Source organism: Arthrobacter sp. BGA-UO-ETr-C19 (assembly GCF_059568005.1).
Genome location: NZ_JCAQPC010000022.1, coordinates 227,459 through 273,191, shown reverse-complemented (window position 1 = coordinate 273,191; position 45,733 = coordinate 227,459). Strand labels below are relative to the sequence as shown.

Here is a 45,733-nt window from a genome sequence, read left to right as displayed (position 1 = left end):
CGTTCCCCGGGAACTGCGCTTCCTGGTCCACCGGGATCGTGTTCACATAATCCGTGGTGGTCACCATCGGAACCCCGACGCTCTGCGCGCCGGCACGCTGCAGGAGACTGCGCATGATGTACTGGGCACGCTCCGTGCCCTGTTCCCTGATCAGCGCATCCAGGGACTCAACCCACTCGGCGGTCTCTTCCGGATCACGATCAGGCAGCTGGTTAGTCAACCCGCTGAGGATATGGGAGGTATCTTCTCCTGCAGCCACGTCCAACCTCTCTTTGCGCGCATTCTCCGGCGCACTCAGGTCTGGCAGGGTAGCTGCCCGGCGTGAACGCGTCGTGTGCGTCATATCGGTTACAACAGCCCGGTCATGTGCGCCGGGCAGGGTTCTATCTCGTGTGTATGACTGCCTATTAGTTGGGGGCGGTCGCCCCTCTAGGCATAGTTGTCAACAGTCACTGTAGCTCCGACGGCCTGCCGATGCGTAGCCGCGCTTGAACCCCCTGCCCTATTTGACCGTCATACTTGTTGTGTGACGCACAATAAGCCGCACCGCGGCGCACGCAGCTTGAAGCACACGCCCAAAGGGTGTTGGCTTGGAGTAATCGATATCACTATGCACAGGAGGAACACGTGAGCGAGGCCGACGCCGCCACTTCGGTAAATGTGGCGGAAAAATTGGGTTTCAAAGACGGGGATCTGATTCAGGAGTTCGGTTACGACGACGACGTCGACTTCGACTTGCGTGATGACATAGAGGATCTGACGGGCTCAGAGCTTCTTGATGAGGATGATCACGACGTCGTGGACGCCGTGATCTTTTGGTGGCGGGACGGCGACGGCGACCTTGTGGACACGCTGGTCGACTCGCTCACGACGCTCACCGAGGGCGGTGTGGTGTGGGTGCTCACGCCGAAGTCCGGCCGTCCCGGATATGTTTCGCCTTCCGATATCCAGGACGCCGCACCCACTGCAGGGCTGCACTGCACCACGTCCGCGGGTGTTTCCAAGGACTGGAGCGCCACGCGCCTGGTGACCAGGAAGAACAAGTGACCGGTCACGCCGCCGTCGCGCCGGCGGACCTTGCCGGAGTGCCCGTGGTTGGGCAGCAGGCTCCCGATTTCACCCTGGCCAATCAGTTCGGTGAGCCCGTCCGGCTTGCCGACTTCCGGGGACGCAACGTGGTGGTTGTTTTCTACCCCTTCGCGTTCTCCGGCATCTGCACCGGTGAGCTGTGTGAGATCCGGGACAATTTGGCAGTCTTCGAACATGCCGGCGCCGAGGTGCTGGCGGTCTCGGTGGACAGCAAGTTTGCCCTCCGTGCGTATGCCGAGCAGGAAGGCTACGAATTCAGTCTGCTGGCCGACTTCTGGCCGCACGGCGCCGTCGCCGAACAATACGGCGTGTTCGACGAGGAAAGCGGCATGGCGCGGCGCGGGACCTTCATCATCGACGCCGGCGGAACGGTCCGCTACGTCGTTGTGAACCCGCGCGGCCAGGCCCGGGACCTTACCGAATACCGCCGCATCCTCGCAGAACTGGCCCAGGGTTAAGCGTCAGGCCAGCCCATGGACCAGCGGCGGACCGGCACCGGCCTGACAGGTTTCGCCAGTCTGCCTCCCGCCCCGCGGGCCGAGTCATCGGCCGGTGACCTCGAGGCGCTGGGCGGGATCCGCGACGTGCTCGCCGGGCTGCCGCTGGCGCTTCTCACCGGGGCAGGCCTCAGCACGGATTCCGGCATCCCGGACTACCGCGGGCCGGATTCACCCCCGCGCTCACCCATGACCTATCAGGAGTTTGTTGGCGATGCTGCCAACCGGCAGCGGTACTGGGCGCGCAACCACATTGGCTGGTCCCACCTGAGGCGGGCCAATCCCAATGCCGGCCATGCCGCCGTCGTTCTCCTCGAGCAGCGAGGGCTCCTGACCGGGCTGATCACCCAGAACGTGGACCGCCTCCATGAGGACGCCGGCAGTGTCAACGTGGTGGACCTGCACGGACGCTTCGACCAGGTGATTTGCCTGGAGTGCCACCGCACCTACTCGAGGCAGCTGCTCGCCGGGGTACTGGAGGAACTGAACCCGGACTTCCTGGAGCATGCCACCAAGTCCGGCCTTGTCGAGATGGCCCCTGACGCCGACGCAACGGTGGAGGACCTGCGCCTGATCCGGGGTTTTGTGGTCGCCCGCTGCCCCGCCTGCGGCGGCGTCCTCAAACCCGACTTTGTGTACTTTGGCGAAAACGTCCCCAAGGAACGCGTGGAGCGCGCCTACGCGATGGTGGATGAAGCCAAAGCCCTGCTTGTTGCCGGTTCCTCACTTAGCGTCATGAGCGGACTGCGGTTCGTCCGCCACGCAGCCAAGCAAGGCAAACCTGTTGTCATCATCAATCGTGGCCCGACGCGCGGCGACGACCTCGCCACGGTCAAGCTGGAAGCCGGAGTGAGCGAGTCGCTCGCCTGGCTGGCGGAAGAATTGCCGCCGCTCCCGGCGGCCTGACCCGATTAGCGTTTGACGGCACTCTTCGGGTAGAGTCTATGTTCGTTGGTTCGAGCGCTTCGGCGCGAAAAACCGTACTTTGGGTCTTTAGCTCAGCTGGTAGAGCGCCACGTTTACACCGTGGATGTCATCGGTTCGATCCCGGTAGGACCCACCTCCAAGCCCCGTTTGACCAAGTTCTTGAGCCTGGTCAGGCGGGGTTTTTGTGTATCCCCGGGCATCGCGCTGCCGGCGGAAAAATGTCTGTGCCCGGCCATAGCCTGCGGGCATGGAACACGTACTTGTGAGGACTGCTGCCGACGGGCAGCCGGGGGCTGTCATCCGCGGCGGGCAGGAATGGACGGTGGGCGCGGAACCGCTGCGCTGGTTTGAACGCGTCAGCTGGTGGGAGGCGGAGCGCCGGATGCCGCTGGGGCTTAGCCGCGTTGACGTCGAAGTGTGGCGGCTGCAGACCCGGCTGGGCAGAAATGCGGGATCGGCGCTGACCACCATGGAGATCGTCCGCGACGGACTTGGCGGCGGGTGGAGGCTGCGGAGCGCTGTGGCGGACAATACCGCCGCGGACGATGCCATCGCGGATGCGGCCTGAGCAAAGGCTGGAAAGCCGGAAAGGCCCGGAATACTAAAGGGCCTGGGAATTGGATAAGCCTTCCACCGCGACTATTGGGGGATGCCGCGGTGGAAGGCTTGAATTTGAATATACCGTGAACTTTCGGAAACACGAAACTATTAAGAGGGTGGCGGTCCGCGGGCTGGCAGCCCGCGTTTGCGGTCGCGTGCCGCTGCTCCCGGCGTGCCTTCAGCGGCAGCCACTCAGCCAGTATGATGGTAGGTGTTCAGTTGACTGGACGCTTTGGCATCGTCGCCGGCGTTTCGTGCGCGATGCAATCCGCCCACCCCCGCTGTCTGAGCGCGTATCGAAAAGGAGAATCATGGCCGATTCCCGCACCCCCAAAGGCAATGATGGACTGGGCAGCGCGTCCCCGGCGCCGGCTGTCACCCGGGCCGCCGCCGTGCTGGAGTCGCTTGCGGCGTCCGCCACTGGCCGGCTTACCCTTAGCGACCTTGCCCGGGACCTCGGAATTCCCAAATCGTCAACATCCAACCTGCTGCTGGCCCTCGAGGAGGCCAGGCTCATCAGCAGGCAGGGCGCCGAATACACGCTGGGGCGCAAGCTCGTTGAATTGGGCGCCGCCTACTTGAGCCGGCTCGACGAGGTCCAGGAGTTCTACCGTTTTTGCGAGCAGGCGCCCACGCTGTCAGGTGAAACGGTGCGCATTGCCATGCTGGATGGCACCAACGTCATTTACCTGGCCCGTTACGAGGGCCATCCGGCCGTCCGTCTGACGTCCAATATCGGCGACAAGATGCCGGTGTCGCTCTGTGCGGTGGGCAAGGCCCTGATTGCCAGGCTCCATGACCATGACATCGATGCGATGTTCGCTGACGATGCGGAGCTTCCCGTGCTGACGCCCAAATCACTGCGAACGGGAGCGGAACTGAAGGCCCAGTTGGAGCAGATCCGCGGGCAGGGCTACGCATTTGAAGATGAGGAATCCACCACGGGCGTGGTGTGTCTCGCCGTGACTGTACCCACCCGCGGAGCGCATGGCCCCAGTCTCGGCTTGTCGGTCACCGCGCTGAAGGCAACCTACTCGCAGGAGCAGGGTGCGCAGATGGTCAAGGAGCTGAAGGAGCTGGCCAGATCCCTTGGCAACCCCATGGGCTAGGCGGAAATTCCGGCGCTATTGGCGACTCGTTCATCATGTTGTACTCTGTTCAGCATAGTGACCGACGCAAGAGTGGTATCACTACTCACCAGGCCAACGGGGGCCTGGTGTGTCTTTGAGGGAGTGCTAGTGACAACTCGTACTGATTCACCGCTGGCTGATGCGGACGGCGCCGTCGTCGAACCGGAGCAGCTGCGAAGGGCAACACTTGCCAGCTCCGTAGGCTCCGCTCTGGAGTACTACGACTTCTACATCTACGGTCTGGCTTCGGCACTCATCTTCGGGCCGCTGTTCTTCAAGCCCCTCGGCGATGAGGGCGCGCTGATCGCATCATTCGCTACGTACGGAGTGGGCTTTGCCGCCCGCCCGTTCGGCGGCATTGTCTTCGGCTACATCGGAGACAGGTTCGGCCGGAAAATGGTGCTCATCCTGACCATTGGCCTGATGGGCACTGCCAGCTTTGCGATCGGCCTCCTGCCGACGTTCGAGCAGGCAGGAATGCTCGGCGCCGTGCTCCTGGTGGTCCTCCGAATTGTCCAGGGCCTCGGTGCAGGTGCAGAGCAGGCCGGCGCAACGACGCTGATCTCCGAAGTGGCCCCGCCCCGCCGTCGTGGGTTCTTTGCTTCGCTGCCTTTCGTGGGCATCCAGCTGGGCACCCTCCTGGGCGCCGGCACCTTCGCCCTCATCGCTACCGCCGACAAGGCCGTGCTCGAAGGCTGGCTCTGGCGTGTGCCGTTCCTGGCCAGTGTGGTCCTCATCGCGGTCGCCGTGTTCATCCGCCTGCGTCTCAAGGAGACGCCGGTGTTCCAGGAACTGGAGAAGCACAAGAACGTCGTCAAGAACCCGGTGGGCCAGCTCTGGAAGCACTCCAAGAAGAACGTCCTCGTGGGCATAGGCCTGCGCATGGGTGAGAACGGAAACTCCTCCATCTATTCGGCACTGCTGGTAGCGTTCCTGGCGGCCCCGGCCGGCGTTTTCCCGGGCGACAAGTTCATCGGTCCGGTGGGTCTCCTGATCGCCGCCGGTTTTGCCGCCGTCATGGTGGTCACCTTCGGTGCGCTGTCCGACCGCTTTGGCCGCGTGCCGGTCTACCGTTACGGCGCCCTGTTCCAGGCTGTCATCGCCTTCCCGGCGTTCTACCTCGTGACCCTGGGCAATGTGACCCTGGTGTGGGTCGTCATGGTGGTTGGCATCGCGCTCGGTGTGCAGTCCATGCTGGGACCGCAGTGCCCGCTGCTGCCTGAACTGTTTGGATCGCAGTACCGGTTCACGGGTGTCGCCATGGCCCGCGAACTCTCCGCCGTGCTGGCCGGCGGCCTGGTTCCCCTGGTGGGAGCGGCACTGCTCGCGGCCACCGGCTACTCCTGGCTGGTCCTGGCGCTCTACTCGCTGGTCCTTGCCCTGATCTCCTTCGTAAGCACCTTCTTCACGCCGGAAACCAAGGGCCGTGACCTGGTTGCAATCGAGGACGCCCACTAGGCGGCACACAGCCAGAAAAAATAGCGCGAACGTACACTTGCGGCCCATCCCCACACGGGGTGGGCCGCAAGTGTACGTTCGCGCCTGGCGTTGGGGCCGCAAGTGTACGTTCGCGCCTGCGGGTTGGGCGCAAAGGGAGAGCCGGGCAACCGTGTGGCTGCCCGGCTCTCCGGTGCTTTCCCTGCGGGAATGTCCTGCGGCAGGCGGTTTAGTAGAAGTGGACAGTGTCCACGAGGTGGGGGAGTTCGCCGCCGTCCAGGAACGTCCTGAGGTTGCTGCAGAAGCGCTCTGCGATCAGGCGGTTCTCGGCCGCGCTCAGGGCCGAGGTGTGCGGAGACACCATGAGGCGCGGGTGGCTCCAGAGCGGGCTGTCCTGGGGCAGCGGCTCGACGGCGAAAACGTCCAGGCAGGCGTAGGCCACCTGTCCGTTGTCCAGCGCCTCGAGCAGCGCGTCTTCGTCCACGACAGTTCCGCGGCCAACGTTCACGAATACCGTGCCCGGCTTCATGGCCGCGAAGACCTCGCGGTTGAAAAGCTTCTCTGTGTAGGGAGTGCCCGGGAGGGTGTTCACCACGGCGTCCGCCGAGGCGAGCAGCCCGCCCAGCCCGTTGTTGTCCGCCACTTCCTCGATGCCCTCGATAGCCTCCACGGAACGCTTTGTGCCGCTGACCTTCATGCCGAGTGCGCGGGCGATGCGGGCGGTTTCCAGCCCGATCTCCCCAAGTCCCGTGACCACCAGCGAGGAGCCGTTGACCAGCTTGGTGGGTATCCGAAGCTCCGGCCACACCTTGGCGGCCTGGTCCTGGGCGAGCTCCGCGGTCCGCTTGAAACCGTTGAGAATGCCCATAGCCGCAAACTCCGCAAGGGGCAGGGCGTGTACCCCTGCGGACGTGGTCACCTTGAACTTGTTCAGGGTTTCGGCATCGAGCCCGGAGGCCTTGACTGCACCACCGGCGCCGGCCGCCATGGCGTGGATCCATTGCAGGCGCGGGTTTTCCTTCGCGATCCGCGCCAGGCCTGCGGGGCTTTCGTTCGGAAAACCGTAAAGCACGTCGGCCTTGCCCAGCATCTCCCAGTAGCGCTCCTCCTGCTGAGGCGTGCGCTTGAAGCCGGGAGCGCCGGTGTGATCAGCCGGGAACCGCTCGGGCGGCAGCAGGTCGGGCTCGTACAGAACGGTCACGGAGGGGTCTACGGCGCGGATGCGTTCCACAAACTCTGCTTCGAGCGGGACGGCGATCGCGACGGTCGTTTCAGTCGTCATGCTGTTCATCATACTGAATGCAGGCTAGAATACTGAACAGATTTCCAGGGATGGCCAACATTGACCACAACGAAGTGAGGTTCCCCTCCAGATGAATGTACAAAGAGCAGGCTTTGTGGGCCTGGGGCTGATGGGGGCGCCGATGGCGGCCAATCTGGTCCGGAAGGGGTGGGCGGTAAAGGCGTGGAACAGGTCGCCTGCCGCGCTGGAGGAATTGCGCCGGCTCGGCGGATCCGCTGCAGAAACCGTGGAGCAACTCCGGGACGAGCCGGTGATCGTCTTCATGCTGCCGGACCTTGCCTACATTGAGGACGCGGCGTCCGGACTGCTCGCGAGCTGGCGGACGTCACCGCCGGCGGCCGGCACGGCGGTGGTGGTCATGAGCAGCGTTTCCCCCACCGCGGTCAAGGATTTTGGGCGCAGGGTTAAGGCGGCCAGTTCAGGCAATGCCGTGGTGCTGGACGCGCCGGTCAGCGGCGGGACGAAGGGTGCTATCGATGGCACCCTCGCCATAATGGCCGGCGCTGACCACGAGCCCGACTTCCGCGGGCTGTTTCCGCTTTTCGAGGCCATGGGCACGACGGTGAGGCTCCTGGGACCGCTCGGTGCCGGATCGCTGGCAAAGGCGTGCAACCAGCTGGTGGTCGGAACCACGACGGCGGCGCTCGCCGAAGCGGCCGAGCTCGCCGAGCGGTCGGGCGTCGATGTCGCGGCCCTCTATGAGGTCCTGTCCGGCGGCCTCGCCGGCAGCCGCGTCCTGGACCAGGTGGGCCCGCGGATTGCCCGGAAGGACTACACGCCCACTGGCCCGGCAAAATTCATGCACAAGGACCTGTCGTTCGTCGTGGAGTCCGCAGACGCCACCGGGTCCGCCGTTCCGATGGCACGGGCCGGCGTCGAACTCTATGCCGAACTGAAGCGCCAGGGCCTGGGGGACCAGGACCTGGCCGTCGTCCGGCAAACCATTTCCAACCTCAGCAGGACGGGCGCCGTGAGCGCCAAAGAAGGGATCCATTCATGACGTCGCTTTTTGATTTGACCGGGCGTGTTGCGTTGGTGACGGGTTCGAGCCGGGGGATTGGTCATGCGTTGGCGCGGGCGTTGGCTGATGCGGGTGCGACGGTGGTGCTGAACGGTGTGAATGCTGAGCGGCTGAAGGCTGTCGAGGCGGTGATGGCGGCCGAGTACGCGCCGGGGCGGGTGCATGGTGTGGCGTTTGATGTCACGGATGACGCTGCGGCCGCGGCGGGTGTGGCGTGGGTGGAGGAGCATGTGGGCCCGTTGGAGGTCCTGGTGAACAATGCCGGGATCCAGCACCGGGTGCCGATGCTGGATTTGGATGTGGCGGATTGGGAGCGGGTGATTTCCACGGATTTGACCAGCGCGTTCCTGGTGGGGCGGGCGGCGGCCCGGCACATGATCGGGCGGGGGCACGGGAAGATCATTAACATCTGTTCGGTGCAGACGGACCTGGCCCGGCCCACGATCGCGCCGTATGTCGCGGCGAAGGGCGGGCTGCGGAACCTGACCCGGGCGATGACCGCTGAGTGGGCGGGCGCGGGGCTGCAGATCAACGGGATCGCGCCGGGGTATATCCATACCGAGATGACGCAGAACCTGGTCGATGATGAGCAGTTCAACGCCTGGATCCTGGGCCGGACCCCGGCGGCCAGGTGGGGCACGGTGCAGGATTTGGCCGGGCCGGCGGTGTGGCTGGCCTCGTCCGGGTCTGATTTTGTGAACGGGCAGACGATCTTTATCGACGGCGGAATGACGGTGGTGGTCTGATGACACACACGGCAGCTTCAACAACAGCAGAGGGCACGCTCAAACTCCCGGTATCGGGCCCGGCGGTGGTCGCGCACGCGAAGGGGGACCTGCGGGTCGAGGACGTCCCGCTGACGGCTCCGGCGCCGGATGAGGCGGTGGTGGAGGTGCTGTACGGGGGGATTTGCGGGTCGGACCTGCATTACTGGCTGCACGGCGCGGCGGGCGAGTCGATCCTGAGGGCCCCGCTGGTCCTCGGGCACGAGATTTCCGGACGGGTGGTCCGGGCCGCGGGGGACGGGACCGGCCCGGTCGCGGGGACGCCGGTGGCGGTGCACCCGGCCACCCCGGGCCCCGGTGAGGGTCCTGACGCGCCGCGGTATCCGGCGGAGCGGCCGAACCTTTCCCCGGGCTGCACGTACCTGGGTTCGGCGGCGAGGTTCCCGCACACGGACGGGGCGTTCAGCCGGTACGTGAACCTGCCGGTGCGGATGCTCCGCGCCCTGCCCGAGACCCTGGATCTGCGGACCGCGGCGCTGATCGAGCCCGCGTCCGTGGCCTGGCACGCGGTGGCCCGGGCCGGGGACGTGGCCGGCAAAACGGCCCTGGTCATCGGGTCCGGCCCGATCGGGGCGTTGGCGGTCGCTGTCCTCAAACGCGCCGGCGCGGCCCGGATCGTCGCGGTGGACATGCACGCCAAACCGTTGGAGATCGCCGCGGCGGTCGGCGCGGACGAGGTCCTGAACGCCGCCGACACGGAGGCGATCAGCGCGGTCCAGGCCGACGTCGTGATCGAGTCCTCCGGGAACCACCACGGCCTGGCCTCCGCGGTCCAGGGCGCGGCCCGGGGCGGGACCGTGGTCATGGTCGGGCTGCTGCCCACCGGAGCCCAGCCGGTCCTGATCTCCCTGGCCATCACCCGGGAACTGGACCTCAAAGGCTCGTTCCGGTTCAACGACGAAATCGACGAAGTCATCACCGCCCTCGCCGACGGCACCCTGGACATCGGCCCGGTCATCACCCACGACTACCCCGTCACCGAGGCCCTCAAAGCCTTCGACATCGCCCGCAACTCCGCCCAATCCGGCAAAGTCCTCCTCAACTTCACCGGCTAGACAGAGCTACGCGGACTGCGGCCGCCGCTGCAGGGGAACAAATACCCTCGGCTGCTCCACCCATACCGGCTCCATTTCCGAGATGGTGCGGCGCATGATCCTGCTGGACGCCTCCCGGGCCTCCGATGCTTGGCCGCCAAAGATGGCTTCAGCCACATCCAGGTGCCACTGCAGCGTGAGATCCCGGGGCCGGTCGGGCATGAGGCCGTGCACGGTACGGCCGGTCAGGGTTTCGGCCACCTGGCCCACGAGGTTGGCGAACATCTCGTTGCCGGAGCCGCTGAGCAGCAGCGAATGGAACTGGATGTCCAGCTCCAGGAAGCGCGGCACGTCGCCAGCCTTGCCGGCGTCGCGCATGGCAAGGGCCACGTCGAGCAGCTCCTGCCGCAGTTCCTGCGGTGCGTTGACGGCCGCGAGTTCAGCGGCCACTGGCTCGACGGCGGAGCGGAGCTCCGCCAGGGAACGCAGCTGGGCGCCGCGCCCTTCCCCGGCCAGCCGCCACCGGATCACGAGCGGATCGAACGGGTTCCAGCGGTGCGCCGGCAGGACCTTGATGCCGACGCGCTTCGTGGTCTCCACCAGGCCAAGTGACTGCAGCACGCGGACAGCTTCCCGGATCACAGACCGGGATACCTGCAGTTCGTCCTCCAGCTGCTCCGCCAACATCACGTGCCCTGGCGGGAGGCTGCCGTCGACGATTCTGGTACCCAGGTGCTCGACGGCACGGTGGTGGAGGCTGGTTGACATAGACGTAAGCATAATCGGGCGGGCAGGCTTTGTTGCCCCGCAACCAGGGGAGTTTGGACCACGCCGCAGGGACGCATCATAGACTCGTTATGGCTCGGTTTGCGTCCAAGGAGTGGTCACCCGCTTTCGCCCGCGACCGCGAATATATATGCTTTATTCATAACCTGCTTTTCTGAAGCGTGTTCCGCAGCGCATGCGGGACCCATGCATTAAACGTTGCACACACTGAATTGGAGTTTTGATGTCAGCACACATCGGTGTCACCGGCCTTGCGGTGATGGGCGCCAACCTGGCCCGCAATCTTGCCCGTAACGGCTTCACGGTTGCCCTGCACAACCGCTCGGTCGGCAAAACCGACGCACTGCTCGAAAAGCACGGGCACGAGGGTGACTTCGTCCGGACAGAGTCCCTTGAGGAATTGGTCAACTCCCTCGAAAAGCCGCGTCGCGTCCTGATCATGGTCAAGGCCGGCAAGCCGGTGGACTCCGTGATCGAGCAGCTCGAGCCGCTGCTGGACGCCGGCGACATCATCATCGACGCCGGCAACTCGCACTATGAGGACACCCGCCGCCGTGAAGCAGCGCTGGCCAAGAAGGACCTCCACTTCGTGGGCGTCGGTGTCTCCGGCGGCGAAGAGGGCGCCCTCAACGGCCCCTCCATCATGCCCGGCGGCTCGAAGGAGTCCTACGAGGCGCTTGGCCCGCTGCTCGAAAAGATCTCCGCGAAGGTCGACGGCGAGCCCTGCTGCGCCTGGATCGGCACCGATGGTGCGGGCCACTTCGTCAAGATGGTCCACAACGGCATCGAATACGCCGACATGCAGGTCATCGGGGAAGCCTTCGACCTGCTGCGCTCCGGTGCCGGCATCGAGCCTGCAGAGCAGTCCAAGATCTTCACCGAGTGGAACAAGGGCGAGCTGTCCTCCTTCCTGATCGAAATCTCCGCCGAGGTCCTGGGCCACGTTGACGCCAAGACCGGCAAGCCGTTCGTCGACGTCGTTGTGGACGCAGCCGGCCAGAAGGGAACGGGACGCTGGACGGTCATCTCGGCCCTGGAGCTTGGCTCGCCGGTTTCCGGCATTGCCGAGTCCGTTTTCGCCCGTGCGCTGTCTTCCCAGGCTGAGCAGCGGAAGCTGGGCCAGGAGCTGCTCGCCGGCGAGGAAGCCGCCGTCGAAATCCCCGAGACCTTCGTCGAGGATGTCCGCCAGGCACTGTACGCCTCCAAGCTGGTCTCCTACGCCCAGGGCATGGACATGCTGACCTCTGCCGCGAAGGAATACGGCTGGGACCTCAAGCTGGACGAGATTGCCTCGCTGTGGCGCGCCGGCTGCATCATCCGTGCCGAACTGCTCAAGGACATCACCAAGGCCTACGCCGCGGATGAGAAGCCTGCCAACCTGCTGTTCGCCCCGGCCTTCACCAAGGCCATCGCCGACGCACTTCCGGCCTGGCGCCGCGTGGTTGCCACAGCAGTCCAGCTGGGCATTCCCGTGCCGGTGTTCTCTTCTTCCCTGGCGTACTACGACGGCCTGCGCCGCAAGCGTGTGGCCGCTGCACTGATCCAGGGCCAGCGCGACCTCTTCGGTGCGCACACCTACGGCCGCGTCGATGCCGAGGGCACGTTCCACACCCTTTGGGGCGAGGACAAGTCCGAAATCGAGGCAGTGGACACCCACTAGCTTCCACGCCACACCCGCAATGTGACGCGGCAACGGCCGGCGCTTCCCCGATAGTCTGGGGAGCGCCGGCCGTTGCCGTTTAACGGAAGCGACCTTGCGTGCCAGCTGTCCGTCGTTGCCGTGTCCAAGGAGTGCAGCACATGTCCCAGCCAATTGCGTTTGTCACCGGTGCATCCACCGGCATCGGCTTCGAAGCCGCCCGGAAGCTCAGCGAACACGGGTTCACCGTGTACGCCGGGGCACGGCGGGTCGAAAAGATGGAACCGCTGAAGGCCGGCGGAGTCAATGTTCTGGCCCTGGACGTGACGGACGAGGCGTCCATGGCAGGAGCTGTCGCGGCCATCCTCGAAACCCACGGCCGGATTGACGTCCTGGTCAACAATGCTGGGTACGGCTCCTACGGATCGCTTGAAGAAGTGGAGCTGGCCGAGGGCAGGCGGCAGTTCGAAGTCAATGTCTTCGGCCTGGCACGCATGACCCAGCTGGTACTTCCCGCCATGCGTGCCGCAGCGCGGGGGAGGATCATCAACGTGTCCTCCATCGGCGGCAAGATGTACGAGCCCCTCGGTGCCTGGTACCACGCCACGAAATTCGCCGTCGAAGGTCTCAGCGACTCGCTGCGGCTGGAGCTCAAGCCGCACGGCATCACGGTGTCGATCATCGAACCGTCGGGTACACAGACGGAATGGGGCGGCATCTCGGGCGAGAGCCTGCTGGCATCCTCCGGGCACGGACCGTACGGGGACCAGGTGAAAATCGTGGCCGGCGCGCTGGCGTCGACGTCGAGTTCAAGCATGGGGACGCATCCGGGTGTCATCGCCGATGCCATTGTTCATGCCGCAACGGCGTCCCGGCCGAAAACACGCTATCCCGCCGGCAAGGGTGCCCGTGCCATCCTGACGTTGCGCAGGCTCCTGCCTGACACCGTGTTCGACGTGGTGCTGTGGACGATCTACAAGCGGTTTGCCCGCTAGATCCGGTATTCGATGTAATACTCCGCCGGGTCCACGGCGGGCTTGGTCTCCCGCTGCGCGTCGCGGTGCCGCCAGCTCGCCGGGATGCCCGTGACAATGGACTCCGGCGGTGCGTCCTTGACGACGACGGCGTTCGCACCCACGGCGCTGTCGTTGCCGATGATGATCGGTCCCAGGATCTTGGCGCCGGCGCCGATCGTCACCCGGTCCCCGATGGTGGGGTGGCGCTTGACCTTCGCCAGGGAACGGCCGCCGAGCGTGACGCCGTGGTAGATCATTACGTCCTCGCCGATCTCGGCCGTTTCGCCGATGACCACACCCATGCCGTGGTCGATGAAAAAGCGGCGTCCGATGGTGGCGCCGGGATGGATCTCGATGCCGGTCAGGAACCGTGTGAGCTGCGAGATGAGCCGTGCCGGGAACCGCAGGGACGGGTTCTGCCACAGCTTGTGCGTAACACGGTGTGCCCAGATGGCGTGCAGCCCTGAGTACGCGAAAAAGTTCTCAAAAGAACCTCGAGCCGCCGGGTCGTGGGACCGGGCGGCGTCGAGGTCTTCCTTAAGTCTTGCGAAGAAACCCACAAAGATCTTTCTACAGGAAACGGAAAGCGGCTGGCTAAGGTCTAGCCGCGGATGTCGTCATAGAGCACGGTGGAGATGTAACGCTCACCGAAGTCGCAGACGACCGCGACGATCAGTTTGCCCGCATTCTCCGGGCGCTTTGCCAGTTCGAGGGCGCCCCAAACGATGGCGCCGGAGGAGATGCCGCCCAGGATGCCTTCCTTGACGCCGAGCTCGCGGGCGACGGCCACGGAGTCCTCCAGGGTGGCATCCAGGACCTCGTCGTAGACGCTGGTGTCCAGGAGTTCGGGGATGAAGTTGGCGCCGAGGCCCTGGATCTTGTGCGGGCCCGGTGCTCCACCGTTGAGGATGGGGGAGTCCTTGGGTTCCACGGCAACGATCTGGACGTCCGGGTTGCGCTCCTTCAGGACCTGGCCGACGCCCGTGATGGTGCCGCCGGTGCCGATGCCGGAGACAAAGATGTCAACCTTGCCGTCAGTGTCGGCCCAGACTTCCTCAGCGGTGGTCTTGCGGTGGATCTCCGGGTTGGCTTCGTTGGCGAACTGCTGTGCCCAGATGGAGTTCTCGGTGTTGGCCACGATTTCCTGGGCCTTTTCCACGGCGCCGCGCATGCCTTCGGAGCCCGGCGTCAGCACAATCTCGGCACCGAAGGCGCGGAGCATGACGCGGCGCTCGGTGGACATGGTTTCCGGCATGGTCAGGATGACCTTGTAGCCGCGGGCTGCACCCACCATGGCCAGGGCGATGCCGGTGTTGCCGGAAGTGCCTTCGACGATGGTTCCGCCGGGCTTCAGCGCGCCGGACTTCTCCGCGGCGTCGATGATGGCGACGCCGATACGGTCCTTGACGCTGTTGGCCGGGTTGTAGAACTCAAGCTTGACCGCAACGGTGGCGTCCAGGCCTTCCGTCAGGCGGTTGAGCTTGACCAGCGGGGTGCCGCCCACCAGCTGTGTTACATCGTCGTAGATCCGTGCCATGTGTACTTGCGCCTATCTCTCAGGAGGGAATACTTTGGTCAGCCTAACGATGGGGTCAGCGCACCTGCTAAGCATTAAGCCATGCAGAGTAATATTTCCGCGCCTTGGCCAGCTTCGGGTTAATAATGACCTGGCAATACCCCTGCTCCGGGAACTTGGCGTAGTAGTCCTGGTGAATGTCCTCCGCCGGATAGAACACGGGCAGCCGGCTGACCTCTGTCACAATCGGCCGGGACCACAGCGCCTGGTTCCGTTCGATCGCCTCCTCGAAGAGGATCTTCTCCTCGGTCGTCTCATAGAACATCGACGAGCGGTACTGGGTGCCGACGTCGTACCCCTGGCGGTTGCGCGTGGTGGGGTCGTGCAGGGCGAAGAACATGTCCAGGATGACCTCGGCCGGGATGACATCCTCATCGAAGGTCACCGCAACCACCTCCGCGTGCCCCGTGGTGCCGGAGCAGACGGAGTAGTAGTCCGGGTCGCGCTCATGGCCGCCGGTGTACCCCGAAACCACCGACGTGACGCCCTTCGTTTTCTGGTAGACGGCGTCCAGGCACCAGAAGCAACCCCCGCCAAGCACAAAAGTTTTCATGTCCTCTTCAATGGTTCGCACGCGCGGATGATTCCCGCAGCCCACCCTAGGGTCATATGCCGGTCAGAAGCCAGAGCCGACTGTAGGGTAAAAATATGAGTATGGAACCTGTGAACAGTGACGTTGCAGCGGAACCGGAAGAAGCTCCCGACGCCGCCGAGTCACCCGCCGCTGCGACGCTGGGGCAACTCATGCTGGCCGTGGAGGAGCTCTGGCCGGAGTCCCTTGCAGAGGCATGGGACGAGGTGGGGCTCGTGGCCGGCCATCCGTCAGCCGACGTCACGCGCGTCATGTTCGCCGTGGATCCCACGCTCGAGGTCATTGACGAGGCCGTCGAATGGGGCGCCGAACTGCTCATCACCCATCACCCGCTGCTGCTCAAGGGTGTCACCTCGGTTGCCGCCAACACACCCAAGGGCCGGGCGGTCCACCGCCTGATCGAGTCCGGCACGGCACTGTTGACGGTGCACACCAACGGGGACTCAGCGGTGGGCGGCGTTTCCGACGTCCTTGCCGACGCCCTGGGCCTGGAGAACGTATCGCCACTTACCCCGGCAGCCGACGGCCTTCCGGAGGAAGGCATCGGGCGCGTAGGGGACCTGAACGAGTCAATGACGCTGGGCGATTTCGCCGCCCGGGTTTTCGGCATCCTCCCCTCGGTGGCCGGCGGTGTGCGCGTGTCCGGGGACAAGGACGGGCTGGTGCAGCGCGTTGCCGTGTGCGGCGGCGCCGGGGATTCCCTCTTCGACGAGGTCAGGGCCAGTAACGCGGACCTGTACATCACCGCCGACCTGCGCCACCACCCGGCCTCTGAGGCCAGGGAAGCGGCCGTGAACGGCCGTCCCTACCTCATCGATGTCTCGCACTTCGCCAGCGAGTGGCTGTGGCTCCCCGCCGCCGCCGAGGCGCTGGGCAATGTGCTCGCGGACCAGGGCCTCGACGTCGAAATCAAGGTCAGCACCACCAACAGCGACCCGTGGGACTTCATACTGACTCCCGGCTAAGCCTGGCGCGCGAGGGGCCCCGGTGAGCGTAGCGAGGCTGGGGAGCGCGTTAGGCGCTAGAGTCTAGAGGACCCCACAGGGGTGCCGGCCATGGGCCGGATGGGATCAAGCGGAGGTAAAACGTGGCCAAGGCAGCACCGGCGGAACAATTGAAGTTGCTAGAGCTCCAGGGCCTGGATGCCCGGCTGAAGTCACTGTCGAACCGCCGCCGCAGCCTTGAAACCGATCCGCGGATCACCGATCTCGAAGCCGCCCTTAGCGTTGCCAACGGGGAGCTGGGCGCCGCGAAACTTGCCGTCCACGACGCCGAAGCCGAACTGAAGCGGGCCGAGGCAGATGTGGAGCAGGTGGCAACCCGGATCGAGCGGGACGAGGCCAGGCTCAACAGCGGCACCGGCCTCTCCAAGGATCTCGTTGCGCTGCAGAAGGACATCGCCTCGCTCAACAAGCGCCGTTCAGACCTTGAGGACGTGGAACTGGAGGTCCTGGAGCGGCTGGATGTCCTGCGCGAACGGCAGGCCGCCCAGCAGAGCATCGTGGACGACATCCAGGGTTCGTTCGGCGGGATCCGGGCTGAACTCGACGAGCAGCTGGCGGAGATCAATGCTGAAGAGACAATAATTCGCGGTCAAAGAGCAGAGTTTGCCGCAGTGCTGGACGCCGGCATGCTGGCGGTTTACGAGAAGACGCTGGCCCGGCGCGGCGTGGGCGCGGCGAGGCTTTTCCACGGTACGTCGGAAGGGTCCGGCATGCAGCTGAGCCCGGGCGACCTCGCCGAGATCAAGGCCGCCGCCGAGGATGACATCGTGTTCTGCCCGGACTCCGGCTGCATCCTGGTGCGCTCCGCCGAGTGGGTCTGACGCAAGTAACTCGCAGTTAATGCCGTTTTGGGCTCTCAAAACGGCATTAACTGCGAGCCAGTTGGGTCAGCCCTGCAGGATGATGTTGAGGGCGTGGGCCTTGCGCGCCGTGCCCGGAACGAGTTCGGCCTGCCACTTCTCGGCTGCCGCCTTCCGCAGCTGCTCAGGCGTCGCCGGGGACTTGCCCCGCCGTGTCAGCAGGTGCCGGGCCAGCTCACCCCGGGTGTGCTTGGCAAAGTGGCTGACCACCTTGCGCGCGCCGTTCACCTCAGTGAACACGTTGACCGTCACGGTGTCCGCCGGCGGGGGAGTCCAGGCGGCTGCATAGGTGCTGGACCGGCAATCGACCAGGAGTTGGCCACCGGCAATTTCGCCGAGGGCGTCGGTCAGCTGCGGTTTCCAGAATGAGGCAAGGCGTCCGACGTCGGGCAGTGCCGTTGACATGGACAGCCGGTAGGCGGGCACTGAGTCGGCGAACCGGATGGCGCCCCACAGTGCGGAGATGACCAGCACCGATTCATCCGCCCGGCGCCGCTGCGCCGGGGTCATCGACTTGTAGCCGAGGGCGTCGTACAGCACGCCCGAGTACACCTGGTGCGCCGGCGCCGCCGGTTCGGCGTGGAGCCGGGTGTTGCGTTCGACGTCGTGCTTGAGCGAGGCTCCGACGCCCAGCAGGGCGAGCGCATCCTCATGTGCGCTGACTGTCCCCAGCGCGTCGAGCACCTTTGCCCGGTAGGTATTCAGCACAGGGAAACTCAACGAAGCCCAGTCCATGGCGTCTCCATGGACGGCCGGAGTCTTGCCTTCGGATGGGGGGAGCAGAATCAGCACCGTACGATCTTACCGGCCGGGTGCGGATGGGATCGGTGGAGGGGCGTGAGCTCAGCCCAGGGAACGGCCCAGGAAGTCCAGCACGTCCGGCAGGATGGACCGCCAGTACAAGGCGTCGTGGCCGCCGGGCTGAAAGCCGCCCTCCACCCGGCCGGGAAGTCCCGAACGGTACTGGCGCACCGTGGGGGCCAGATCATCGTCACTGCCGCAGTCGATCCTTTTGGGAATCGCTGCAAGCCTCGGCCGGAGCGCAAAAACGTTGTTCGCCTTGAAATCAGCCGGGCTGTCGAAGGCGTCCTGCATGCCCTCTTCGTAGCTGGACCAGACGGCCGGGCTCATGGCCGCGACGGCGCGAAGTCCGGACACCCTGCCCCGCGACGCCAGGAGGAGGGCGCCGAACCCGCCCATCGACGTGCCGAAGATGCCGACCTTTCCGAGGTCGAGGCCCTGGTCGCCCAGGAACGGCAGGAACTCCTGGACCAGCATCGACTGCGTGTCGCTGCCGTCGGCGCGGGCATGCCACCAGGAGTCGCCGCCGTCCACGGCGGCAACCGCAAACGGCGGGCCGCCGTCGTCCAGGTGGCGCTGCAGGGCCCGGTCCGCCGCGAGGTCGCCCAACAGAACCTCACTGCTGCCGCCGAGCCCGTGCAGGAAGACGGCCACCGGCAGCAACTGGCCGGCCTCGTCCGGAAGCGGCACCGCCAGGGACCAGTGCGTGGTGACGGCCGGACGGAAGCGGGAGTCAAATGCGCCTGTCCGGGTCGACACCGTTGTAGGCGGCGGTGGCGGAGCCGGCGGGATGGCCGCCGTCGTTGTTCCCTGCGGAGCAGGGGTACCGGCCGAATCGGGAAGGGAACTGGTTGTCGTGGGGCCGGGAACCGGTGCCGGCGGCGCCGTGCAGGCTGACGTCGCGGCCGCGGTCAGTCCCGCAGCAATTCCAGCCAGCTGCAGCATGCGTCGCCGTGGAAAGGACGGCTGGTCCATTTCCCGATCTTAGACCCTGGCATGGCCGCGTGTCCGGGCCCGCGGGAAAGCCCGTAAACTGGACTGCGGATGGGTTGACCAGGCGGCCGCGCGCCACGCAAGTGGCTCGAGGAACGTCCGGGCTCCACAGGGCAGGGTGGTGGGTAACGCCCACTCGGGGTAACCCGCAGGCCAGTGCCACAGAAAACAGACCGCCTGCGTCGCGCCGATTTTGAAAGCGGCACGAAGCAGGTAAGGGTGAAACGGCGGTGTAAGAGACCACCAGCTTCCCGGGTGACCGGGAAGGCTAGGTAAACCCCACCCGGAGCAAGGCCAGACAGGACACGTTTGAGGGCTGCCCGCCCGAGTGTCCGGGTAGGCCGCTGGAGGGCGTCGGCAACGGCGCTCGTAGATGGATGGCCGCTACTCCCGCGCCGGCAACAGCGCGGGGGCACAGAACCCGGCGTATCGGTCAACCCATCCACTCAAGGCCGGCAGAACGTTGGACCGGCATCCGGGGTCATGCTGCGTCCTGGCTGGCAACTCCATGAGTGGGACACTCCGGGTTGGTGGGGCGGGGATGCTGCGGGCTGTACCGCCAGGGGGCACAAGTGCATCCGGGTGTCCGGTTGGTTGGGCGCTGCCATGCACTCCCGGCTCCCAGGGCGACCATTTCATACATCGTTTGGCCTTTCTTTCGCAGACGGCTTATTTACGAGTGCATCGCCGTCAGGGCCGTCAGCTTATGGCCCACGAAGTCGCGCGGATAGTGGTTGCCGGGATTGCGTCGATAACAATCCTGCATCCGGGCGACGGGCATCACACCCGGTGTGAGTGATTTCACGGGCTCCGGGGCAAGAGAAGCGCCCGGGCCCACCTAGAATGGATGGTGAACGTAGAGGTTCTTCCGCCGGATCTGCGTTCGCAGCCGGCGGTTTTTCTTTGCACGGTCAACGGCATCCGGGGTGGACCGAAACCCTGCCGGTGCCAGCTTGCCCTGGATAACTTCCAGTGGCCGCCATCCGGTTTACGAGGACGTAGCCGGTTGAACCAAGGAAGGTAGTTCTGTGAGCCAGACGTCAGATTCTTGTCTTGATACGTGGATGGGCCGTGAGGCGCTCGCCGAGGCCATGATCCCGGTTATCGGCCGGCTGTACCGTGAAAACAACGTGGTTACCTCCATCCACGGACGCAGCCTGATCAACAAGTCCACCATGAACATCCTGAAGGCGCACCGCTTTGCGCGCCGGATGAGCAAGGATGAGCTGCTCCTGGAGGAGACGGCACCGCTGCTGAACACGCTGGCGCAGCTGGACCTGGGTGCCGCTGCCATCGACATCGCCCGCCTGAACCAGAAGTTCAAGTCCGACGGCGGCGACCTGACTTTGGAGGAATTCCTCCGCGCCGAGCTCGCTGAGATCGTGGGCAAGCGCGGCGCCGACGACCGCACCAGCACCGACGTCGTGCTCTACGGCTTCGGCCGGATCGGCCGCCTGCTTGCGCGCCTCCTGATCGAAAAGGCGGGCGGCGGCCACGGCCTGCGCCTGCGCGCCATCGTGGTCCGGCGCGGTTCCGACAACGACCTGGCCAAGCGGGCCAGCCTGCTGCGCCGCGACTCCGTGCACGGTTCCTTCGAAGGAACCATCAAGGTGGACACCGACGCCAACACGATTACGGCCAACGGCGTCCAGGTCCAGGTCATCTACTCGGACAACCCGGCAACGATCGACTACACCGCCTACGGCATCAAGGACGCCCTCGTGGTGGACAACACCGGCCGCTGGCGCGACGCGGAGGGCCTCGGCCAGCACCTGCTGAGCAAGGGCGTGGCCCGCGTGCTGCTGACCGCGCCGGGCAAGGGTGACCTGAAGAACATCGTGCACGGCATCAACCACCGCGACATCGCCGATTCGGACCGGATCGTCACGGCGGCCTCCTGCACCACCAACGCCATCACGCCGGTCCTGAAGGCCATCAACGACAAGTACGGCGTGATCCACGGGCACGTGGAGACGGTTCACTCGTTCACGAACGACCAGAACCTGATTGACAACTTCCACAAGGGCGACCGCCGCGGACGCTCTGCTGCCCTGAACATGGTGATCACCGAGACCGGTGCCGCCAAGGCCGTGGCCAAGGCGCTCCCGGAACTGCAGGGGAAGCTGACCGGCAGCTCCATCCGGGTGCCCACCCCGGACGTCTCCCTGGCTGTCCTGAACCTCAGCCTGGAACACGGCACCACCAAGGACGAGGTCAACAACTACCTGCGCGAGATGTCGCTGCACTCTGAGCTGCGCAAGCAGATCGACTACATCGACTCCCCGGAGGTCGTCTCCACTGACTTCGTCGGCTCCCGCCGCGCCGGCATCGTCGACGGTCTCGCGACCATCGCCAACGACAAGAACCTGGTTGTCTACGTCTGGTACGACAACGAGTTCGGCTACAGCTGCCAGGTGGTCCGGGTCATGGAGGAAATGGCCGGCGTGAACCCGCCGACGTTCCCGGCCAAGGACTCCGCAAAGGACGCCGCCCCGGTCCTGGCCGTGGCAGCCTCGGTCTGACCGGAACGTTCCGTCAGCCCCGCCGGCACAGATGTGCCGGCGGGGCTGACCCGTTCCCGGGAACTTCCCGGGCAATTCTCTGGAATCGGCCGGAAAACGGGGAGAGACTTGTGCCATGGAACAGAACCCGACCCTCCAGCATGAGACAACCCTCGAACATGCCCTCGATGTTGCAAAGGCTAACCAGAAAGAAGCCCAAAGGCTTCTGGACGAGGCACGCGCTTCACACGCGGCAGGGGAAATCGGCGATGACAGGGTGGCCCAGCTGGAGCGGCTGCTTGATCTCGCCAACACCGATCTTCATCGGGTGATGCGCGAGCAGTAGGCCACCCGCCCTCCACAGGGCACCTGTCCTCCACACTGTGGATACCCGCACGGCGCCGGCTGGTTTCGCCTAGGCTCCTGCATGTGTACCCACATCCTGACCCGGATTACCGGCGCCCCGGGACGCCGCCGTGAGCGTCAGCTGGGCCGCCTACCGGCGTGCCCGCCGCCGCTCCCGGCAGGCCTGGGCGGTCCTCGGTGTCTTCGCCGCTGCGCTGGTGGCTGCGACCGTCTGGTTTTTTTCGGCAGGCCAGTTCATCGCCGCCGAGCCTGCCGTGTCCGGACCCAGCGAGGCGCCCGTGTTCGATGCCGCCTGGATGAAGCCCGTGGCACCGCCGTACCCGGTGCCGCGGGGCAGCGCGGCCGCTGCACTGGAAGCGCTGGCCGTGAAGGACAGGGCCTCCGGCAGCGACTACGACCGGTTCGCCTTCGGCCAGGCATGGCAGGACGCAGACCACAACGGCTGCGACACCCGCAACGACATTCTGCGCCGGGATCTGCACGACGTGGCGTTCGCCAAGGGATCAAAGTGCAAGGTTGCCGCCGGGACCATGCACGAGCCGTACGTGGGGCTGGTGGTCAGGTTTGTCCGCGGCGCGGATTCCAGCAAGGACGTGCAGATCGACCACGTCGTCGCGCTGGGCGACGCCTGGCAGAAGGGGGCGCAGCAACTGACGCCGCAGCAGCGGCAGAACCTGGCCAATGATCCGGTCAACCTCATCGCCGCGGACGGTGACGCCAACCAGGAGAAAAGCGCGTCGGACGCTGCCACCTGGCTGCCGAAGAACAAGGCACTCCGGTGCCACTACGTGGCGCGGCAGATCTCGGTGAAGGCAGCGTACGGCCTCTGGGTCACCCAGCCGGAGAGGGACGCCATGTCCCGCGTGCTGGATTCATGCCCGCAGCAGCAGACGGTGGTGCCCCGGTAGGGCCTCGGCGGCAGAAACGGCGCCGGTATCAGTGGCCGAACGGGTCCGGGTCCACGCCCGGCATCCAGGTCAGGCCCGGGACGCCCCAGCCGCTCTTCTTGGCCTGCTTCATCGCCTTGCGGGCATACCTGTCGATGAGGCGGTTGACGTACAGCTTGCCGTCCAGGTGGTCATATTCGTGCTGGATGATTCGGGCAAACCATCCGGTCGCTTCGAAATCCACTGGGTTTCCGTGCCCGTCAAAGCCCTGCACCCGTACCCATTCGGCGCGCTTGAGCGGATACTGCTCACCGGGGAAGGAGAGGCAGCCCTCCACTTCCTCGTCCGGATCCGGCAGCGCCCCGGACACCTTGGAAAGGGTCAGCACAGGATTCACCACGGCGCCGACCGGGGGAGCGCCGTCCTCGTTCTCGAACTTGTACACGAAGATCCGCTTGCCCACGCCGATCTGCGGCGCGGCCAGTCCAACGCCGTTTGCCAAGTCGTTCGTTTCGAACATGTCGGCAATCAGCTGGCGAAGCCCGTCGTCGAACTCCTCTACTTCAGCAGCCCGGCGGTGCAGCACCGGCTCACCCCAGATGGTGATGGGCAGAACAGTCATGTCAGGGGTTTCCTTCGGCGCTTTGCCGGGGAGCCGGCAGGGGGTGAAACCAACAAAGGCCGCACCGGATAACCGGTACGGCCTTTGTTGCTGGCCGGCAATAAACTGCCGTCCTCGGTGCGGGTGAGCGACGGGGGTTGAACCCGCGACCTCCTGGACCACAACCAGGCGCTCTGCCAACTGAGCTACGCCCACCATGTGCCCCGCAGACCGTCCGGTTTCCCCGGCCGTCCGAAAAGGCAACGACAAATAGCTTACCTGCTGTTGGGGGATGCTTTTGCCACTTTTGGCTGTTTCGGCAAAATTTTCCTCAAACGTGGTGCAGATTACTTTCCGGGCAGCTCCGCAGCGGGCGGCGGAACGCTGTCCGAGGCCTGCTGGTCGACGGCGGAGGGCGACGAAGAGATGCGCTGGGAGATCTTCTGGGCCGTGGCGCTGTCCGGTCCCGGCGCCGGAACGAAGACGGCTTCGCGGTAGTACCGGAGTTCGTCGATGGAATCCTTGATGTCCCCGAGTGCGCGGTGGCCGCCCAGCTTCGCCGGCGCCTGGAAGTAGACGCGTGCATACCAGCGCCGGGCCAGTTCCTTGATGGTGCTGACGTCGATGATGCGGTAGTGCAGGTGCTCCACTACCGACGGCATGTCCCTGGCGAGGAAGACCCGGTCCGTTCCCACCGAGTTGCCGGCGAGAGGCGCCTTGCGGGGGTCCGGAACCCACTTGCGGATGTAGTCCAGCACCAGGTTCTCCGCCTCGGCCATTGTTTTGCCGGCCGGAAGCTCGTTCAGCAGACCTGACCGGGTGTGCATGTCCCGGACGAAGTCGTTCATCTGCGCGAGGGCGGCATCTTCCGGCTTGATCACCACGTCCACCCCGTCCCCGAGGATGTTGAGTTCGGAGTCGGTCACCAGGGCTGCGACCTCGATCAGGGCGTCGTTGACGCTGTCGAGGCCGGTCATTTCGCAGTCGATCCAGACGATGCGTTCGTTAGTAATAGGCACCCGTTCAGCCTACCGTTTAGCCGCCTGCAAGCCTTGGAGAGGCGCTCCGATGCTAATATTTCGGGTACGTGGCTACGCCTCATTGCGCCGCCGCGTCCCCGGCGACGCTCAATTTGGCTGGCCGCTCAGCTTGGCTGCAGATGGGGCAGCACGCCCAAAAGAGATATGCCTAACGAGATAGGCGCAGAAGAGATTGGACGATCCTGAGATGACGGCGCCTGTGCCTGCGATAGGGGAAACGGCCACCGGCACTTCCACGGACCCGGCCCGGCCGGAAGTGGACAACCCACGCTCGCCGATCCTCTCCGGCTTCATCGGTTCCATGTTCCTGCTCGTCGGCTCCCTCGGCGTCGGCTGGCTGGCGCCCGTCTCGGAGCTGCGGCGGATGCCGCTGTTCATCTGGATGCGCACCGAGGCGTTCGGCGTCGGGCTTTCCATTGTGCTGCTTGCGGTGGGCGGCATGCTGCTGGTCCGGGCGTGGCTCAGGCTTGGCCAGCACATCCAGGTATGGGGCCGGGAGGCCCGCAAGGCCACCCTGCAGGCCATCGTCGCGTGGGGCCTTCCCATGATGTTCACCGTCCCGCTATTCAGCCGGGACGTCTACGCGTACATCGGTCAGGGCCGGCTGATGGTGGAGGGCTTCAACCCGTACGAGAACGGCATCTCGGCGCTGTCCAACTACTTCCAGCTGGGCGCAGACAAGATGTGGACCGAGGCCCCGGTTCCCTACGGCCAGGTGTTTTTGTGGATCGAGCAGTTCGTGGTCTGGTCCACCAACGTCCACCCGGAAGCCAGCATCATGCTGTTCCGCCTGGCCTCCCTGGCGGGTGTGGTGCTCTGCATCGTTTACGTCCCCAAGCTTGCCGAGCTGCACGGGGTCAATCCGCACCGTGCCCTTTGGCTGACGGCGGCGAATCCGCTCTTCCTGACCAATTTCATCGCCAGCGTCCACAACGATTCGCTCATGATCGGGCTCGCCCTCGCCGGCCTGTACTACTGCGCCACGCGGCGGGTCATTTTCGGCATTGTCCTCGTCACGGCCTCCATCGCGGTGAAACCGATCACCGTGGTGTTCCTTCCGTTCATCGGCCTGCTGTGGGCCGGCAAGGGGGCCAGCTGGCCCCGGAAGTTTGTGTTCTGGGGCCTGACGGCCGGAATCAGCCTTGCCCTGCTCTACGCAATGAGCCTGGTCAACGGCTTTGGGTTCGGCTGGATCAACGGCCTCTCGGCGCCCGGCAGCGTCTGGATCTGGTACGCCCCCGTGGGGCTGCTCGGCCTGGTGGTCGCATCCATCGCCAACGCGTTCAGCCTGGACGGCTGGGGGCTGGCCAAATGGGTTTACGACGCCGGCAAGCTCCTCGCGGTGGGTATCGTCGCCTGGCAGATTTTCCGGGGCGAACATGACCGTCTCATGCGCCGCCTGACGCTCGCCTTCGCGGCTGTTGTGGTGCTGGCGCCCATGATCCAGTCCTGGTATGTGGTGTGGCTGATCCCGCTGTTCGCCGTCACGGGCATCCGTGACGACTGGCAGGTCAAGGCCCTGTACTTCATCGTTTCCTTCTTCATGGTCTACGCCATCTCGGACCAGCTGGAAGTCTTCCCCTACCTGCAGACCGACGACCTGGGCCTTGCCCTCGCGCTGGCCCGCAATGCAGCCGCCATCATCGCCCTGCTGTTTGCGCTGTACCTGATCTTCCTGGACCGCAGCACCAAGCTGCTTTTCAGCAAGGCGGAGCAGCCCGTCACCGTACGCCCTGTTATCTGACTAAAGATTTTTCAGGGCCTCCCTGCGCGAGAGCGGGCTGAGGGCCGGGCCGTTCCGTGCCACGAACTCCAGGACCCATCCCGGGTCGGTTTTGGCGTACTCACGCAACGCCCAGCCGATGGCCTTGCGGATAAAGAATTCCTTGTCGGCCATGTTCGCCTCGATGACGGCAGTGAGCAGGCCGGTGTCCGTCTGGACTTTGGCGCCCGGCTGGGCAGTAATCGACGCCCGCCGGATCCAGAAGTCCCGGTCGATGCTCCACTGGAGCAGTACGCCGGTAAGTTCCTCCCGGTGGGCCTTGAGCAGGGCGCCGATCCGGTGGGCCACGCCGTCCACGTAGTCCCAGGATGAGCCCGTGCGGATGATCTCCTCATACACCGGAAGCATCCGCGGGTCTGCGGCCACGCTCCGCAGCCCGGTCAGGTCAATCGCGGCGTAGCGTTCCTCGCGGTAGCGGGCTTCACGCCACAGGACAAGCACCGTTGACCGCAGGTCTTCGGCTGTTTCAAAGGGATGGGCGGCGGCCACGGCCTTGGCTGTTCTGCGCACTTCCGGCACGCGGACGCCGAGGGATGGTGTTGTGGACTTCATGTAGGCCTGCGCCGCGGCGCCGCGGATGGGGTCTGCCGCCGCCCGCAGTTCGGAGCGAATCAACGCCAGCACCGCTTCATTTGCCATGCTGCCAAGATAGCCGGTCCACGGTGCCCGGGGCCGAGGTTGCCGCTGCCGCTGCCGCCCGTGTGGTCCTAGAGTAGGCAGGGTATGAGGTGCTGCCTGCAGGAACTATCCTGCTGCTGGCCAGAGAGTCCCGGGAGGTCATCCATGTCCATGATCAAGACGCCCGCTCAGATTGCCATGATGCGCGAGGCCGGGCGGGTGGTGGCGAACGCCCTGGCAGCCGTCCGCAAGGCCGCAGCCGTGGACGTTTCGCTGAAGGAGCTCGACGACGTTGCTGCCGCCACCATCGCCGATGCGGGCGCCAAGCCCGCGTTCCTGGACTACAGGCCCCGGTGGGCGTCGGTCCCGTTTCCCGGCGTGATCTGCACCAGCGTCAACGATGCCGTGGTGCACGGAATCCCCAACGGGTACCGGCTGCGCGACGGGGACCTGCTGAGCGTGGACTGCGGTGCCTTCGTGGAAGGCTGGTGCGGCGACTCGGCCGAAAGCTTCATTGTGGGCACGCCCAACCCGGAGGACCAGGCACTCATTGAGGCCACGGACGCCGCGCTGGCCCGGGGCATCGATGCCGCCCGGGTGGGAAACAAAATGGGCGACCTCGCCTACGCGATCGGCGGCGCAGCGCGCCGAGCCGGCTACGGCCTGCTGGCTAACCACGGCGGGCACGGGATCGGCCGGACCATGCACGCCGAGCCCTCCGTGCCCAATGACGGGCGTCCGGGCAGGGGCATCAAGCTGACGGAGGGCCTCGTGATCGCCATCGAGCCCATGCTCATTCTCGGCGGTAACGGAGACTATTTCCACGACGAGGACGAATGGACGCTGCGCTCCGCCAACGGACGCAGGGCCGCCCACAGCGAGCACACCGTGGCCGTCACCGCCGACGGCCCGGTAATCCTGACCCTGCCGTGAGGCGGGCCGTCCGCGTCATCCCACCTGCCGGGACTGTCCTCAGGAATCTATGAAGCCGGTTCGCCGGCCGGCTCGGTGCTCCGCCGGAGCGTCACTTCGCCCGTAACCCCGACGGTGGCGGCGGCCCTTTGGCCGGAACCCGCGCCAGGCACCGCCAGCCTGCCGATCTCCTCCAGGGGCAGGCGGACAGTGGAGAGGGCGGGGCGGAAGTCGCGCAGGGTTTCGATGTCGTCAAACCCGGCGATGGCGGCGTCCCGCGGGATCCGCAGCCCCTTGGAACGCAGCGCGGCGGTGGCCCCGATCGCCATGACGTCGTTGACGGCGAAGATACAGAGCCGGGGCCGTCCGCCGCCAGGACTGGCCTCGCCGCTGCCGCCCGGGGCGCCGATGCGGGCCGCGAGTTCCAGGCCCGCCTCGTAACCGCCCGTGCGGTCGAATCCGGTGTGCAGGACCTCCGCCGGCGGCAGCCCGGCGTCCGCCAGGCCGCGCTGGAAGCCGCGAGCCCGGTCGTCGGAGGTCAGGAGCCCCTCAGGCCCGGCGACGATCACGAACTCCCCGGCATGTGAGGCGGCCAGTTCCCGGGCGAGTGCGGCCGCGAGATCCTCGTTGGGAACCTCAACCACGTGGTAGCCCTCGTCGGATTCGGCGCCCACCACGGCGTGGCCCACCACCCCTACCCGGCCGCCGTTGCGGCAATATCGGTCGAGTTCGGCGGCCAGGTCGGCGTTGCCCTGTCTGTCGGCCGTCCGCGCGGACCGCGATCCCGCGATCACTATCGAGTCCGCCCGGCGCGCGGCAAACGCTGCCACGGCCGCGCGCTCGTCGGCTGGGCTGCCCGCCGTCGTGGCCAGCAGCACCATCTTGTTCTGGTGCCGGGCGGCGGTCTGGACGCCGCGGGCGATGGCCGAGAAGTAGGGATCGGCAATGTCGTGCACGATGAGCCCGATGAGGCCGGAGCTCGACTTGGCGAGCCCCTGGGCCTGGGCGTTGGGGATGTAGCCCAGGGAGTCCGCAGCCTTCCGGACACGCTCCGCGATGTCAGGCCCGGGGGTCCTGGCCGAACCGTTCAGGACACGGCTGGCGGTGGCAGGGGAGACTCCGGCCAGGCGGGCTACTTCGGTCAGCGTGCTTGCAGCCACAGGCGCAACTCCTCTTCAACAGGCCCCAGCTTCGGGAAACTCGGCTGATGCTCACATTATCGCAATAGAAGAAAAGTGAGGAAAGCGCTTGCCAGATCGGCCGCAGTTCTGCACTATAGAGGCAGCGGGAACGCGCTTTCCCGAATTGCAATCCACCACGAATGAATGAGGACTCATGGGCTTCGAAACAAAAACGATCCGTATCGCCATGAACGGCATTACCGGCCGGATGGGATACCGCCAGCACCTGCTGCGCTCCATCCTCCCGATCCGCGACGCCGGCGGCTTCACCCTGCAGGATGGCACCAAGGTCCAGGTCGAGCCGATCCTCGTCGGCCGCAATGAAGCGAAGATCCGCGAACTGGCAGAGCTCCACAAGATTTCGGAATGGACCACCGACCTTGACGGCGTGATCAACGACCCTACTGTCGACGTCGTTTTTGATGCCTCCATGACCAGCCTGCGGGCCGCGACCCTGAAGAAGGCCATGCTGGCCGGCAAGCACATCTTCACCGAGAAGCCGACGGCGGAAACCCTGGAGGAGGCCATCGAGCTGGCCCGCATCGGCAAGGAAGCCGGGGTTACCGCGGGCGTCGTGCACGACAAGCTGTACCTCCCCGGCCTGGTCAAGCTGCGCCGCCTTGTGGATGAAGGATTCTTCGGCCGGATCCTGTCCATCCGCGGCGAATTCGGCTACTGGGTCTTCGAAGGCGACGTGCAGGCGGCCCAGCGCCCGTCCTGGAACTACCGCAAGGAAGACGGCGGCGGAATGACCACGGACATGTTCTGCCACTGGAACTACGTTCTGGAAGGCATCATCGGCAAGGTCAAGAGCGTCAACGCCAAGACCGCCACCCACATCCCCGCCCGGTGGGACGAGGCCGGCAACGAGTACAAGGCAACTGCTGACGACGCCTCGTACGGCATCTTCGAACTGGTTACCCCGGGCGGAGACGACGTCATCGGCCAGATCAACTCCTCCTGGGCCGTCCGGGTCTACCGTGACGAACTGGTGGAGTTCCAGATCGACGGCACGCATGGTTCCGCTGTCGCCGGTTTGAACAAGTGCGTCGCGCAGCAGCGGGCGCACACGCCCAAGCCCGTCTGGAACCCGGACCTTCCGGTCACCGAATCCTTCCGCAGCCAGTGGCAGGAAGTCCCGGCGAACGCGGAGCTGGACAACGGCTTCAAGCTGCAGTGGGAGGAGTTCCTGCGCGACGTCGTCGCCGGCCGCGAGCACCGCTTCGGGCTGCTCTCCGCCGCCCGCGGCGTGCAGCTTGCCGAACTCGGCCTGCAGTCCAGCGATGAACGCCGCACCATCGACATCCCGGAGATCACGCTCTGATGACGTCACTGATCCTTCCCACATCCGACGGCGGAACCCGGGAGTACCGCCTCCGCTCCGCCACCACCTGGGCCAAGCCGGCGGCACCGCTGACATCCCGCCGGGCGTACGCGGCCGCGCACGTCATCCCCGAGGTCACCGCCGACAACACCCCCGGCGCCCCGGCACGTCTGGACTGGGAGGCCACCCTGGCCTACCGCCACGAGCTGTGGTCCTATGGGCTGGGGGTCGCCGACGCGATGGACACCGCCCAGCGCGGCATGGGCCTGGACTGGCCCGCCACCCAGCAGCTGATCAAGCGCACCGGGGCGGAGGCGGCCTCCGTGGTCTCCGCCGGCGGGACCGCCACGGCCGGCATGACGGTCCGGGACCTCGTGTCCTGCGGTGCCGGCACCGACCAGCTGGACCTTGCCGCGCTGCCGTCCGGCGAAGCCGGCCTGCAGGCTGTCCTCGCCGCCTACCGCGAGCAGGTCGCCGTCGTCAGCGAGGCCGGGCCCAAGGTGATCCTCATGGCCTCCAGGGCACTGGCCCGGGTGGCGTCCGGCGCCGAGGACTACCTCAAGGTCTACTCCACGCTGCTGCAGGAGGCCGACCAGCCGGTCATCCTGCACTGGCTCGGCACCATGTTCGACCCCGCACTGGCCGGTTACTGGGGCTCGGACGACGTCTCCGAGGCCACCGGGACGTTCCTCTCCCTCATCCGCGAGAACGCGGACAAGGTGGACGGCGTCAAGGTCTCCCTCCTGGACGCTTCACATGAAATCGCGCTGCGGGCAGCCCTTCCCGAGGGTGTCCGCCTCTACACCGGCGACGACTTCAACTACCCGGAACTGATCGACGGCGACGGCACCCTCCACTCCGATGCCCTGCTGGGCATCTTCGCCGCAATCTATCCGGCCGCGTCCGCGGCGCTGCAGAACTACGATGCCGGGGATGCCGCCAAAGCGCGCGCCATCCTGGACTCCACCCGGGAACTGGGCAAACACATCTTCAGCGCCCCCACGTTCTACTACAAGACCGGAATCGCCTTCCTGTCCTGGCTCAACGGCAAGCAGCCGGGCTTCCAGATGGTCGGCGGGCTGCACTCTGGCCGGTCAGTGGTGCACCTGGCGAAGACCTTCGAACTGGCCGACGAAGCCGGGCTGCTGAGGGACCCCGCCCTCGCCGCGTTCCGGATGTCCGATTTCCTTCGCATCAACGGAGTGGGAGTATGACCTTCAATTCAGAACCGTCCCCGTTTTCACGGCTTTCCCTCAACAGCGCCACTACCAAGAAGTGGACGCTCGCCGAGGCTGTTGACGGCTGTGCCCGGGCAGGAATTCCCGCCATCGGACCCTGGCGCGACATCGTGGCCGACGCCGGGCTGGACAAGGCGGCGAAGCTGATCAAGGATGCCGGGCTTCGGGTTTCCTCGCTGTGCCGCGGCGGGTTCCTCACGGCTGCTGACGCCGACGGGCAGGCGGCAGCACTCGCCGACAACAGGGCCGCTATCCTCGAGGCCGTTGCGCTCGACACCCGGGAACTGTTCCTCGTGGTCGGGGGTCTGGCGCCGGGGGAGAAGGACGTTGTGGCTGCCCGCCGGCGCGTGGCTGACCGGCTCGAGGACCTCGTCCCGTTCGCCGTCGAGCATGGTGTCCGGCTGGTGCTGGAACCCCTGCATCCCATGTACGCCGCCGACCGCGCGCTCATCTCCACGCTGGGGCAGGCGCTGGACCTGGCGGCGCCGTACGACGCCCGGGCGGTGGGGGTCGCCGTCGATACCTTCCACGTCTGGTGGGACCCGGAGCTGAAAGCCCAGATCGAGCGCGCCGGCAGGGAGAACCGGATCGCCTCCTACCAGGTGTGTGACTTCAACCTGCCGATCGCGGCGGACGCGCTGCTCTCCCGCGGCATGATGGGCGACGGCGTGATTGATTTCGCCACGATCAGCACCTGGGTCCGGGACGCCGGCTACACCGGCGACATCGAAGTGGAAATCTTCAACCAGGAGATCTGGGACGCCGACGGCGACGACGTCCTGGGCAGGATGAAGGAGCGGTACGCCGAACTGGTGCAGCCCTTCGCCTAAACCAGGGCAAGGACCCCGGCAGAACAGAGGTCCGGTCCCCGAGACGGGACCTCTGTTCTGCCTGGCCCTCGGCCACGGTGCCCCTTGCTCTGCCCTTACCTCCGGGGCCGTCCGCGGGTAGGGTGACGCCAGGAGGGGAAACCATGGACAAACAATTCAGGGACGCCGAGGCGGACATTGTTGTCGCCGCACAGCCGGAGCGGGTTTGGAAGGCACTGACGGATCCGGCCGACGTCAAGGAATACTTTCTCGGCACGCACGTCACATCCACCTGGCGGGAAGGTGAGCCTGTGACGTTCGAGGGGGAATGGCAGGGCAAGTCCTACCTGGACAAGGGGACTGTGCTGGAAGCCCGCCCCAATGAACTTCTGCGCATCACCCACTACAGCCCCTTGTCGGGACTTCCCGACGCGCCGGAAAACTACCACACCGTGGAATATGGACTGGAGCGCGTGGCGGAGGGAACCCGGGTCAGCATCACCCAGGGCAACAACAAGAGTGATGGCGAAGCCGCGGAGTCGGAAAAGCTTTGGGGCATGGTGCTTGGCAACCTCAAGGAGTACCTGGAGGACTGACTGCGTCGCTGGGGCTTGCGGCTCTACCGCCTTCGGCCGGTCTGCACCCTGCGCCGGTGCGCAGCAGCGCGCAGCTGGATGATCCGGGCTGCGCCGGCCATCGCGACGAGGACACCTCCGCCCACCGCCGCGATGAAGAGGGACATCCCGAGCGACACTGCTCCCGCCAGGCCGAAGAACTTCACCTGGACGAGTTCCTGGTTCTGCAGGATAAAGACGATCAGCAGCACCAGTACCACCAACGCCGAGGCCACTGCCGCCCAGATCATCCCGGCGCGCGTCACGCGCCGTTCGGGCTCTGCCACGCCGGGCTGCGGTGAAGAGGCTCCGTCGTAACCCGGAATCGCGGCCGTGCCCGGGTGACGGCCTGCCGCGCCGGTACCTGCGGCCTCTCCTGCCGGTGCTGGTTCAGGGGGCACTGCCGGGCCCGGCTTACCTGCGGCGGGGCTCGAGGGCCGGGGCGTCTCCGGATGGGCGGGGCTTTCGCCCGACTGGCTGTGCTGCATGCGGGTGTTCCTTCCTCGACTGGTGGTCCAGGTTGGCCGGCCTGTGCACATCGCCGGCGCCCAGTTCGATCATAGGCACAGTCTGCCCGTATTACTAAGCATGCTTTGCAATTATCGATGGGCAAAGAAAAACACCCCGGTCCGAAGACCGGGGTGTCCATGAGGACCCGACCCATCCCTAGGATGTCCGACTCATCACAATGCGCCCCAGGAGGGAATCGAACCCCCGACCGGCGGATTAGAAGGCCGCTGCTCTATCCCCTGAGCTACTGGGGCAATGGCTGGCCGGCACATTGCTGGCGCCTAAAAAGTCTACATTGACTTGCGCGCCACCAGTGTCAGGGACCCGCTGTTTCATCTTTGCGTTCCCGGTGTCCCGCCCCGGTTTTCCACATACGGAACATCGGCTCTCGCTGTCCATCTGCTGCCGGTTGATGCTTGGAATGCCTGCAAGGGGCACGACAATTCGAGACAGGACACCAAGATGACCGACACCATTACTGTCCGCGGCTTCGTTGCCACGGAGATCCGCAGTTCAACCACCCCCGGGGGCGTTCCCACCGCCTCATTCCGTATTGGTTCCACCGAGCGGCGGTACGACCGCACCGCCAACGCCTGGGTGGACGGCAACATCAACTGGTTCACCGTCCAGGGATACCGCCAGTTGGCCGGGAACATGGGCTGCAGCATCAAAAAGGGCCAGCGCATCGTCGTCGTAGGCAAGCTGAAACTGCGCAGCTGGGAGAAGGACGGGCGCATCCACCACGAAGCCGAGATCGACGCGGACGCTGTGGGCCACGACCTCAAGTACGGCACCGCCAACTTCCTCCGCAATTCCGGCAACCCGCAGGCCGCTGACTCCTTTGGTCCCGCGGGCGGCGGCGGCAGCGCTTCCGGGTCCTCGGCTGCGGGCGAGGAAGGAACCGACGAGGACCGGGAGGAAGATGATGACGACTCCGATGAAGACCCGGCCGCAGCCGGCGTCTTCGTGGACGGTGCCGGTGATGAGTTGCAGCTCGATTCGGAAACGGGCGAACTCACCGGAGCGGCTGCCTGAACGCCGGCGGCGTGCGGCACCGCACCCCCTTGCGGTGCCGCATGGCAGAATGGCAGCGTGATGCGAGCGACGACACTTCAGCGGAACAAAGCACTCCGCGGCAAGGCCACTGGTGCCCGGGGAAATGCCAAGGGTGTTGCCGGCCCGCTCGTATTGGCGGCTGTATTGCTCTCGGCGCTCGCCGCCTGCGCGGCACCAGGGGATCAGGCCGCCGGGGAAAAAGTGGCCACGCAGTCCGCCACGGCGGCATCGGACTCGGCGCCGGCAAAACCGTCGGCATCTGCGGCGGCCACAACAGGGCCCGCTGCTGCAGGGACCACGGCCAAGCTGCAGCAGACCATGACTGACGTCCTGGGAAGTGTTGTGGCAGCCAACCCCAAGCCGGCCACTGCGGACATCACGGCGGCGCTCACGGCGGCTGGCGTTCCGGCGCGGAGCCTGGAGGTCTCGGCGGGGCGCACGCCCACCGGACTCGAGGTGGATTCCATGGAAGCGGCGGCGGTCCAGGCCAAGGAATGTGTGATCGGCCAGATCCGCGATGGAAAGGTGACCGTGGCGGTGCTGCCGGCGCTGTCGAACGGGAAGTGCTTCGTAGGCGCCCCGGCCTGACGCGAATGTGAGATATGCCCGCCAACCCACTAGATTTGGAACCATGGCGGAATTTATCTACACAATGACCAAGGCCCGAAAGGCTGTTGGCGAAAAACTTATTCTCGACGACGTAAGCATGTCCTTCTTCCCGGGCGCCAAGATCGGTGTTGTTGGCCCCAACGGTGCCGGTAAGTCCACCATCCTGAAAATCATGGCCGGCCTGGACACCCCCTCGAACGGCGAAGCCCGGCTGAGCCCCGGCTACACCGTGGGCATCCTGCTGCAGGAGCCGCCGCTGAACGAGGAGAAGACCGTCCTGGGCAACGTCCAGGAAGGCGTGGGCGAGATCTACGGCAAGATCCAGCGCTTCAACGCAATCTCCGAGGAGATGGCCAGCCCGGACGCAGACTACGACTCACTCCTCGAGGAGATGGGCCACCTGCAGGAAGCGATCGACTCCGCCGACGCCTGGGACCTGGACTCCCAGCTCGAGCAGGCCATGGACGCCCTCCGCTGCCCGCCGGCCGACGCGGATGTCACCCTGCTCTCCGGCGGTGAGCGCCGCCGCGTGGCGCTCTGCAAGCTGCTCCTGCAGAAGCCGGACCTCCTGCTCCTCGACGAGCCCACCAACCACCTCGACGCCGAGAGCGTGCTCTGGCTGGAACAGCACCTCTCCTCCTACGAGGGCGCCGTTCTCGCCGTCACCCACGACCGGTACTTCCTGGACCACGTCGCGGAATGGATCGCAGAGGTCGACCGCGGCCACCTGTACCCGTACGAGGGCAACTACTCCACCTACCTGGAGAAGAAGCGCGCCCGCCTGGAAATCCAGGGCAAGAAGGACGCCAAGCAGGCCAAGCGGCTCTCCGAGGAACTCGAGTGGGTCCGCTCCAACGCCAAGGGCCGGCAGACCAAGTCCAAGGCACGTCTGGCCCGCTACGAGGAAATGGCAGCCGAGGCTGACCGCACCCGGAAGCTGGACTTCGAAGAGATCCAGATCCCGCCGGGACCGCGCCTTGGCGGAGTGGTGCTGGAAGCGAAGAACCTGCAGAAGGGCTTCGACGACCGCACCCTGATCGACGGACTGTCCTTCTCCCTGCCACGCAACGGAATCGTCGGCGTCATCGGCCCGAACGGTGTGGGCAAGTCCACCCTGTTCAAGACCATCGTGGGCCTTGAGCCCCTCGACGGCGGCGAGCTGAAGATCGGCGACTCGGTCAAGATCTCCTACGCCGACCAGAGCCGCGGTGGCATCGACCCCAACAAGACCCTCTGGGAGGTCGTGTCCGACGGCCTGGACTTCATCCAGGTGGGCAACGTGGAGATGCCGTCCCGCGCCTACGTTGCGGCGTTCGGGTTCAAGGGACCGGACCAGCAGAAGAAGGCAGGCGTGCTCTCCGGCGGTGAGCGCAACCGCCTGAACCTGGCACTGACCCTCAAGCAGGGCGGAAACCTGCTCCTGCTCGACGAACCGACCAACGACCTCGACGTCGAAACCCTGAGCAGCCTGGAAAACGCGCTGCTGGAGTTCCCGGGCTGCGCCGTCGTGGTCTCCCACGACCGCTGGTTCCTGGACCGGGTGGCCACCCACATCCTCGCCTACGAAGGTGACGAGGAGAACCCGTCGAAGTGGTACTGGTTTGAGGGCAACTTCGAATCCTACGAGGAGAACAAGGTGCAGCGCCTCGGCCCCGACGCTGCCAAGCCGCACCGCGTCACGCACCGCCGCCTGACCCGCGATTAATGACGCGCTGACCACGAAAAAGGCCGGCCCCGGTTTGATCTGGTTGAACAGATCAAACTCGGGGCCGGCCTTTTCGCATGCGGAGTCCGTCAGGCCTTGCGCATCTGATGCTGCAGGATCTTCGTCTGGACCGCACCGGCCACCTTGCTCTTGATATCGGTCGGCACCCGGACCATGCCCTCCTGCGCCACGGATGCCACGTGCGTGCCCTCGCGGTTGAAGATCTTGCCGGTCGCAAGGCCCCGCGCTCCCTGGGCGCTGGGGGATTCCTGCACGTACAGGAGCCACTCGTCAACGCGGACGGGGCGGTGCCACCACATGGCGTGGTCAAGGCTCGCCACGCTCATGCCCGGCGTGATCCAGCTCAGCCCGTGCTTGCGCAGAATCGACTCGAGCAGCGTGTAGTCGCTGGCGTAGGCCAGCGCGGCCCGGTGCGTGTTGGCGTTGTCCGGCATGGGGCTGAAGGTCTTCATCCACACGGCGTTGCGTGCCTCCTTCTTCCCGGTGGCCGCTACATACAGGGCGGGATCCACATGCCGGATGTCGAAGGGCCGTTCGTATGCCCAGTGCCGGGCGACCGGGTGGTCGAACTTGCCCAGCAGGTCAGCCGTGCTGGGCAGCGTCTCCGGATCGGGGATGCCGGCAGGCATCTCGGACTGGTGCTCAATGCCGTCGTCGCCGGCCTGGAATGAGGCGATCATGGACAGAATCGGCGTGCCGTCCTGGTAGGCGTGCACGCGCCGCGCCGAGAACGAGCGGCCGTCCCGCAGACGCTGGACCCCGAAGGTGATGGGCTTATTCGCGTCGCCGGGCCGGAGGAAGTAGCCGTGCATGGAATGGACAGTGCGGTCCTCGTCCACCGTGCGCATTCCGGCGATCAGGGACTGGGCCAGGACCTGGCCGCCGAAGACGCGCTGGTGCGGCTGGCGCTGCGAGGGACCCATGAAAATGTCCTCGTCGGTGCGGGCGCCTTCCAGCTCGCCGAGGTCAAGCAGTTCCAGGAGGGAGTTCGTGGGGTCATTCGTGGGCAAGGCCTGCAATCCGGCGTCCGCTTCAGTCATGCTTTGACTCTAGACGGCGCCCCGGCACCGCTCAACCGGACCCCAGCCGGTAGTGTTCTTAACGTGTCTGATCTCCTTACCCAGTCCTTCCGCTTCGCCGACCCCCGCGACCTCGCCGATCTGAAGACCTTCGCCACCCGTGCCAAGGCCATCGATGACGGCGCCATCCGCCTGCAGGCGGCCGGCACGGTACTGGCAGCCTACGTCTGCGTGCTCCGCCCACGGATCCTGGGGGAGTCGACCCCCACAATTCTCGGCCTGCGCACCATGGGGCTGGCAGAGCCGTCCTCCGTTGACGTCACGGTTCCGCTCGCTGCCGTCCTGGACCGGCTGGCCCGGGCAGGGGAGAACGACGCCGATCTTCCGGTCCCGCCGTCGACCGTCACCGAATCATGGGCCGGCGTGGGTGCGCCGCGCAGCGGCTGGGAACTGGTGGACTCCGTGCCAGGCGCCGAGCTGCGGCAGGTTGCCGAGGCCGGCATCGCCGAGGTGGCAGGCATCGTCCCCGACAAGCCCGGAGCCATGATCGTGAACAATGCCCGGGCCGCCGTCTGGGGACGCGGGCTGGAGGGGCGGCACGGCGTGCCGGCCGGAGCGGCGTTCGCCGCCCTCGCCCTGGGATTCCTGGGCGGGGACGAACTGGCCGGGGACGAACAGAAGCTTTACCGTTCCGGTCGCTGGTTCCGGCTCAGCGGCAGCCGCGGCCACGTGCTGGCGCGGACGGGCGCCGGCCTGCTCTAGCCCTGGGCGTCGGAGGGGCTGTTCACCATGGAGAGTGCGGCGCGTTCCATGTAGTCCCACAGCGTGCCCTCATGCAGCGGCGGCAGGTCCAGGGAATCGACCGCCGTCCGCATGTGGTGCAGCCACCGGTCCTTGGCCTCCGGCGTCACCCGGAACGGCATGTGGCGCATCCGCAGCCGGGGATGGCCGCGTTCCTCGCCGTAGGTGGTGGGGCCGCCCCAGTACTGCTCCAGGAACATCAGGAACCGCCGCTTGGCCGGGCCCAGATCCTCTTCCGGATACATGGGACGCAGCAACGGATCGGTGGCAACGCCGTCGTAAAAGACGTCAATGAGCTTCACGAACGTCTCATGGCCGCCGACGGCGTCGTAGAAGTTGTCCGTGTAGCCCGGCTGGCTGAAGGGGTCGTTGCGCATCAGCGGCTTGCGGACGCCCGGCTCCGGCGGGGTGGGAAGGGATGGAACGGTCATGGCTACTCTCCGGCCTTCTGCTGGGGTGCGTGCTCGGCATCGGCCGAATCGTCCGGCTCGGCGGGCGGGACGTAGTTTCCCTGGGAACGGTTGCCTACCCGGAGGATCTCACCGTTGCGGAGGTACCAGATGGCGCCGTTCTCGTCGCGGACGCGCGTGATCCTCAGCCCGATCGACTCCACGATGCCCACCACCTCGCTGGTTTCAATGGTGTCGCCGATGCCGTACTGGTCTTCGATGGTGATGAAGATGCCGGCGAGGAAGTCCCTGATCAGCTGCTGCGCGCCAAAGCCGATGGCGATACCGAGGATTCCCACGCTGGTCAGCAGCGGCGCCACATCGACGTCGAGATTCTTCAGCATGTAGATGCTGGTGATGACCGCGATGACCACCCCGATGCCGCTCTTCAGCAGCGAGCCAATTGTTTGGGCCCGCTGCACGCGCCGTTCATGGTCCAGGGCGCGCAACGCCGGCGCCACCCAGCGGAAGTGCGGTTTCTTGAACAGTGTCGTGCCGTTCGCCACACGCCGGGTGATCCTGGCGATCAGGAAACTCGCGATCAGCCACAGGACGATGCCTGCGCCCAGGCTGATGGCCACGCCGGCCAAGTCAAGTCCGGTGGGCTCCAGTGAGGCCGAGGGCGTTGTGAACATGCTGTACATCTGCAGGAAGGCTCCTTGCTGCTGTCCGGCGGCGGCCGGTCTCCTCGTGTACCGGGGGACCGGCCGCTCCTTGGTTGCTTTTAAGCCTAGCGGGGTCTGCGGCTGGCTAAGGACTTCCGGCTGTGGTAACGGGAGCGTGCAGGACGGGGAAATTTACGCTACGGGCAATGAAACACACCTGGTTGGCCTCATGGTGCATCTGTTCGGCCAGCGCAATGTGCTCCGGGTCCGCAACCGTCACCTGCGGGCGGAGCGTCACGGTTTCGAACTGGCCGCTGCCGTCGCGGTTCAGCCGCATCATGCCGGTGGCGTTGTCCTCATATGACAGGACCACCACGCCATGCCTCACCGCAACGTGCAGGAAGGAGAGCATGTGGCACTGCGCCAGCGCCGTCAGCAGCAGTTGCTCAGGGTTGTACCGGGAGCGGTCGCCGTGGAAGGTTGGGTCGGCCGAGCCCTGCAGGACCGGCAGCCCCGGAATCTCGACGTCGTGGTCCCTGGAGTAATCCCGGTACGACGACGTGCCGCTTCCCAGGTTGCCGGTCCAGCGGACCGTCAGCGAATAGTGGTGCTCGTCGAGTGCCACGGATCCTGCCTAGACGTCCGCGGCGCGGGCCCGGAGCGCCCGGGCCACGCCGTCGCGGTTTTCCAGCATCATCCGCCGCAGCGCGGCGCTCTCGTCCGGCAGGGACGCCAGGAATGCGTCGGTCCGGTCCACGGTGGCCTGGGTTGTCAGCTGCGCCGGGTACAGTCCGAGAACGATCTGCTGCGCCAGGGCAAATGTCCGTTCGGCGACGATCCCGGGCACGGCCTCGAAGTACTTCTCCGCGTATGGCTCGAGCAGCGCTGTGTCCAGGACGCGGGTGAAGCCGGCCACGGCCGAAGCCTGGATCGCGTTGGAGAGATCGCCCTTGACCACGATCGACTCCCACGCCTCCGCCTTCGCCTCCGGGGTGGGGATGGCAGCCTTCGCCAGGGCGGCCGCGTTCTGGCCGCTGGAAGTATTGTCCCGCTCCAGCTCTGCGTCGATGTCCGCCTGGTCCAGCCGGCCGCCGGCCACGAGGGCGGCCACCAGCTCCCAGCGGAGGTCCTGGTCCACGGTCAGCCCGGCGAGGGTGACCGAGCCGTCCAGGAGCCCGGCGATTTGGTCCAGCTGCTGCCCGCTGCGGGCCAGGAGTGCGAACGACTTGACGAACTGCAGCTGGGCGTCCGAGCCGCCCGGCGCATCCGTTGCCAGTTCCCATAGCCGGTCGACGGCGGCAACGGTGGTTGCTTCACGGTGCTCCTCGGCCACGTAGAAGGTGAGTGTGGTGGCCAGCTGGCGCAGCTGCACCAGGATCACGGAGGAATCAGACTCGGACGCGATGTTGGCCAGGATCAGGTCGACGTATCCGCGGGCGGGGCTTTCCCCGTCCCGCGCGGCGTCCCAGGCCGAGCCCCACACCAGGGTCCGCGGCAGGCTCTCCCGGAAGTCCTTCAGGTGCGCCGTGGCCGTGGCGAGGGACTGCTCGTCCAGGCGCACCTTGGCGTAGGCGAGGTCATCGTCGTTGAGCAGGATCAGGTCCGGCCGCTTGAGCCCGGCCAGTTCCGGCACCTCGGTGCGTTCGCCGTCGACGTCCAGCTCCTCACGGTGCACGCGCTCCAGCGTGCCCTCGTCGGTGAGGTCATAGAACCCCACTGCCAGGCGGTGCGGGCGGATGGTGGGCTGCTCGGCAACCGCGGACTGCAGGATGGCAAAGGACGTGATGGTGCCGTCCGCATCCACTGCCAGCTCCGGCTTGAGCGAGTTCACGCCGGCCGTTTCCAGCCACAGGCGGCCCCACTGGTCCAAGTCGCGTCCGCTGGCCTTTTCCAGCTCGACCATCAGGTCGCCGAGCTCGGTGTTCCGCCAGGAATGCTTGGCGAAGTATTCGCGCATGCCGGCCATGAACTTGTCCGGCCCCACCCAGGCCACAAGCTGACGCAGTACGGAGGCGCCCTTGGCGTAGGTGATGCCGTCGAAGTTCACCTCGACGTCATGCAGGTTGTTGATTTCGGCGAAGATCGGGTGCGTCGTGGGGAGCTGGTCCTGGCGGTACGCCCATGACTTTTCCACCGAGGCAAACGTGGTCCAGGCGCTCTGGAACTTGGTGTTCTCCACCGCTGCCAGGTGCGACATGTATTCGGCGAAGGACTCGTTGAGCCAGAGGTCGTTCCACCAGCGCATGGTCACCAGGTCGCCGAACCACATGTGGGCCAGTTCGTGCAGCACGGTAATGGCGCGGCGTTCCACCTGCGCCTCCGGGACCTTCCCGCGGAACACATAGCCCTCGAGGATGGTGACCGCGCCGGCGTTTTCCATGGCGCCGGAGTTGAACTCCGGCACAAAAAGCTGGTCGTACTTCTCAAACGGGTACGGGCAGCCGAATTCGGCCTCGAAGAATTCGAATCCCTGCCGGGTGAGCTCAAAGATATTGTCGGCGTCCAGGTACTGCATGAGGGACTTGCGGGCGAAGACGCCCAGCGGCACAACGCGGCCATCCGTACTGGTGACGTCGCTGCGCACCGACTGGTACGGTCCCGCGACCAGAGCGGTGACGTAGGAGGACAGGCGCGGCGTGGGCGGAAAGTCCCAAACCGAGCGCGCGCCGCCGTCGTTCCCCGGGGCAGCCGCCACCGGCTCCGGCGTCGGGGAATTGGAGATGACATCCCAGTGCGAGGGCGCGGTGACGCGGAACCGGAAGGTGGCCTTGAGATCGGGCTGTTCAAAGACGGCGAACATCCGGCGCGAGTCCGGCACCTCGAACTGCGTGTACAGGTACACCTCGCCGTCCACCGGGTCCACGAAGCGGTGCAGGCCTTCGCCGGTGTTCATGTAGGGAGCATCCGCCACCACGGTCAGCTCGTTGTCCGCAGCAAGGTCCGGCAGCTTGATCCGGACGCCGTCGGACACCTCAACGGGGTCCAGTTCGCGGCCGTTCAGCGTCACGCTGTGGACGGCGTCCGTCACGGCGTCGATGAACGTCGACGATCCGGGCGTTGCCGTGAACTTGACGGTGGTGGTGGAACCGAAGACTGTCTCGCCCCTGGCCAGGTCGAGGCTGACATCGTAGGAGTCGACGGCGATCAGGGCGGCGCGCTCGCGTGCTTCGGCGCGGGTCAGGTTCATGCCTGGCAAGGTTGTGCCTCCAGAGGTTGTGGTGGCCGGACAGGCCCGGCCCGCGGCTGTCGCGCACGGTGTTCACGAGCGCTGATGCATCACTGTGAAGCCATTGTTTCATTTCGTCGCCGCTTGGCAAGTTACCTGGCTCACTTCACTGGTTCACTGCCTGCGGGAGTCCTCTCCAGCCGGCCCGCGCAGGGGTAGCGTTAAGGCATGGGAAAGATCCTCGATGCTGTGGACACCAAGGCGCTGCGGTTCGCGATCGGCTTCCCAGTGTTGCTTGCTGCCGGGTTCGCGGTCTGTGCCGTGCTGTTGCGGCCGGACCTGCCGGAGCCGCTGGCGGTCATGTGGAATAACGACGGCGGTACCGCCTTCGCGCCGTTCCCCGCCTTTGTGGGCGGCGGGGCCGCCCTGATTGTCCTCGTCGGCTGGCTGGTGCTGCTGCAGGCTGTGCCGCTCTCGCGGCCGACGGTCATGCGTCGGATCATGATGGGCGCAGGGCTGACGGTGAGCCTCTTTGTCACCGCCGTGCTGGCGGCCGCCCTGGTAGGCCAGGCCGGGGTGGCGGACGCCCGGGAATCCAGCGTGGATGTGATTGTCCTGGCCTCGGGCAGCGGTGCCGCGCTGTCCCTGGGGGTCATCATCGGGTTCGTCTTCAAGGCGGACCACCAATGGACCCCGGAGGATGACCGCGCCCTGCAGCAGGCGCTGGAGCACGAGCTCGACCCGGATCTTGCCGGGGATTCCGTACGGTTCTGGGTGCATGCACGCAGCTCCGTCTTCGTCATGATCGCCATCGCCAGCCTGTTTCCCGCGTCGCTGATTGCCATCGCCGTGCCGTGGCTGGGGGCCATGCTTGTGGCGGCTGCCCTGGTTGGTGCCGCGTTCCTGTTCGCCAGGGTCACCGCGGACCGCAGCGGACTTCGCGTTTTCCTCGCCGGCATCCTGCGCGTCATCGATGTCCCCGCGACCGCCATCTCTGCAGCCCATCCTGCGGACGTCCGCGCCGCCGACTACGGCGGCTGGGGCTACCGGAACCACGACGGAACCGCAGCGGTGCTCGTCAGCAGCGGCCCCGCCGTCGTCGTCCGCAAGACCGACGGCCACCGGCTCGCCGTAAGTGGCGGAAATCCCGACTCCGCCGCCCTTCTGGCGGAGGTCCTGACCCGCGTTGCGGCAAGGGCACGCCGCGACACCCGCCCGCCGGACACCCGCCCGCCAGCCCAGGGCGACGCGGAAGCGTAACCGCCGCGTAACTGGGCGGGCGGCAACTCGCCGGCGCAGGCACACCGAGTACTCTTGGATCTGTTGATTTGACCTGTACCAGCCCGGCTGCCCCCCGGTGCTCATGACTGAACGGAAGCTACCGTGACCACAAACCCTGCATTTCCGCGGGTCCACATCGCCACCGACCACGCCGGCATGGAGCTGAGCGCCCACCTGGTCAAGCACCTGACGGCGAACGGCTACGACGTGGTGGATCACGGCCCCCAGGAATACGACGCCCTGGACGACTACCCGTCGTTCTGCATCAACGCGGCGCTCGCAGTGGTGGCGGACCAGGAAGCAGGCGTCCACGCCCTGGGCATCGTGCTGGGCGGATCCGGAAACGGTGAGCAGATCGCCGCCAACAAGGTCAAGGGTGTCCGTGCCGCCCTGGCCTGGAACCACGCCACCGCCACACTGGCCCGCGAGCACAACGATGCCAACGTCGTGGCCGTCGGCGGGCGCCAGCACAGCGTCGAGGAGGCCACGTCCCTGATCGAGGCCTTCCTGCGGGAGCCCTTCAGCAACGACGAGCGGCACGTCCGCCGCATCGGCAAGATCGCCACCTACGAAACCACCGGCGAGATCGTCGAATAGTGCCGGAAGGCCACTCCATACACCGGCTGGCCCGCCAGTTCGGTGACGTGTTTGCCGGCGGGCGGCTGGCTGTCAGCAGCCCCCAGGGCCGCTTTGCCGCCGGCGCCGCCCTGCTGGACGGGCACACGATGATGCACGCGTCGGCCCACGGCAAGCACCTGTTCCTGCACTTCGAGCACGGGCTGGTGCTGCACGTCCATCTGGGCCTTTACGGTGCCTGGGATTTCGGTGGCGACAGCCAGTTCCGCGGTGCATCCAGCATTGGCGCGCCCCGAAGGGTGGGGGAGCGGGAAGTGTCCGACGGCGGTACTGGTCCCACAAACGGTACTGCTCCGGCCGAGTATGCCGGACCGCCGGCGCCGGTGGGAGCCGTGCGGGTGCGGCTGGTCAGTGACCATGGCTGGGCCGACCTGCGGGGCGCCACCACCTGCGCGGCCATCACCGAGGCCGAGACGGGAGCGGTGCTGGACAGGCTGGGCCCCGACCCTCTCCACAACACCGGCGGCAGCCGGGACGACTTCGTGCGGCGCATCCTGGCGAAGCGGACGCCGCTCGCCACGCTGCTGATGGACCAGAAGGTGATTGCCGGCGTCGGGAACGTCTACCGGGCCGAAGTGCTGTTCCGGGGCCGGCTCGACCCCCTGCTTCCCGGCCGCGCGCTCACGGCGGACGCCGCCGGCCTCCTCTGGGACGACACCGCCGCCGTGATGGCCGACGGCGTCAGGGACGGGCGGATCATCACGACCACCGCCGGCTTCTGGACCCGGAGTGACCAGCTTCCGCCGGGGGAGGAGGCGCATTTTGTCTACCGCCGCCATGGCCAGCCCTGCCTCGTCTGCGGCACGGCGGTTGCCCTGGCCGAACACGCCGCCCGCAAACTGTACTGGTGCCCGTCCTGCCAGCAGCCCGCCTGAGCTGACCGGCTGCGGGCGGGAGGTGACGGACGATGA

At 66.1% G+C, this 45,733-nt stretch carries 47 protein-coding genes, 3 tRNA genes and 1 other RNA gene; 31 read left to right on the top strand and 20 right to left on the bottom strand.

The window, feature by feature from the left end:
- Positions 1 to 259 (bottom strand): pyruvate dehydrogenase E1 component-related protein (locus tag AC57BR_RS16200; RefSeq protein WP_496362317.1); only part of this gene is annotated, 259 nt, incomplete at its 3' end.
- Between the two features lie 368 nt (positions 260 to 627).
- On the opposite strand from AC57BR_RS16200, the gene AC57BR_RS16195 reads away from it, so the two are divergent.
- The 7 genes from AC57BR_RS16195 (at position 628) to AC57BR_RS16165 (ending at position 5,701) form a co-directional block, all read left to right on the top strand.
- Complete coding sequence (locus AC57BR_RS16195; protein ID WP_087873741.1) at positions 628 to 1,047, top strand: DUF3052 domain-containing protein; 420 nt, start codon at positions 628 to 630, stop codon at positions 1,045 to 1,047.
- Positions 1,044 to 1,547: a peroxiredoxin gene (locus tag AC57BR_RS16190; protein ID WP_496362315.1), complete on the top strand. Its 504-nt coding sequence runs from the start codon at positions 1,044 to 1,046 to the stop codon at positions 1,545 to 1,547. Before AC57BR_RS16195 ends, AC57BR_RS16190 begins: the two co-directional genes overlap by 4 nt.
- Positions 1,548 to 1,562: 15 nt before the next feature.
- Entirely contained in the window at positions 1,563 to 2,492 is a 930-nt protein-coding gene (locus tag AC57BR_RS16185; RefSeq protein ID WP_496362313.1) for an NAD-dependent protein deacetylase, read from the top strand.
- An 81-nt stretch (positions 2,493 to 2,573) separates the two neighbouring features.
- Positions 2,574 to 2,646: transfer RNA gene (locus AC57BR_RS16180), tRNA-Val, on the top strand.
- Between the two features lie 114 nt (positions 2,647 to 2,760).
- On the top strand, positions 2,761 to 3,081 hold the full coding sequence (locus tag AC57BR_RS16175; protein ID WP_496362311.1) for a hypothetical protein: 321 nt from the start codon (positions 2,761 to 2,763) through the stop codon (positions 3,079 to 3,081).
- A 343-nt stretch (positions 3,082 to 3,424) separates the two neighbouring features.
- On the top strand, positions 3,425 to 4,222 hold the full coding sequence (locus AC57BR_RS16170) for an IclR family transcriptional regulator (RefSeq protein ID WP_496362309.1): 798 nt from the start codon (positions 3,425 to 3,427) through the stop codon (positions 4,220 to 4,222).
- A gap of 129 nt (positions 4,223 to 4,351) precedes the next feature.
- Complete coding sequence (locus tag AC57BR_RS16165) at positions 4,352 to 5,701, top strand: MFS transporter (protein WP_496362307.1); 1,350 nt, start codon at positions 4,352 to 4,354, stop codon at positions 5,699 to 5,701.
- 208 nt (positions 5,702 to 5,909) lie between these two features.
- Here the strand turns inward: AC57BR_RS16165 and AC57BR_RS16160 are convergent, their stop codons facing one another.
- A complete protein-coding gene (locus tag AC57BR_RS16160) occupies positions 5,910 to 6,974 on the bottom strand; it encodes a D-2-hydroxyacid dehydrogenase (RefSeq protein ID WP_496362305.1) in 1,065 nt (354 codons plus the stop codon).
- A gap of 79 nt (positions 6,975 to 7,053) precedes the next feature.
- Between AC57BR_RS16160 and AC57BR_RS16155 the strand changes: the two genes are divergently transcribed.
- The 3 genes from AC57BR_RS16155 to AC57BR_RS16145 are packed head-to-tail and all read left to right on the top strand — an operon-like array spanning position 7,054 to position 9,844.
- Positions 7,054 to 7,983, top strand: coding sequence for an NAD(P)-dependent oxidoreductase (locus tag AC57BR_RS16155; protein ID WP_496362303.1), 930 nt, complete (start codon positions 7,054 to 7,056; stop codon positions 7,981 to 7,983).
- Positions 7,980 to 8,750, top strand: a complete 771-nt coding sequence (locus tag AC57BR_RS16150) for an SDR family oxidoreductase (protein WP_496362301.1) — start codon at positions 7,980 to 7,982, stop codon at positions 8,748 to 8,750. The genes AC57BR_RS16155 and AC57BR_RS16150 overlap by 4 nt, the downstream gene beginning before the upstream one ends.
- Positions 8,750 to 9,844, top strand: a complete 1,095-nt coding sequence (locus tag AC57BR_RS16145; protein ID WP_496362299.1) for an L-idonate 5-dehydrogenase — start codon at positions 8,750 to 8,752, stop codon at positions 9,842 to 9,844. The genes AC57BR_RS16150 and AC57BR_RS16145 overlap by 1 nt, the downstream gene beginning before the upstream one ends.
- A 6-nt stretch (positions 9,845 to 9,850) precedes the next feature.
- Here AC57BR_RS16145 and AC57BR_RS16140 read toward each other — a convergent pair whose 3' ends face one another.
- On the bottom strand, positions 9,851 to 10,591 hold the full coding sequence (locus AC57BR_RS16140) for a FadR/GntR family transcriptional regulator (RefSeq protein WP_496362297.1): 741 nt from the start codon (positions 10,589 to 10,591) through the stop codon (positions 9,851 to 9,853).
- 241 nt (positions 10,592 to 10,832) lie between these two features.
- On the opposite strand from AC57BR_RS16140, the gene gnd reads away from it, so the two are divergent.
- Together gnd and AC57BR_RS16130 are read left to right on the top strand one after the other, a co-directional pair.
- Entirely contained in the window at positions 10,833 to 12,269 is a 1,437-nt protein-coding gene (gene gnd, locus AC57BR_RS16135) for an NADP-dependent phosphogluconate dehydrogenase (protein WP_496362295.1), read from the top strand.
- 140 nt (positions 12,270 to 12,409) lie between these two features.
- A complete protein-coding gene (locus AC57BR_RS16130) occupies positions 12,410 to 13,243 on the top strand; it encodes an oxidoreductase (protein ID WP_496362293.1) in 834 nt (277 codons plus the stop codon).
- Here the strand turns inward: AC57BR_RS16130 and epsC are convergent.
- From epsC to msrA, 3 genes are all read right to left on the bottom strand, one after another.
- Positions 13,240 to 13,824: a serine O-acetyltransferase EpsC gene (epsC, locus tag AC57BR_RS16125; protein ID WP_496362291.1), complete on the bottom strand. Its 585-nt coding sequence runs from the start codon at positions 13,822 to 13,824 to the stop codon at positions 13,240 to 13,242. The two genes, AC57BR_RS16130 and epsC, sit on opposite strands and share 4 nt — an antisense overlap.
- A gap of 41 nt (positions 13,825 to 13,865) precedes the next feature.
- Positions 13,866 to 14,801, bottom strand: a complete 936-nt coding sequence (gene cysK / locus AC57BR_RS16120; protein ID WP_496362289.1) for a cysteine synthase A — start codon at positions 14,799 to 14,801, stop codon at positions 13,866 to 13,868.
- Positions 14,802 to 14,868: 67 nt separating this feature from the next.
- Positions 14,869 to 15,393 carry a peptide-methionine (S)-S-oxide reductase MsrA gene (gene msrA, locus AC57BR_RS16115; protein WP_496362336.1) on the bottom strand — a complete coding sequence of 175 codons (525 nt, stop codon included), beginning with the start codon at positions 15,391 to 15,393 and terminating at the stop codon, positions 14,869 to 14,871.
- A gap of 101 nt (positions 15,394 to 15,494) precedes the next feature.
- Between msrA and AC57BR_RS16110 the strand changes: the two genes are divergently transcribed.
- Both AC57BR_RS16110 and AC57BR_RS16105 read left to right on the top strand, forming a co-directional pair.
- The gene (locus tag AC57BR_RS16110; protein WP_496362334.1) at positions 15,495 to 16,397 is read left to right on the top strand and encodes a Nif3-like dinuclear metal center hexameric protein; all 903 of its coding nucleotides are present in this window, start codon (positions 15,495 to 15,497) and stop codon (positions 16,395 to 16,397) included.
- A 122-nt stretch (positions 16,398 to 16,519) separates the two neighbouring features.
- Complete coding sequence (locus AC57BR_RS16105; protein WP_496362287.1) at positions 16,520 to 17,257, top strand: zinc ribbon domain-containing protein; 738 nt, start codon at positions 16,520 to 16,522, stop codon at positions 17,255 to 17,257.
- 66 nt (positions 17,258 to 17,323) lie between these two features.
- Here AC57BR_RS16105 and AC57BR_RS16100 read toward each other — a convergent pair whose 3' ends face one another.
- Both AC57BR_RS16100 and AC57BR_RS16095 read right to left on the bottom strand, forming a co-directional pair.
- Positions 17,324 to 18,088 (bottom strand): YaaA family protein, encoded by a 765-nt coding sequence (locus tag AC57BR_RS16100; protein WP_496362285.1) that lies wholly within the window; start codon positions 18,086 to 18,088, stop codon positions 17,324 to 17,326.
- Positions 18,089 to 18,139: 51 nt separating this feature from the next.
- Positions 18,140 to 19,072 (bottom strand): alpha/beta hydrolase, encoded by a 933-nt coding sequence (locus tag AC57BR_RS16095; protein WP_496362283.1) that lies wholly within the window; start codon positions 19,070 to 19,072, stop codon positions 18,140 to 18,142.
- A gap of 70 nt (positions 19,073 to 19,142) precedes the next feature.
- Between AC57BR_RS16095 and rnpB the strand changes: the two genes are divergently transcribed.
- The 4 genes from rnpB to AC57BR_RS16075 all read left to right on the top strand — a co-directional run bounded on the left by rnpB (position 19,143) and on the right by AC57BR_RS16075 (position 22,865).
- Positions 19,143 to 19,535, top strand: an RNA gene (gene rnpB, locus AC57BR_RS16090) — RNase P RNA component class A.
- A 583-nt stretch (positions 19,536 to 20,118) separates the two neighbouring features.
- Complete coding sequence (locus tag AC57BR_RS16085; RefSeq protein ID WP_496362281.1) at positions 20,119 to 21,612, top strand: glyceraldehyde-3-phosphate dehydrogenase; 1,494 nt, start codon at positions 20,119 to 20,121, stop codon at positions 21,610 to 21,612.
- A 115-nt stretch (positions 21,613 to 21,727) separates the two neighbouring features.
- On the top strand, positions 21,728 to 21,937 hold the full coding sequence (locus tag AC57BR_RS16080) for a hypothetical protein (RefSeq protein WP_496362279.1): 210 nt from the start codon (positions 21,728 to 21,730) through the stop codon (positions 21,935 to 21,937).
- 130 nt (positions 21,938 to 22,067) lie between these two features.
- A complete protein-coding gene (locus AC57BR_RS16075; RefSeq protein ID WP_496362277.1) occupies positions 22,068 to 22,865 on the top strand; it encodes an HNH endonuclease family protein in 798 nt (265 codons plus the stop codon).
- A gap of 28 nt (positions 22,866 to 22,893) precedes the next feature.
- Here the strand turns inward: AC57BR_RS16075 and def are convergent, their stop codons facing one another.
- The 3 genes from def to orn form a co-directional block, all read right to left on the bottom strand.
- Positions 22,894 to 23,466 (bottom strand): peptide deformylase, encoded by a 573-nt coding sequence (gene def / locus AC57BR_RS16070; RefSeq protein WP_496362275.1) that lies wholly within the window; start codon positions 23,464 to 23,466, stop codon positions 22,894 to 22,896.
- A gap of 122 nt (positions 23,467 to 23,588) precedes the next feature.
- Positions 23,589 to 23,661: transfer RNA gene (locus AC57BR_RS16065), tRNA-His, on the bottom strand.
- Between the two features lie 131 nt (positions 23,662 to 23,792).
- The gene (orn, locus tag AC57BR_RS16060; RefSeq protein ID WP_496362273.1) at positions 23,793 to 24,464 is read right to left on the bottom strand and encodes an oligoribonuclease; all 672 of its coding nucleotides are present in this window, start codon (positions 24,462 to 24,464) and stop codon (positions 23,793 to 23,795) included.
- 208 nt (positions 24,465 to 24,672) lie between these two features.
- On the opposite strand from orn, the gene mptB reads away from it, so the two are divergent.
- Positions 24,673 to 26,229, top strand: coding sequence for a polyprenol phosphomannose-dependent alpha 1,6 mannosyltransferase MptB (gene mptB, locus AC57BR_RS16055; protein ID WP_496362271.1), 1,557 nt, complete (start codon positions 24,673 to 24,675; stop codon positions 26,227 to 26,229).
- On the opposite strand, the gene AC57BR_RS16050 is transcribed toward mptB, so the two are convergent.
- Positions 26,230 to 26,907 (bottom strand): DNA alkylation repair protein, encoded by a 678-nt coding sequence (locus AC57BR_RS16050; protein ID WP_496362269.1) that lies wholly within the window; start codon positions 26,905 to 26,907, stop codon positions 26,230 to 26,232. It abuts the gene before it with no gap.
- Positions 26,908 to 27,051: 144 nt separating this feature from the next.
- Here AC57BR_RS16050 and map point away from each other — a divergent pair, with 144 nt between their 5' ends.
- Positions 27,052 to 27,819 carry a type I methionyl aminopeptidase gene (map, locus tag AC57BR_RS16045; RefSeq protein ID WP_496362267.1) on the top strand — a complete coding sequence of 256 codons (768 nt, stop codon included), beginning with the start codon at positions 27,052 to 27,054 and terminating at the stop codon, positions 27,817 to 27,819.
- Between the two features lie 47 nt (positions 27,820 to 27,866).
- Here the strand turns inward: map and AC57BR_RS16040 are convergent, their stop codons facing one another.
- Complete coding sequence (locus tag AC57BR_RS16040; RefSeq protein ID WP_496362265.1) at positions 27,867 to 28,958, bottom strand: LacI family DNA-binding transcriptional regulator; 1,092 nt, start codon at positions 28,956 to 28,958, stop codon at positions 27,867 to 27,869.
- 175 nt (positions 28,959 to 29,133) lie between these two features.
- On the opposite strand from AC57BR_RS16040, the gene AC57BR_RS16035 reads away from it, so the two are divergent.
- From AC57BR_RS16035 to AC57BR_RS16020, 4 genes are all read left to right on the top strand, one after another.
- Positions 29,134 to 30,303, top strand: coding sequence for a Gfo/Idh/MocA family protein (locus AC57BR_RS16035; protein WP_496362263.1), 1,170 nt, complete (start codon positions 29,134 to 29,136; stop codon positions 30,301 to 30,303).
- Positions 30,303 to 31,517, top strand: coding sequence for a dihydrodipicolinate synthase family protein (locus tag AC57BR_RS16030; RefSeq protein ID WP_496362261.1), 1,215 nt, complete (start codon positions 30,303 to 30,305; stop codon positions 31,515 to 31,517). The genes AC57BR_RS16035 and AC57BR_RS16030 overlap by 1 nt, the downstream gene beginning before the upstream one ends.
- Positions 31,514 to 32,371 (top strand): sugar phosphate isomerase/epimerase family protein, encoded by an 858-nt coding sequence (locus tag AC57BR_RS16025; protein ID WP_496362259.1) that lies wholly within the window; start codon positions 31,514 to 31,516, stop codon positions 32,369 to 32,371. Before AC57BR_RS16030 ends, AC57BR_RS16025 begins: the two co-directional genes overlap by 4 nt.
- Positions 32,372 to 32,514: 143 nt before the next feature.
- Entirely contained in the window at positions 32,515 to 32,946 is a 432-nt protein-coding gene (locus AC57BR_RS16020; RefSeq protein WP_496362257.1) for an SRPBCC family protein, read from the top strand.
- A 23-nt stretch (positions 32,947 to 32,969) separates the two neighbouring features.
- Here the strand turns inward: AC57BR_RS16020 and AC57BR_RS16015 are convergent, their stop codons facing one another.
- Together AC57BR_RS16015 and AC57BR_RS16010 are read right to left on the bottom strand one after the other, a co-directional pair.
- Entirely contained in the window at positions 32,970 to 33,452 is a 483-nt protein-coding gene (locus AC57BR_RS16015; protein WP_496362255.1) for a LapA family protein, read from the bottom strand.
- Between the two features lie 203 nt (positions 33,453 to 33,655).
- A tRNA-Arg gene (locus tag AC57BR_RS16010) sits at positions 33,656 to 33,728 on the bottom strand.
- Between the two features lie 208 nt (positions 33,729 to 33,936).
- Between AC57BR_RS16010 and AC57BR_RS16005 the strand changes: the two genes are divergently transcribed.
- The 3 genes from AC57BR_RS16005 to ettA are packed head-to-tail and all read left to right on the top strand — an operon-like array spanning position 33,937 to position 36,844.
- Positions 33,937 to 34,509, top strand: coding sequence for a single-stranded DNA-binding protein (locus tag AC57BR_RS16005; RefSeq protein WP_496362253.1), 573 nt, complete (start codon positions 33,937 to 33,939; stop codon positions 34,507 to 34,509).
- A gap of 60 nt (positions 34,510 to 34,569) precedes the next feature.
- Positions 34,570 to 35,118, top strand: a complete 549-nt coding sequence (locus AC57BR_RS16000) for a DUF6993 domain-containing protein (protein ID WP_496362332.1) — start codon at positions 34,570 to 34,572, stop codon at positions 35,116 to 35,118.
- Between the two features lie 43 nt (positions 35,119 to 35,161).
- Entirely contained in the window at positions 35,162 to 36,844 is a 1,683-nt protein-coding gene (gene ettA / locus AC57BR_RS15995) for an energy-dependent translational throttle protein EttA (RefSeq protein ID WP_496362251.1), read from the top strand.
- An 89-nt stretch (positions 36,845 to 36,933) separates the two neighbouring features.
- Here ettA and AC57BR_RS15990 read toward each other — a convergent pair whose 3' ends face one another.
- Positions 36,934 to 37,905, bottom strand: coding sequence for an acyl-CoA thioesterase (locus AC57BR_RS15990; RefSeq protein ID WP_496362249.1), 972 nt, complete (start codon positions 37,903 to 37,905; stop codon positions 36,934 to 36,936).
- 63 nt (positions 37,906 to 37,968) lie between these two features.
- Here AC57BR_RS15990 and AC57BR_RS15985 point away from each other — a divergent pair, with 63 nt between their 5' ends.
- Complete coding sequence (locus AC57BR_RS15985; protein WP_496362247.1) at positions 37,969 to 38,646, top strand: DUF8185 domain-containing protein; 678 nt, start codon at positions 37,969 to 37,971, stop codon at positions 38,644 to 38,646.
- Here AC57BR_RS15985 and AC57BR_RS15980 read toward each other — a convergent pair.
- The 4 genes from AC57BR_RS15980 to pepN all read right to left on the bottom strand — a co-directional run bounded on the left by AC57BR_RS15980 (position 38,643) and on the right by pepN (position 42,926).
- Positions 38,643 to 39,116, bottom strand: coding sequence for a globin (locus AC57BR_RS15980; protein WP_496362245.1), 474 nt, complete (start codon positions 39,114 to 39,116; stop codon positions 38,643 to 38,645). The two genes, AC57BR_RS15985 and AC57BR_RS15980, sit on opposite strands and share 4 nt — an antisense overlap.
- 2 nt (positions 39,117 to 39,118) lie before the next feature.
- Positions 39,119 to 39,778, bottom strand: a complete 660-nt coding sequence (locus AC57BR_RS15975) for a mechanosensitive ion channel family protein (protein ID WP_496362243.1) — start codon at positions 39,776 to 39,778, stop codon at positions 39,119 to 39,121.
- Between the two features lie 106 nt (positions 39,779 to 39,884).
- Entirely contained in the window at positions 39,885 to 40,364 is a 480-nt protein-coding gene (locus AC57BR_RS15970) for an OsmC family protein (protein ID WP_496362241.1), read from the bottom strand.
- Between the two features lie 9 nt (positions 40,365 to 40,373).
- Positions 40,374 to 42,926 carry an aminopeptidase N gene (gene pepN / locus AC57BR_RS15965; protein ID WP_496362239.1) on the bottom strand — a complete coding sequence of 851 codons (2,553 nt, stop codon included), beginning with the start codon at positions 42,924 to 42,926 and terminating at the stop codon, positions 40,374 to 40,376.
- Between the two features lie 207 nt (positions 42,927 to 43,133).
- Here pepN and AC57BR_RS15960 point away from each other — a divergent pair, with 207 nt between their 5' ends.
- The 3 genes from AC57BR_RS15960 to AC57BR_RS15950 all read left to right on the top strand — a co-directional run bounded on the left by AC57BR_RS15960 (position 43,134) and on the right by AC57BR_RS15950 (position 45,697).
- Entirely contained in the window at positions 43,134 to 44,165 is a 1,032-nt protein-coding gene (locus tag AC57BR_RS15960; protein ID WP_496362237.1) for a hypothetical protein, read from the top strand.
- A 123-nt stretch (positions 44,166 to 44,288) separates the two neighbouring features.
- Entirely contained in the window at positions 44,289 to 44,783 is a 495-nt protein-coding gene (locus AC57BR_RS15955; protein ID WP_496362235.1) for a ribose-5-phosphate isomerase, read from the top strand.
- Positions 44,783 to 45,697, top strand: coding sequence for an Fpg/Nei family DNA glycosylase (locus tag AC57BR_RS15950; protein WP_496362233.1), 915 nt, complete (start codon positions 44,783 to 44,785; stop codon positions 45,695 to 45,697). The genes AC57BR_RS15955 and AC57BR_RS15950 overlap by 1 nt, the downstream gene beginning before the upstream one ends.
- Positions 45,698 to 45,733: the final 36 nt, after the last annotated feature.

What these genes read in the sequence shown, in the direction of transcription:
- AC57BR_RS15980 (WP_496362245.1), bottom strand. Translation starts at nt 39,116, where the DNA reads ATGACCGTTCCATCCCTTCCCACCCCGCCGGAGCCGGGCGTCCGCAAG.
- AC57BR_RS15990 (WP_496362249.1), bottom strand. Translation starts at nt 37,905, where the DNA reads ATGACTGAAGCGGACGCCGGATTGCAGGCCTTGCCCACGAATGACCCC.
- gnd (WP_496362295.1), top strand. Translation starts at nt 10,833, where the DNA reads ATGTCAGCACACATCGGTGTCACCGGCCTTGCGGTGATGGGCGCCAAC.
- AC57BR_RS16175 (WP_496362311.1), top strand. Translation starts at nt 2,761, where the DNA reads ATGGAACACGTACTTGTGAGGACTGCTGCCGACGGGCAGCCGGGGGCT.
- AC57BR_RS16005 (WP_496362253.1), top strand. Translation starts at nt 33,937, where the DNA reads ATGACCGACACCATTACTGTCCGCGGCTTCGTTGCCACGGAGATCCGC.
- AC57BR_RS16035 (WP_496362263.1), top strand. Translation starts at nt 29,134, where the DNA reads ATGGGCTTCGAAACAAAAACGATCCGTATCGCCATGAACGGCATTACC.
- AC57BR_RS16020 (WP_496362257.1), top strand. Translation starts at nt 32,515, where the DNA reads ATGGACAAACAATTCAGGGACGCCGAGGCGGACATTGTTGTCGCCGCA.
- mptB (WP_496362271.1), top strand. Translation starts at nt 24,673, where the DNA reads ATGACGGCGCCTGTGCCTGCGATAGGGGAAACGGCCACCGGCACTTCC.
- def (WP_496362275.1), bottom strand. Translation starts at nt 23,466, where the DNA reads ATGACTGTTCTGCCCATCACCATCTGGGGTGAGCCGGTGCTGCACCGC.
- AC57BR_RS16155 (WP_496362303.1), top strand. Translation starts at nt 7,054, where the DNA reads ATGAATGTACAAAGAGCAGGCTTTGTGGGCCTGGGGCTGATGGGGGCG.
- AC57BR_RS16140 (WP_496362297.1), bottom strand. Translation starts at nt 10,591, where the DNA reads ATGTCAACCAGCCTCCACCACCGTGCCGTCGAGCACCTGGGTACCAGA.
- AC57BR_RS16160 (WP_496362305.1), bottom strand. Translation starts at nt 6,974, where the DNA reads ATGATGAACAGCATGACGACTGAAACGACCGTCGCGATCGCCGTCCCG.
- AC57BR_RS16095 (WP_496362283.1), bottom strand. Translation starts at nt 19,072, where the DNA reads ATGGACCAGCCGTCCTTTCCACGGCGACGCATGCTGCAGCTGGCTGGA.
- AC57BR_RS16080 (WP_496362279.1), top strand. Translation starts at nt 21,728, where the DNA reads ATGGAACAGAACCCGACCCTCCAGCATGAGACAACCCTCGAACATGCC.
- AC57BR_RS15960 (WP_496362237.1), top strand. Translation starts at nt 43,134, where the DNA reads ATGGGAAAGATCCTCGATGCTGTGGACACCAAGGCGCTGCGGTTCGCG.
- AC57BR_RS16110 (WP_496362334.1), top strand. Translation starts at nt 15,495, where the DNA reads ATGGAACCTGTGAACAGTGACGTTGCAGCGGAACCGGAAGAAGCTCCC.
- AC57BR_RS16185 (WP_496362313.1), top strand. Translation starts at nt 1,563, where the DNA reads ATGGACCAGCGGCGGACCGGCACCGGCCTGACAGGTTTCGCCAGTCTG.
- AC57BR_RS16130 (WP_496362293.1), top strand. Translation starts at nt 12,410, where the DNA reads ATGTCCCAGCCAATTGCGTTTGTCACCGGTGCATCCACCGGCATCGGC.
- AC57BR_RS16015 (WP_496362255.1), bottom strand. Translation starts at nt 33,452, where the DNA reads ATGCAGCACAGCCAGTCGGGCGAAAGCCCCGCCCATCCGGAGACGCCC.
- AC57BR_RS16145 (WP_496362299.1), top strand. Translation starts at nt 8,750, where the DNA reads ATGACACACACGGCAGCTTCAACAACAGCAGAGGGCACGCTCAAACTC.
- map (WP_496362267.1), top strand. Translation starts at nt 27,052, where the DNA reads ATGTCCATGATCAAGACGCCCGCTCAGATTGCCATGATGCGCGAGGCC.
- AC57BR_RS15975 (WP_496362243.1), bottom strand. Translation starts at nt 39,778, where the DNA reads ATGTACAGCATGTTCACAACGCCCTCGGCCTCACTGGAGCCCACCGGA.
- AC57BR_RS16030 (WP_496362261.1), top strand. Translation starts at nt 30,303, where the DNA reads ATGACGTCACTGATCCTTCCCACATCCGACGGCGGAACCCGGGAGTAC.
- ettA (WP_496362251.1), top strand. Translation starts at nt 35,162, where the DNA reads ATGGCGGAATTTATCTACACAATGACCAAGGCCCGAAAGGCTGTTGGC.
- AC57BR_RS16025 (WP_496362259.1), top strand. Translation starts at nt 31,514, where the DNA reads ATGACCTTCAATTCAGAACCGTCCCCGTTTTCACGGCTTTCCCTCAAC.
- cysK (WP_496362289.1), bottom strand. Translation starts at nt 14,801, where the DNA reads ATGGCACGGATCTACGACGATGTAACACAGCTGGTGGGCGGCACCCCG.
- AC57BR_RS16170 (WP_496362309.1), top strand. Translation starts at nt 3,425, where the DNA reads ATGGCCGATTCCCGCACCCCCAAAGGCAATGATGGACTGGGCAGCGCG.
- msrA (WP_496362336.1), bottom strand. Translation starts at nt 15,393, where the DNA reads ATGAAAACTTTTGTGCTTGGCGGGGGTTGCTTCTGGTGCCTGGACGCC.
- AC57BR_RS16000 (WP_496362332.1), top strand. Translation starts at nt 34,570, where the DNA reads ATGCGAGCGACGACACTTCAGCGGAACAAAGCACTCCGCGGCAAGGCC.
- AC57BR_RS16050 (WP_496362269.1), bottom strand. Translation starts at nt 26,907, where the DNA reads ATGGCAAATGAAGCGGTGCTGGCGTTGATTCGCTCCGAACTGCGGGCG.
- pepN (WP_496362239.1), bottom strand. Translation starts at nt 42,926, where the DNA reads ATGAACCTGACCCGCGCCGAAGCACGCGAGCGCGCCGCCCTGATCGCC.
- AC57BR_RS16150 (WP_496362301.1), top strand. Translation starts at nt 7,980, where the DNA reads ATGACGTCGCTTTTTGATTTGACCGGGCGTGTTGCGTTGGTGACGGGT.